Origin of the sequence: Rudaeicoccus suwonensis (assembly GCF_007829035.1) — a bacterium.
Lineage (GTDB): Bacteria > Actinomycetota > Actinomycetes > Actinomycetales > Dermatophilaceae > Rudaeicoccus > Rudaeicoccus suwonensis.
Map to the genome: position 1 here is coordinate 1,029,148 of NZ_VIVQ01000001.1, position 57,011 is coordinate 1,086,158.

The following is a 57,011-nucleotide window of genomic DNA, read 5'->3' on the forward strand; positions in this document are numbered from 1 at the left end:
CGGCGTCATCCACCGGGCCACCTGATTGGTCGGTCGCACACCCGACATGCACTCCAGGATGGCGCTACTGAGCTGACGCAGCCACTCCTGCGGCTCCGGCAGTTGGCGACGCGGAGTCGCCTGCGGCGCGAACAGCGGGTCGGTGTCATCCGGCACGGGATGCAGGTCGACGGGGTGCAGGTCTATGGCCGCCTGCACATAGCCGTGGTCAGCACGTCGCGGCGCGGCAGCATCGGCATACAGCAGGTCCACGGCGTCGTCGTCGAGGGCGGACGGTTGCCAGGCGCTGGCCTGCCGGATCTGCAGGGGCGTGGCGTAGGCGGTCTGGCCCATCACTTGGTTCCTTCCAGGACGAGGTCGGGTGCGCGTAATTGCTGGCCGACGAGCAGCACGTCGGGGTCGTCGCCGATGAGGTCACGGTTGGCGGCATACCATCGCGGCCACTCGCCGGCGATCGTCGTCGCGTCGGCTGCGGGCCCCAGGTGGGCGGCGGCGATCGACCAGAGAGTGTCGCCACGTCGCACCACCACCGTCCCTGAGTCATCGGTCGCACCGCAGCCGGTGATCAGGCTCGCGGAGTCCTCGGCGAGTTGCGAGGTGCGTCCGGGGTTCTGCGGCAGCCAGGACGGCACCGGTATGTCGCACCCCGGCTGATCGGCCGATGGTGATGCAGCTGCGGTCGATTCAGCGCTCGAGGTGGATCCGCCGACGGAGGCCACCGGTGCGTCGTCCCTCGAGGTCGGTGATCTGTCGAAGGATGGCGCAGGGATGCTGCCCTCGTCCGAGATCTGTGGCATCGCAGTCGTCGTGGATGCGGTGCCAGGGATGGTGTCCGGAGAGGCCGCCGTACTTGTCGCGACAGTCATGGCAGGGCCGACGGAACTGGCGGACGCGGTCGAAGTGCCCGTCGTCAGCGATGTCAGGGTCAGCAGCACCCCGACGGTCCACATCGCTGCGCCGGAGGTACGAGCGTGTCCCGGCATCGTCGGGCCATCAGTGTGGCCGGCTCCTGACGGGTCGATTCCGTTGCCGTTGCGAGCGACCGATGCCATGGCGACCGCGACGACCGTCGCCGCCCAGAGCAGGGCCACGGCGAGCGCGGCCCACAGCGACAGGAGGGCCGCCTCGGTGCTGCCGGTTGTCAGCCGCTCGGAGAGCCTGTCGTATTCCGTCCTGGCCTGAGCGGCTGCCAGACCTGCGGCGATCAGCGCGACCACCAGCAGCACGGCACCGAGCATGGCGGCGCGCAGCCGGTGCGCCCATCCGATTGGCGGCTGTTGCATGGCATCTCCTTGGTCCGAGCAAGTCACGATGGGTATCAATCGACAACAAATGACATTAAACGCACATTAATGCAGTCATCTGCGGTTGTCCACAGATGATGTCGTTCAAGGTCTGTTGATGACATCTGATGCCATCGATGGCGGTGGACCTCCGAGCACGCGTTACCGTCGGGCCATGCGCTGGCAGGAGCTTTTTGCCGATCTTGAGGCCCAACTCGTCGCGGCCGACCGCCGTGAGCAGCAGCTCGAGGTGGCTGACCGCACCCGCAGAGAGCGCGCCGACGTGTCGTGGCTGGATCGAGCCGCGTGCACGGTTGGCCGCGAGGTCTTGGTGGTCACACCGGCCGGCGCGGTGCGCGGCCGGCTGGACGACCTCGGTCGGGACTGGTTGCTGGTGCAGGAGCAGGGTCGTCATGCCGCGGTGATACCGGTAACCGCCGTGACTGCGGTCGTCGGACTGCAGCGGCGCAGCGACGACGACCGTGGGTTGGGGCGGCGGTTCGGGCTCGGTGTTGCGCTCCGGGCGATCGCCCGGGACAGGGCCGTGGTCGCTGTTCACGACATCGCGGCAGGGCTAGCGACCGGGACGATCGACCGCGTCGGTGCCGATCATCTCGACCTCGCCGAACATCCCGCGGATGCGATGCGCCGGGCAGCGGCCGTGACCGGTCATCGGGTCGTGCCGTTCACTGCAATCGGAATTGTGCGTCGCGCCTGAGTCGACGAAGCGCCGACCTCTGGTCGCCGGAGTCGAGGAGATGCCCACCGGGCGGTATCTCTGTCGACGCGGTATCTCTGGCGACGGAGTCCGCACCGCGGGAACCGCTGTCGGTCAGGTCCCGTCGCGAGAATTGCTGACGGGTCGGCGGTCAGTCGCCTGCGTCGAGGGTGCCGGCCTCGACCCGCGAGCGCGTGTCGGCATACTGCCGCTGAATGAAGTTCTCCAACTCGGTGAGTTCGATGCGCCAGGACTTGCCGACCTTGATCGCCGGCAGCTCGCCGGAGGTGACCAAGCCGTACGCCTGGCGAGATGAGATGTTCAGAGTCTCGGCGACGTCGGCGACGGACGCGAAACGAGCACTCATCCGGACATCTCCTCCTCGTGGTTGATTGCGCCCCATTGTCACGCATCCTGGCCCGTCGCGCTGACGACCCTGTGGATCGACACGTGGAACGGTGTCTGCGGGCGACCGCGTGCGGTTCGCCGTCCACGGGGGAGACCGGTCGTGCTGACAGCGCGTACACGTTCGTGGTGAGATGTCCCGTCAGCGCATATCACAGGGAGACGATAAATGGCTGAGTATCGACGACGCGGGGGCAACGACGACTTGCCACGACCGACCGCCAAGCGGCTGCAACGACCGTCGTGGCGAGACACGCGTCTTGTCGTCGGGGTGCTGCTCATGCTCGTCGCGACGGTGGGCGGTGCCACGGCCATGCGTCACTACGACTCTTCGGTCGAAGTCCTGCAGGCTGCGCACACCTTGGTGCCCGGGCAGCGGATCGATTCCGACGACGTGCGCACGGTGAAGGTGCGTGTCGACGGAGCGGCGAAGATCTATTTCTCCGGCGCGGATGCAGCACCCGACGGCGAAGTGCTCCGGGAGGTTCGCCCCGGCGAGTTGCTGCCGCGGTCGGCGGTCGGCGACGGTTCGCAGGTGCAGGTCAGCACCGTCGCGCTTCCGGTCGATGCAGCCCAGTCGGCCACCCTCGTGCGTGGCTCGATCGTCGACGTCTGGGTGTCGACCAAGGCCAAGAGCTCCACCGGTCAGGAGTCATATGAAGCGCCGCAACGGATCATCCTGCGCGCGCTCGTGGCGCAGGTGCCGCAGCAGTCCGGTGGGTTGAGCGTCAGCTCCGGCCAAGGCGCCGTCCATGTTCTCGTGCCCGAGGCGAAGGTCGCCGCGGTTCTTGCCGCGGTCAACCAGGGCGCCAAGGTCAACCTGGTGCCGGCCGCCGGATCTCCGCTGAAGGGCTCCTGATGAGCATCGGCGTCGTGACCGGGATCGGGGTGCACATGGAGGCGACCGTCGCAGCTTCGATCGGGGCCGCGAATGGCGTGCGCCTGGTGCGTCGGTGCCCGGATGTGGCCGATCTGCTCGCTGTGGCCGGTGCGCACCGTGCCGAGGTCGCTGTCATCGCGACCGATCTGCCCGGCCTTGATCGCTCCGTTGTCGGCGATCTGCGCTCGGCCGGTCTGGGCATCGTCGGTGTGCACGCACCCGGCGACGAGGAGCACCAGCGGGTGCTGCAGCAGTGGGGCATCACCAGCCGCGTTCCCTCGGATGCGTCGTCGGCCGTCCTCGAGGCGGCGGTGCAGGCGGCCGCGCGCGTCGTGACGACGGATACCGAGAGTGTCACGAGCGGTCGACACCGCGAAGCCGCGGCACCGGACGACCACGGCAGCGAACGTATGCCGCACGCTGGTGCTGCCGATCTCGATCGCGAACTCGCCGACCTGTCCGCAGGGGGCGCTGCGGCATACGCCGCGGGCGACCCGTTCCACCCGCACGGCGACAGGGACGGTGACGTGCCGGAACCGGACGGCGCCGGCGATCGTCGGGGCCAGGTCGTGGTCGTCTGGGGGCCGCCGGGCTCTCCGGGGCGCACTGTCGTGGCCGTCAACCTCGCCGCGGAGGCCGCCCGACTCGGGGTGCCCACGCTGCTGATCGATGCCGACACCCACGCTGCGTCGATAGCGCAGCACCTGGCGCTGCTGGACGAAGCGCCCGGCATCGCGGCAGCGACCCGGCTGGCGGATTCGGGCCATCTGGATGTCCCCGGGCTTGCCGCTGTCGCTCCCGAAGTGGCGCCGGCACTGCGGGTGCTGACCGGTCTGCCGCTCGCCGACCGCTGGCCGGAGGTGCGCGAGGACGCGCTCGAGGCGGTGCTCGAGCACAGCCGCTCGGTTGCCGCGCTCGTCGTCGTCGACGTCGCCGCCAGCCTCGAGGACGACGAGGATCTCAGCTACGACACTGCTGCACCCCGCCGCAATGCCGCGACATTGACGGCGCTCGGCGCTGCCGACACCGTGCTCGCCGTCGGTGCAGCCGATCCGGTCGGTCTGCAGCGACTGGTGCGTGGGCTCACGGAGTTGCGAGCCGTGGTCGGTGGGTCACCGCGTGTCGTCGTCAACAAGGTGCGCGCGGCGTCGGTGGGCAATTCCCCGGAACGCAAGGTGACCGAAGCGTTGGCGCGATTCGCGGGTGTCGACGATGTCACGCTCGTCTCCGACGACCGCGCGGCATGTGACGGCGCGCTGCTCGCGGGCCGCACTCTGGCCGAGCATGCCGCGAATTCGCCCGCCCGACAGCAGATCCAAGCTCTCGCATCGGTGTTGGCCGAGGTGCCGGTGCCGACGTCACGACGGCGGTTGGCCAGGACCTGAGCCGTGTGGAGCCGGCGCACCATCAGAGCCGCCGCCGGGCGCGCTGGCCGGGCAGGACCGGCCACGGGAGGTCCTGCCCGGTCGGGGTCCTGTCCCGCACAGCAGCACCCGACCGCGACGCAGACGGCGGAGCGGGGCTGCGCCGCGGCCGCTGATGGTGACAGCATGGCGTTCGTGACCGATCGGCTGAGCGCACTCGACGCGTCTTTCCTGTATCTGCAGGACCGCACCACGCCGATGCACGTCGGATCGGTGCTCGTCTTCGAACCCGCCGAGGGCTTCTCCTACGAGGGCCTGGTCAGTCTCGTCAGCAACCGCATCGCCTTCGTGCCGCGTTACCGGCAACGGGTGCGGCAGTTGCCCGGCCGGATTCTCCCGCCGGTGTGGGTGACCGACGACAACTTCGATGTGACCTACCACGTGCGACGCTCGGCGCTGCCGCGGCCGGGCACCAGCGAGCAACTGGAAGAGTTCGTCGCTCGGGTGCAGTCCCGTCAGCTCGACCTGTCGCGCCCGCTGTGGGAGCTCTACCTGGTCGACGGTCTGCAGGACGGCAGATTCGCGATCGTCACCAAGACCCACGTGTCACTCGTCGACGGCATCAACGCGATCGACATCGGGCAGATCCTCGTCGACCGTGATGTCGAGGCGGAGCCATCCGCGCCTGTGGGCACGGCGCGTGGTGGGGGCGACCTGGACATGTTCGTGGCGTCCGCGCTCGACTTCGCCCGGCGGCCGGTCCGCGTGCTCGACGTTGCGCGCAGCGGGCTGGCCGGCGTCACCACCGAGGCCGTCAAGGTCGCCGGTCGGGGAGCGTCGGTTGCCGGATACGTCGCGGGGAACATCGTCCGGTCCGCGGCCAGGCCGGCGCCGTCCAGCCCGCTGAACCAGGAGGTCGGTGCGCACCGCCGCTTTGCGATGGTGTCGACGGATCTGGCGGATTACCAACAGATTCGGCGCGTGGCCGGTGAGCGTGGCGAACCCGTCAGCGTCAACGACGTCGTGCTCGCGACGGTCACCGGCGCGCTGCGCGGATGGCTGCTTGCACGGGGCGCGGTTGTCTCGACGGGGCAGACGGTGCGCGCTCTGGTCCCGTTGAGCGTTCTCAGCGAGACCGCGCGCGACGGCGACACCGTGACGCAGCAATCGCAGCGTGAGCACATCGGCGAAGAAGTGATGCCGACCTTCGTGGACCTGCCTGTCGGTGAGGCCCGTCCGATGATGCGGTTGCATCAGATCGCGTTCGCCATGCAGCAACAGCTGGATGCCGGTCACCCGGTCGGCGCGCGCTCGCTGTCCGGGATCGCCGGCTTCGCCCCGCCCACACTGCATTCCCTCGGAGCGCGGTTGGGCAGCGCCATGTCGCGGCGGATGTTCAACCTGGTCATCACCAATGTGCCCGGGCCACAACGCGCGCTGTCTGCCGCGGGCGCGTCGCTGGTTGCGTCATACCCGGTGATCCCGCTGGTCAAGGGGCAGGCGCTCGCGATCGGCCTCACGTCATACAACGGGCGGGTCGACTTCGGACTCAACGCCGACCGTGATGCGATGGTCGACATCGAACTTCTCGGTCAGTGCATCGTCGATGCGTTGGACGAGCTACTGGACGAATGAGGCTGGTGTGATGAAGGATTCGCGGGTTTACATTCCACTGGGCGTGGCTGAGATGGAGGAGTTGTCCGCCTCGCGGTCGCTGTCGGCGCTGCCCGTGGCCGGATTCGCTGTCACCCCGGAGTTGCGCAGCGCACATCCGGGCGAAGATGACGAGGGGTGGGAGTACCTCGCGATGCAGGACGCTGCCACGGGCGCGGCCGGCAGGGGGCTGCGCGTCGTGGCGGCCGCTGACCTTCCTGACAGCAGCGTCGGTGAGGGCGCTTCCAGCGACGACCCGGCCGAGGTGACGATCATCGACGAGGTGTCGCTGCGGCGGATCGCCAGTCTGCACGTGCTCGACCCCGCGGGGGAGCGCGACGTCGACAGCGACTTCGAGCTGTCGTGGTACGACGTGACAGAGCTCGATGTGGTGATCGACCTGGTGCGTGCCGACCGCTCGTGATCTTCATTGCACGTGATCGGTGACGGTTCGTTCGGTGAGTTGATTCGGGACGGTTCCGAAACGGTGGCGTCGTCACCTGTGGTGCGTAACCGAATAACGTTGTCAATGCTGCACACTCGTGCGTCGCGATGCTCCCGCTCGACGTGGTGTCGACGTGACGACCTGATCTTGTCGGCGCCAGGCGCCCCTTCTGTGGGTCCGCGGCCGATCGAGGCCGTCAGTTGCAGTGGGAGGATGGCGGCACTGCAATCCGACACCGAGCCCCCACGAAGGAGCCACCACTGATGGACGCTGTCACCCAGGTCCCCGCGCCGGTCAACGAAACTGTTCTCGACTATGCACCCGGCAGCCCCGAACGCGCCGCACTCGAGGTCGCACTGGTCGAAATCGGCTCCGAACAGGTCGAATTGCCGAACACCATCGGTGGTAAGCGGGTCATGGGCAGTGGTCGGGCCATCGCGGTGCGACAGCCGCACGCCCACCGGAAGGTTCTCGGCACGATGAAGAACGCCTCGGTCGCCGACGCGCAGTCCGCCGTCGAAGCGGCCAAGAAGGCCGGACCTGCCTGGCGCGCACTGTCGTTCGACGACCGCGCCGCCATCCTGCTCAAGGCAGCGGACCTGCTGTCCGGGCCGTGGCGTGCCCGGCTGAACGCCGCCACGATGCTGGGTCAGAGCAAGACGGCGTACCAGGCGGAGATCGACGCCGCGTGCGAGCTGATCGACTTCTGGCGTTACAACGTGCACTTTGCCCGGCAGATCCTCGCCGAGCAGCCGATCGCCAATTCCAAGGGCGTGTGGAATCGCACCGACCACCGCCCGCTGGAGGGTTTCGTCTACGCGATCACGCCGTTCAACTTCACCGCCATCGCCGGAAACCTGCCGACCGCACCGGCGCTCATGGGCAACACCGTCGTGTGGAAGCCGTCGCCGACGCAGCAGCGTGCCGCCCAGTTGACGATGGAACTGCTCGAGGCGGCCGGTCTGCCCGATGGCGTGATCAACCTGGTCACCGGTGACGGCATCAACGTCTCGAAGGTCGCACTTGCCGACCCCGATCTGGCCGGCATCCACTTCACCGGCTCGACGCCGACCTTTCAGGGCCTGTGGCAGTCGGTGGGCACGAACCTGCCGAACTACCGCACCTACCCGCGCCTGGTCGGCGAGACCGGCGGCAAGGACTTCATCCTGGCGCACCCGTCGGCGGACCCGGATGTCCTGCGGACGGCCATGATTCGCGGTGCGTTCGAGTTCCAGGGCCAGAAGTGCTCGGCTGCGTCGCGCGCGTATGTTCCGGCCAGTCTGTGGCGCAAGATCAAGTCGGACCTGGTCGGCATCACCGACTCACTCTCGATGGGTGATGTGACGGATCTGAGCAACTTCATGGGTGCCGTCATCGATGCACGCGCGTTCGCGAAGCACAAGGACGCCATCGACATGGCGCATGCGCACAAGGACATCGAAGTCATCGCCGGCGGCACGTATGACGACGCCGTGGGCTACTTCGTGCGTCCGACGGTGCTGGAGGTCTCGGATCCGGCCAATGCGGTCTTCGCCAGTGAGTACTTCGGCCCGATCCTGGCAGTGCACGTCTTCCCGGACCGCCAGTTCGACAAGGTGCTCGATCAGATGGAGTCGTTCGCGCCATACGCGCTGACCGGGTCGATCATCGCCCAGGACCGTATGGCGATCGCCGACGCGCAGGAGCGACTGCGGTTTGCCGCCGGCAACTTCTACATCAACGACAAGCCGACGGGTGCTGTCGTGGGGCAGCAGCCGTTCGGCGGGGGCCGTGCGTCGGGCACCAACGACAAGGCCGGCGCGGCGACCAACCTGATGCGTTGGACCAGCCCGCGGTCGATCAAGGAGACCTTCGTCCCGCCGACGGAGCACTCCTACCCGCACATGGGCTGACGACAGCCTGGTGAGGATCGCAGCGCAGTGAGGACCGGAGCCAGGCGCGGAGTCAGTCCGAACGGGTATGGGCTGACGACAGCCTGGTGAGGATCGCAGCGCAGTGAGGACCGGAGCCAGGCGCGGAGTCAGCCCGAACGGGTATGGGCTGACGACAGCCTGGTGAGGATCGCAGCGCAGTGAGGACCGGAGCCAGGCGCGGAGTCAGCCCGAACGGGTATGGGCTGACGACAGCCTGGTGAGGACCGGAGCCGGGCACACCTACTTTTGGAGGAAGGTGTGCCCGGTCTCGGCTTCGATCTTGACGCCGCTGGTGAATGCCGGTGCCGCTGCGTTTTCGATCCGACCGCCGATGAACATCACCCGTGCCTTGAGTTCGCCGAGCACGTGCATGTGGGTCTGATCCCCATCGGCGGTCATGGTGATCGTGCCGCGGTACGTCACCGGAACGCCGACGAGGCTGACGTCGAGGTCGGCGATGCGGCTGCCCGCGGTGTCGGCCTCGCCCCAGATCTGCGTCTCGACGATCTTCAGCTTCGAGCCGATGATCTTCGTGACCTGGTCCGGCAGGCCGGTGGTGGCCATCTCGCGGTGGGTTTCGATGATCTGCAGTGGCTTCTTGGCCGTGATGACGACCTTGTGGGACAACGCATTGGTCGCGGCGCACTTGGCCTCCTGGAAGGCCGGGTCGACCATCATCGCGATGACGCGATCGGCGGGCGCGGCATACGTCCAGCGTTCCTCGATCTTCATGACCGAAGGGTATCCGCCGCTGCTGCGCGTGCGACTGCCTCGGCGTCGAGGATACGCTCGAGAATCCTTTGCGGCATTGCCGATTCGGCGCGCAGCGCGGTTTCCTGTTCGTTCAGGGTCTCGGCGAGTTCCTGGTGTGCCGTACCCAGGTGCGTCAGTGCCGACTCGATGGCGGCACCATCGGCCGCGGCGGGAGAATCGGCGGGCAGCGCGTCGATGAGCCGCCTGACCTCTCTGGCGAGTTCGCGCAGCGCGGCCGCGCCCGCAGCCAAACTGCCGGTGTCGGTGGCCAGTTCTCGAGCGTTGATCTGAGCGACGAGGTCGGTCGTCGGTGCGATACGGGTCGGAGCCGTCGTGGCGACTTCGGCGAGAACGGCAGCGGCCGGGGGAGTCGCACCGGCGAGTTCGTCGTGCCATCGCAGCAGCGCCTCGGCGATGCGCTCGATTGCGGCCGACAGCGCCTCGGCCGTCTCGGGCTGAGCAGCATCGGCGTGCACGTCCAGCAGGCGCGGCACCATCGTCGCGACACGGCGGCTGAGTTGGCTCGGGTGCATCGAAGGCACACTAACGCGGCGCTGCGCGCGGTGATCCCGGCACCGATGCAACTGGGGACGAGGCGGACCCGATGTGGCATGCGACACGTGCGCGGATACCCTGGGAAACCGAGCAACAACGACGTTGCTCATTCGCGCTGAAGTCACAATTGAGGTTGAGACAGTCGATGTCCGCGGCTCCTGGTTCCCGCTCGTTCCTTCTTCCTTCCACCAGCGAAGCGGGCGGGGGTGATTCATCGGATTGGCTTGCATCGCGGTACTTCCGACATGTTGCCGATGAGGATCTCGCCGCCTGCGGTGCCCAGAGTCTCGCCGGGATTCTTCGCTCCCATCGCACGTTGGCACAGACCCGCGCACCAGGTCAGCCGAAGGTTCAACTGCTGCACCCGACGCAGGATGCCGACGGGTGGTCGTGCGCGTATGCCGTCCTGCAGATCGTCACCGACGACATGCCGTTCCTCGTCGACTCGGTGATCGCCGAGCTGACCCGCCAGGACCGTAGCGTCCACTCCCTGATCCACCCGCAGTTGTTCGTCCGTCGCGACGCAAGCGGTGACATCGCGCAGATCTACGACGCCGACGCCGCGCCCGCGATCGGGTCCGGTGAACTCGAGCCGGTGTGCGAGTCCTGGATGCACTTCGAGATCGACCTCGGTCTCGACGACGCGGCCGACCAGAAGCTCATCGACGGCGTGACGAAGGTGCTCGACGACGTGCGCTCGGCGGTCAACGACTGGCCCCGCATGCACGCCGAGTGCGAGCAATTGATCGCCGAACTCGACCGCACGCCGCCGTCCACGGTGCCGGGTGAAGCGATCGCGCGCACGCAGGGATTCCTGCGCTGGCTGGTCGACAACCACTTCACCTTCCTCGGTTACCGCGAGTACACCCTCGACACCGTCGACGGCGAAGACGTGCTGCGCACCAAGGCCGGCTCCGGTCTGGGCATCCTGCGCGACGCGGACGGATCGTCATACAGCAGGTTGACACCGAAGGCGCGTCAGACCGCCCGCGAGCCGCAGCTGCTGACCATCACCAAGGCGAACTCCCGCGCCACGGTCCACCGCCCGTCATACCTGGACTACATCGGTCTGCGGACGTTCGACGCGCAGGGCAATGTCATCGGTGAGAAGCGCTTCCTGGGGTTGTTCACCTCCAGCGCCTACACCGAGTCGGTCCGCCGCGTCCCGGTCGTGCGCGAGCGGGTGGCCAAGGTCTTCGCTCGCACCGGGTTCTCCCCGGACAGCCACTCCGGCAAGGACCTGCAGGAGGTCCTCGAGACCTACCCGCGCGACGAGCTGTTCCAGACCTCCAGCGAAGAGCTGTTCCACATCGCGACCCAGGTGCTGCGCCTGCAGGAACGTCGTCAGGCCCAGATGTTCCGTCGCACAGACGAATTCGGCCGATTCGTGTCGGTGCTGGTCTACCTGCCCCGCGACCGTTACACCACGACGGTGCGTCGCCGGATCGAGAACATCCTGCGCGACGTGTATGCCGCAGAGTCGGTCGACTACACCACCCGCGTGAGTGACTCGGTCCTCGCTCGCATCCACTTCGTCGTGCGACTTCCGCGCGGCACCGAGGTTCCGGAACTCGACGACGCCGCCCTGCAGGAACGACTGCTGGAGAGCACCCGCACCTGGGGCGAACGCCTGGGCGAGACCGCCCGACAGGAAGACGGCGAGGACGCCGCGGCGCGCGTGATGAGCTTGTACTCGCGGGCCTTCCCCGAGGCCTACAAGGAGGACTTCAGTCCGCGCCAGGGCGTGGCCGACCTGCGACGCCTGGAGGCCCTCGAGTCCGACCAGCACACACTGCTGACGCTCTACCGCGACCCCAGCGCCGATCCCCGTGAACGCCGGTTCAAGCTGTTCCGCCGGGACTCGGTGATCCTGACCGATGTCCTGCCGCTGTTCACCCACCTGGGTGTCGAGGTCACCGACGAGCGGCCGTACGCCATGGAGCGTGCGGACGGTGTCGAGGTGCACATCTACGACTTCGGGCTGCGCGCCGCCGGCGAGCAGGTCTGGGGCAGCACCGACGCCGAGGTGGCCGACGTGCGCGAACGCTTCCAGGACGCCTTCACCGCGGTCTGGGAACGCCGAGCCGAGAGCGACGGACTCGGCGCTCTGGTGCTGCGTGCGGGTCTGAGTTGGCGCCAGGTGGTCTACCTGCGCGCGATCAGCAAGTACCTGCGGCAGATCGGCTTCACCTTCAGCCAGCACTACATCGAGACCGCGCTGCTCGGCAATGTCGACCTCGCGCGTGGTCTGGTCGAGTTGTTCGAGGCGCGCTTCGACCCGGCCCGCGACGATGCCGGGCGTGACGCGGCGCAGGCGCAGATCATCGAGCGGCTCGAAGCCGCTCTGGATGACGTCGCCAGCCTCGACCACGACCGCATCGTGCGCACGATGCTCGGCATCATCCGAGCCACCTTGCGCACCAATGCATTCCAGCGCGATGACAAGGGTGAGCACAGCCCCGTCGTCAGCTTCAAGCTCGACTGCGCCGCCGTACCTGGTCTGCCCGACCCGCGCCCGAAGTTCGAGATCTGGGTCTATGGTCCGCGCGTCGAAGGTGTGCACCTGCGGTTCGGCAAGGTCGCGCGCGGTGGTCTGCGCTGGAGCGATCGCCGCGAGGATTTCCGCACCGAGATCCTCGGCCTGGTCAAGGCGCAGATGGTCAAGAACGCCGTCATCGTGCCGACCGGTTCCAAGGGCGGTTTCGTCGGCAAACAGTTGCCCGACCCCGCCGATCGTGAGGCCTGGCTGGCCGAGGGCATTGCGGCATACAAGTTGTTCATCTCGGGTCTGCTGGACGTGACCGACAACCTGGTCTCCGGTGAGGTGGTGCCGCCGCGCGACGTGGTCCGCCACGACGAGGACGACACCTATCTGGTGGTCGCGGCCGACAAGGGCACTGCGACCTTCTCCGACATCGCCAACGGTGTCGCCCAGGATTACGGTTTCTGGCTCGACGACGCCTTCGCCTCCGGTGGTTCGGCGGGCTACGACCACAAGGTCATGGGCATCACCGCCCGCGGCGCATGGGAGTCGGTCAAACGGCACTTCCGCGAGATGGGCGTCGACACCCAGACGCAGGAGTTCACCGTCACCGGTGTCGGTGACATGAGCGGCGATGTCTTCGGCAACGGGATGCTGCTGTCCGAGCACATCCGGCTGCTGGCCGCCTTCGACCACCGCCACATCTTCCTTGACCCGAACCCGGTGGCGGCGACCTCCTTCGCCGAGCGTCGCCGGTTGTTCGACCTGCCGCGGTCGTCGTGGGCCGACTACGACACCTCGCTGATCTCCGCCGGCGGCGGCGTCTTCCCACGCAGTGCGAAGTCGATCCGCATCACCGACGAGGTCCGCGCGGCGCTCGGCCTGCAGGCGGGCGTGCGGTCGATGACGCCGGCCGAGTTGATGAAGGCCATCCTGCTCGCCCCGGTGGACCTGTTCTGGAACGGCGGCATCGGCACCTACGTGAAATCGGCCGTCGAGTCCAACACCGACATCGGCGACCGCGCCAACGACGCGATTCGTGTCGACGGAAAACAGTTGCGCTGCAAGGTGATCGGTGAGGGCGGCAACCTCGGTGCCAGCCAGTTGGGTCGCATCGAAGCCGCGCAGCACGGGGTGCGGGTCAACACCGACGCCATCGACAACTCTGCCGGCGTCGACACCTCCGACCACGAGGTCAACATCAAGATCCTGGTGACCGACCTGATGCGCCAGGGCCGCTTCGACCTCGAGCAGCGCAACACGCTGCTGCACTCGATGACTGACGAGATCGCGGTGCAGGTGCTGCGGGACAACTACGAGCAGAACACCCTGCTGGGCAACGCGCGGGCGCAGACCCACGCGATGCTGCCGGTGCATCAGCGGCTGATCCACTGGCTGGAGGAGCGCGGCGATCTCAACCGAGAACTGGAGTTCCTGCCGAGCGACGCCGAGATCGCCCGTCGCGCATCCGCCGGGCGCGGGCTGACATCGCCGGAGTTCTCGGTGCTGGTGGCCTACGCCAAGCTGGCCCTCAAGAACGACCTCGCTGCCGGCACCATCACCGACGACCCATGGTTCGGCGGCACCCTGTCGGACTACTTCCCGGCCCAGATCCGCGATGGTTATGCCGCGGAGCTTACCCAGCACCCGCTGCGCCGCGAGATCGTCATCAACTCCATCGTCAACTCCCTGGTCAACCGCGGGGGCATCACCTTCGCCTTCCGGCTGGCCGAGGAGACCGGCGCTTCGCCGGAGCAGGTGACGCGCGCGTTCGTCGTGGCTCGCGAGATTTTCGACATGGCCGGTTTCGTCGTGCAGGTCGAGGCGCTGGACAACATTGCCACGACGCAGGCGCAGACCGAGCTGTATCTGGAGTTCCGTCGGCTGCTCGACCGTGCCGTGCGCTGGCTGGTGCACAGCCGTCCGGCGAAGCTGGACATCCAGGCCGAGATCGACCGGTTCAGGCCGGTCATCGCCCAGCTCGAGTCGCAGGTGCCCGACCTTCTGCAAGGCAGCGAGCACGCCCGCTGGGAGGCGCGTCGCGACCAGCTCGGCGTCGACGGGGTGCCCGAGGCACTCGCCGGCCGAGCCGCAGCTCTGCTGGATGGCTTCTCGTTGCTCGACATCACCGAGCAGTCCAAGGGGACCGACACGCCGGTCGCCGACGTCGCCGCGGTCTACTTCGCAGTGTCCGAGCGCATCGGCATCGACCGGATGCTGTATGCCGTGTCGCAGCTTCCGCGCGACGACCGGTGGGATGCGCTGGCGCGTGGTGCTGTGCGTGACGACCTGTATGCCGTGCTCGACTCGTTCACGGCTGCGGTCATCGCCGGCACGTCGGGAGCACACCCCGCCGAGCGCGTCGACACCTGGACGAACGACAACGCCGACTCGGTCGCTCGCGCACAGCAGGCCCTCGAAGGTGTCGCCGGCCAGGAAAAGCCCGGCCTGGCGTCACTGTCGGTGGCCCTGCGCACTCTGCGCTCGGTCGTGCGCTCGGGTTCGGCACGCTGAGACGCGGGGACTGAGGTCGGTAGGCTCGCGCCATGCCGTCGATGAACGACGTCTTGTCGCAGCGCACCGACCTCAGTCAGGCCGGTCGTGAATGGTTGCACCTGCTGGTCAGTGACTGGCAGCTGCTGGCCGATCTGTCATTCGCGGACCTGGTGTTGTGGGTGCCCACCCGCGATGCCGACTGGGTTGCTGTCGCACACGTACGGCCGACCACGGGCGTCGGGGTTTTTGTCGACGACCTGGTCGGGCAGCCCATCGACCGCACCCGATCCCGCCCGGTGGCCGAGGCTTTCGCCGAGCGGCGCATCGTGCGTTCGCAGACGACGATGTGGCGTGACGATCTGCCGGTGCGTGAGGAATCGATCCCGGTCGTCTTCGGCACCAGCACGATCGCGGTGCTGACGCGGCATACCAATCTGGCCTCGATGCGCACGCCCAGCCGCCTCGAAGTCACCTACCTGGCTACCGCCGACGCCCTCGCGCGGATGGTCGCCACCGGTGACTTCCCGGACGTCGCGGCTGCTCCCGCCGGGCGGCGAGGTGCGCCGCGTGTCGGTGATGGAGTGCTGCGGCTAGATGCCGACGGGGTGGTGACCTACGCCAGCCCCAACGCGGTCTCGGCGATCCATCGTCTCGGGCACGAGGCCGAGATCGTCGGGGTGCGACTCGCGACGATCTTGCGTGACCTGCTGCCCGGCAACGGTCCGGTCGATGAAGAGCTCACCATGGTGCTCACCGGCCGGGTGCCGTGGCGCACCGAGGTGGAATCACGCAGCGCCAATGTCAGCGCGAGGTCGATCCCGCTGTCCGAAAGCGGTCGGCGGATCGGTGCCGTGCTGCTGGTGCGTGACGTGAGCGAGTTGCGCGGCAGGGAACGCGAGCTGCTGAGCAAGGAGACGACGATTCGCGAGATCCACCACCGGGTGAAAAACAACCTGCAGACGGTGGCGGCGGTGCTCCGGTTGCAGTCACGCCGGCTGGCGGACCCGCAGGCGCAGGCCGCCCTCGCCGGTGCGGTGCGCCGGGTGGCGACGATCGCGACGGTTCACGAGACGCTCAGCGGCACGCTCGACGAGACGGTGTCCTTCGACGAGGTCGCGGCGTCCTCGCTGCGTGCCGCGGTCGACATCAGCAACCGCTCGCAGGAGCGCATCCGCGCGCAGATGACGGGAAGCTTCGGAGTGCTGCATTCCGACGATGCCACCGCGGTCGCCATGATCACCGCCGAACTCGTGCAGAACGCCATCGAACACGGCTTCGGCATGTATGGCGGAACGGTGGTCCTCGACGCGCGGCGCAGTGTCGAGGCCGGCGGGGCCGATCTGCTGACGGTCACTGTCACCGACGACGGCTCCGGGCTGCCTGCGGGCTTCAGTCCCGGGGCGTCCGGACTCGGCATACAGATCGTGCAGTCATTCGTGCAGGACCTGCGTGGCGAGATCGACTGGTGCGCGTGGGGCGAGCACGGCACCCGGGTGCGCTTCGTCGCTCGGCTACGGGGGTGATCTCGCGGTGTGCGGAAGGCGCTCCGGGGAGTGAGGTGTTCGCGGACGGGTCAGCCGGCGCGCCGGGCGCGGGCGTTGCGCCGCTTGAGAGCGCGTCGTTCGTCTTCGGACAGGCCGCCCCAGACACCGGCATCCTGGCCGGACTCCAAGGCCCACTTCAGGCAGGTGTCCATGACCTCGCAGCGCCGGCACACCTGTTTGGCGTCTTCGATCTGCTGCAGGGCAGGGCCGGTGTTGCCGATCGGAAAGAACAGCTCCGGGTCCTCGTCCAAGCACGCAGCGCGGTTGCGCCAATCCATGTGAGTCTGCTCCTTGCATCCGCCGTGCACGCTTGAGGGCGCGGAACGGCATCGGTCCGTAGGGGTTGAAGGCTAGGGGTTCCTGCTGATCGTTGCCTGCGTCTGAGATAACGTCGGCAGGTCACACGCTGTTCCCCAAGCGTCACAGATACGCACAACACTCCACAAGTGGTTTCGCCGAGATTTTCGGCCTCGAAGGTGAGGTATCCGTCACATTGCTGTCCAACCAAAGGCGCCGAGAAGTCTCGAGCGCGGCACCGCGATGGTGAAGTGCTGGCCACTGAGCGCGGTGCTGATGGGTCTGCAGACGCTGGTGCTGATCGTCCTCGCGGGGGATCTGGTGGTCGTCGGTGCGACCGGCGGAAGTGACAGCGGGGCTCGTGCGATCACCGAGGGCATCACCGTGCTCGTGCTCGCGGCCTGCAGCGGTCTGCTCGCCTACGGATTCGCACGACGACGCAGCATCGCCCGCACGCCCACGCTCGTCTGGAACCTGCTTGCCGCGCTCGTGGGTGTGTCCCTGTGGTCCGGAGGAGCGCACGCTGTGGGTGCGGTCACAATCGCGGTCGGCGCGGTGACCTTCGCCTGCTCGCTCGGCGTGCCGCGCTACGACCTGGACGATCTCGACGAGTCGGACGAGCACGACGCCTCGCAGCAGTGACCGCGATGCACGCCGGTCACATCCGCGCGCCGGTCACATCCGCGCGGCGAGCAACTGCATCAACAGCGGCATGATCTGCTGATTGAACGTCGCGTTGTTGTCGCTGAAGTTTCCTGGTGCGAACTGGAACAGATTCTCCGCCGTCATCGTGATCTGTGCGGCAGTTGTGCCGTTGCCGATGACGACGCTGTAAGTCGGATCGTTGGTCGCGTTGCTGACCGACAGTCGCTGGGTGTTGTACGAACCGTCGTCGAAATAGATGTAACCGGACGCTGGTTTGCCGTCGGCGTTTGTGTTGGTGGCTCTCGAACTGCTGCGGGCCGCATCGAAGGCGTTGAGGATCTGGGTCTCGGTGCCGACCGATGTGATGGTGAACTGGAACGTGGGGTTGATGGTCGTGTTGGGAAGAAAGACGGTGATCTTCAGCGAGTTGGTGCCCGTGGGATCCAGCGCAATCTTCGCAGCGTCCGGAAACACCGCCGACAACTCCTTGATGCTGAACAGGTAGCCCGCGACCGGCCACTCGGTGGTTGGCACGCTTCCGTTCACGACCGGCGGGTTGAACACCGGCAGACTCGAGTCGTAGACCACCTTGCGGCCGACGGTGTTGGCGACGACCACACCCTGCGAGTCACCAGGTGACGGGGATTGCTTGGGGAAGCTCACGGCGCCGGTCGGTCCGGACGTCGAGCTGGCGACGCCCACCGAGGAACTGCTGCCGGAGCAGCCTGCGAGGGTGACCGGCAGCGCGGCCACCACAACGGCGGCCATCAGTGCGGAGCTGCGATGGTGGCGCAGGAGGTTCATGCGTACTTCCTCGGGAGTTGGTCGGCGATGTCCTTGGCGAGCACCGGGAAGACGCCTTGCATCAGCGAGGTGCTCGCATTGCTGCCGCTCAGGGAGTAGAAGCCGGTGAAATTCAGATCGATCCAGCCGGCAAGGTTTCCGTCCGAGACCAGAACGGCCGACTGGTGATTCGCCAGGATGTAGCTGCCCTTCGCACCGAAAGCGCCCTCCTGGTAGAACCGGTCGGTGGACTGGCGGTCCTGGTAGAGACTGCTTTCGGCGGCGTTCCATGCGCTCGTCATCGGCCCGTCCGCGCCGAACGCGACGATGCTGACCTGGATGCTGCTGGACAGCCCGGCGCTGTCGCCGGGCAAGCTGACCGTCCAGGTGCACGACTGGTTCTTCGACGTGGTCGCACCGGAGGAACTCGTGCCTTTGGTGCAGCTCTGCAGTTTGACGGTCGTGGCTTCAGGCACAGCAGCCTTCAACTGGGCCTGCGTCAGGATGTTCTGAGCGTCCGGCCACAGGTTGGTCGGCACGTTCGGGTTCTGTTTGTCCGGCAGACTCAGGTTCCAGGCGGTCGGATTGGCAGCCGTCGACCGGGTCGGAGAGCCGCCGATGGTCGTACCGGCCAGGTATGACGTGTTACCGGCAGAAGCCGACCATGGCGGCGGGCTCGCGGTCGCGCCGGATCCGCCTCCGCAGCCTGCGATGGCCGATGTCACTGCCGCGGCCGCGACCAGCGCGCCCGCTGTGCGTGCCATGTGCATGTGCCCCTCGGTTCCCTTGTCCCGTGTCTCCATCCCCCCTCGGTGGGATGGCCAAGCGTGCAGTCATTATGGCCCGAACCTGCCCGGCTACGGCGAAAGGCTCCACGCGGCGAGTGCGCGTGGAGCCTTTCGTCCGGTGTGCCGGTGATTCAGTCTGTATGCCGGGAGTGACTCACTCCGGCATACAGCCCGTCAGCCCAGATGTGCTGCACCCTGCCCGTCAGTCGCCAGCTCGGTGTGCTTGACATTGAGGAAGACCAGCGTCGCCAGCGCTCCGACCAGCACCATCCCGGCCGCGAACCAGAAGCCGTGTGTCGACCCGAAGGTCTGCGCCTGCAACTGGATCTGGTGGGTCGCAGCTGCGATCTGATCCTTGTTCGGCGTGTGCCCCGACTGCGCTGCAGCCGCGGCCTGGGCCTTGGCGGCCGCGCCGAGCTCGTTGCCCTTCTGCGTGGCGTAGTGCGTGAACACCGTTGTCAGCGCAGCGATCCCGACAGCTCCTCCGATTTGCTGTGCGGTGTTGAGCGCGGACGCGGCAGCACCGGAGTCCTCTGTCCCGATGCCGGCGGTCGACGTCAGTGTCAACGGGATGAACAGCATCCCCAGGCCCACCGCCAGGATCACGATGTAGGGCAGCAGATGAGACGCGTAACCACTGCTCATCGATAGGTTCGTGAATCCCCACAGTCCGATCGTGGCAATGACTCCGCCGACGCCGGAGATCCAGCGCGGATCGATGCGGCTGACCAGCTGCGAGGCAATGCCGGCCGAGACCACGATGCCGACGCTGAACGGCAGGAATGCGAAGCCCGATTTCACCGGCGAGTACCCGAGCACCTGCTGGGTGAACAAGGACAGGAAGAAGAACATCGAGAACATCCCCGCGCCCACCAGCATCATGGTGAACAACGACACCCCGCGGTTGCGGTCGGCGACGACCCGGACGGGCAGCAACGGGTGCGCGACCCGTTGTTCCACCAGGACGAAGGCGATCAGCAGCGCGACGCCCGCGACCAACGGCAGCACGGTCAGGGCATCACCCCAGGACGCGCCCTGCTGGGCGGCGTGAGACAGGCCGTAGACGATCGAGAACAGGCCCGCTGTGCCGACGATCGCACCCCAGACGTCGAGGCGTCCGTCGCTGCTCTCGGACTCCACCAGCACCCGTGGGGCAAGCACCGCGACGACCAGACCGATCGGCACGTTGATGAAGAACGTCCACCGCCAGTCCAGCCACTCGGTGAGCACGCCACCGAGGATGAGGCCGACGGCGGCGCCGATACCGGACATCGCGGCATACACCGCCATGGCCCGGTTGCGTTCCTTGCCGGCCGGGAAGGTCGTGTTGATCAGTGCGAGCGCGGCCGGTGAGGCCAGCGCGGCGCCGGCGCCCTGCAGCACGCGACCGGTGATCAGCCATGCGGGGTTGAGGGCGAGCCCGCCGAACAAGGAGGCGACGGCGAAGATCGCGACACCGATGGCGAACATGCGACGGCGCCCCATCAGGTCACCCAGGCGGCCGCCGAGCAGTAGCAGAGACCCGAAGGACAGCGAGTACGCCGTGACGACCCACTGCAACCCGGAACTGCTGAAGGTGAGGTCGGTCTTGATGTGGGGGAGTGCGATGTTCACGATGGTCGCGTCCAGCACGATCATCAGCTGCGCCATCGCGATGACGATGAGAGCGACGGTGAGATTGGCGGATTTCGGGCGGGTCAATCCGTTCTCTGGCGCCAGCTCGAGGTCTGTTGTGGACATGGCTGTTCCTTTCGGTGGGTCCGGTGGCTGTCGTGGTCTGCTGGGCACGGCACAGTCGGTGCGCGGGCGTGGTCGAACGCACCGTCACGCTGCACTGCGCGACGGAGCGGTGAGTCGGGGTTGGGTCGGGCGTCGTCGGTCGACCGACGGTGTTCTGCCGGTCCGGGATGACGCTCTCAGCGGTTCAGGACGGTTTCTGTCCGTTGGGAGGTGTGGCCAGGGTGGCGTTGCAGGCCGGCAATAGAATCTGCTGAATCACCTGCAGTGCGAACTCGTCGGACGGATGGTGCTCGCCGGTGAGCATCATGTGGAACTTCATGGCAGGCAGGACCCGCGACAGCATCTCCAGATCTGCGTCGGGGCCGATCTCGCCGCGTGCTTGCGCTCGATGCATCACCTCGCGCAACTCCCGCGCCCGCGGCTCAAGGAAACGCTGAGTGAAGATCAGGCTGAGTTCGGGATCCCGCTTCAGCGCTGGTAATGCCGCGGCGGCGATCTCGGTCATCTGATCGAAGGCGGCTCCACTGTGACAGAAGGCATCCACAAGGTCGCCCTCAAGGCTGCCCGTGTCAGGTGCGCCGTGACCTTCGCGCGCCCGCTCGAACAGGTATTCGACCGCACTCACCAACAGTTCGGGCTTGGAGGGCCAGCGCTTGTAAAGGGTGGCTTTGCTCGCGCGAACCTCTGCGGCGACGGCGTCGAAGGTCAGTCGGTCGTAGCCGACGTCGATGAGCACCTTCAGTGCCCCCTCGAAGATCTCTGCCTCGCGCTCGCCCTCGACACGCGGCTTCAGCGCCGCGTGCTCGGTGCTCGGCGGGACGTTCATGGTGAGACCTTTCTCAGGAGTGCGACTCCGCCATACTTAGAACGAAACTGTTTTGTACTAAATGAAAGCTAGACCCTCTTGCTCGCTGGTGCAAGCCGGGGAGTTCTGGTGAGGGCGCGTTCGGCATCGTCTGGATGTCGGAGTAAGTTCCTGGGCGCACGCTGAGTGGTCGAGACGAAGGAGAGCCGGTGGCGCACGAGCAGGGTCAGATCGTCGGTTGGCAGAGCCACCGCGCTGCCGTGGCAGATCTCCAGCGGCAGTTGTCCGACATTCCGCAGGGTGCGCCCGTCCGCCTGGCGAAGAAGACGTCCAATCTCTTCCGTCCTCGTGAAGCGAATTCGGTTCCTGGGCTTGATGTTTCGAGACTCCATGGCGTCATCGAGGTCGACGCACAGGCGCAGACCGCCGACGTGCAGGGCATGACGACCTACGAAGATCTCGTCGATGCGACCTTGCGCTTCGGTCTGATGCCGTACGTGGTTCCGCAACTGCGGACGATCACCCTCGGCGGGGCTGTGACCGGGCTGGGAATCGAGTCGAGTTCGTTCCGCAACGGCCTGCCGCACGAGTCGGTTCTCGAGATGGACATCCTCACCGGCGACGCTGAGATCCTGACCGCCACACCGGACAACGAGCACGCTGACCTGTTCCGGGCGTTCCCGAACTCCTATGGCTCGCTGGGGTATTCAGTTCGGTTGAAGATCAAGCTCGAGCCGGTGCAGCCATTCGTGCACTTGCGCCATCTGCGCTTCACGGATCTGGCCGGGCTCACCGCGGCGATGGGCACGATCCTCGACGAGCGCACGTATGACGGAGAGTCGGTGGACTTCCTGGATGGCGTGGTCTTCTCCGGCGAGGAGAGCTACCTGGTGCTGGGCAGTTGGGCGGCGCAGGCGCCGTATGTCTCGGACTACACCGGCAGGCAGATCTACTACCGCTCGCTGCAGCAGCGCACCGAGGACTACCTCAGCGTGCACGACTACATCTGGCGGTGGGACACCGACTGGTTCTGGTGCAATCGTGCGTTCGGTCTGCAGAGGCCGGCCATCCGGCGCCTCGTCCCCAAGCGTTACCTGCGCAGCGATGTCTACGGCAAGGTCATCCGCTGGGAGAACCGCCACGGTTTCTTCGCGGCGGTCGACGCTCGTCGCGGGAAGCTGCCGCGGGAACGCGTCATACAGGACGTCGAACTGCCGTTGGGCCGCACGCAGGAATTCGTGCAGTGGTTCCTGGACAACGTGCCGATTGAGCCGATCTGGTTGTGCCCGTTGGCTGTTCGCGATGCCGACCATGGCCCACAGCCCTGGCCGCTGTACCCGTTGCAGCGGGGTGAGAACTACGTCAACGTCGGCTTCTGGTCGACGGTGGAGATCGCACCGGGTGCAGCCGACGGCGACGTCAACCGCGAGATCGAGCGCATCGTGCACGAGTTCGACGGCCACAAGTCGCTCTACAGCGACGCTTACTACGACGAGGACGCCTTCTGGGCGCTCTATGGCGGAGACACCTATCACCAGGTCAAGAAGCAGTACGACCCCGACGGCCGTCTGCCCGACCTCTACACGAAGGCGGTGAAGCGGCGATGACGCTCACTATCGGACAAATCTCGGACGAACTCTTCGGCACCGATGTTCCTTTTGCGCTGAGCGCGTATGACGGCAGCACCGGTGGCAACCCGGATGCGCCATACCGGATCAATCTCGACAACGAACGGGCGCTGCGCTATCTCGTCAGCGCGCCCGGCGAGCTGGGGCTGGCTCGCGGATACCTGATGGGGGACATCTCGATTGAGGGCATCGACCCGGGTGACCCCTACGACTTCCTGCATGCCTTCCTCTACAACTTCGAGGTGCACCGGCCGACGGTGAAGAAGCTCCCCGAGCTGCTGAAATCGCTCGGTATCAACGCTTTTCGGCCGCCGCCGCTACCTGCGCTCGAAACGGCGCCGCAGTGGCGCCGTGGGCTCGAAAGCCTGGGCGCCCGGCACTCCAAGAAGCGAGACGCCGAGGCGATCCACCACCACTACGACGTGAGCAACGAGTTCTACGAGCTGGTGCTCGGCGAGTCGATGGCCTACACGTGCGCGTGCTATCCGGAGGAGTCGGCGACCCTGGAGCAGGCGCAGTTCCACAAGCACGACCTCGTGTGCCGCAAGCTCGATCTGAAGCCGGGCATGCGCCTGCTCGACATCGGTTGCGGGTGGGGCGGGATGGTGCGCCACGCGGTGGAGCACTACGGGGTGACAGCTCTGGGCGTGACGTTGTCGGCGGAGCAGGCGAGTTGGGCGCAGCAGAAGATCAAGGAGCAGGGTCTGGACGACCGCGCCGAGGTGCGCTTCATGGACTACCGCGACGTGGTCGAGAGCGACTTCGACGCCGTGAGCTCGATCGGTCTCACCGAGCACATCGGCGTCAAGAACTACCCGGACTATTTCGGCCGGCTGTACGCCAAGCTCCGGCCCGGCGGGCGCATGCTCAACCACTGCATCACCCGCCCCGACACCAAGGCGCCGGCTCTGACGCGCGGCGGTTTCATCAACCGTTACGTCTTCCCCGACGGCGAGATCACCGGCGTGGGCGTCATCGTCTCGGCGATGCAGGACCAGGGCTTCGAGATCCGGCACGCGGAGGATCTGCGCGAGCACTACGCCAAGACGTGCCGCGCCTGGTGTAAGAACCTGTCGGCGAACTGGGACGAAGCCGTGCAGGATGCCGGCGAGCAGGTCGCGAAGGTGTGGGGTCTGTATCTCGCCGGATCGTCGGTCGGCTTCGAAACCAACAAGATTCAGCTGCACCAGGTGCTCGGTGAGAAGGTCGACGACCGCGGTCACGGCAGCTATCCGCTGCGGCCGACCTTCGGCGTCTGAACCGTCGGACGAGGTGACGCCGGAAATCATTTCGTGAGGCCCGGCGTTGCACCGTATGCTGAACCGCCGGTCGCCCGAGGGTGATCGACATACAACTGCACAGTGGTGACGTGCCCGCACATCAGGCAACATTCATGGGGGTGATCGGTTTCGACGTTGATCGCCGTCGCAGGAGAAGCGGGTCGAGGATGCACGGTTATCTCGTTAACGATCCGTGCAAAACCAATAGGTGCCAACTCACAGCGCACCGACTTCGCTCTCGCCGCCTGAGGCGATCGAAGTCCGTCAGCCTGAGCTCGTTCTCGTCTCAGTGTCTGGCGTCAGCTAGAGAACTTGCTGCAGCGTCAGGTCACGGGGCGCTGCGGGACTTTTACGTGACTGGGCCTGTCAGGGGACGTGTGCGCGCGAGCCCTGGGGCCGAGAAAATCCGTAGCGCACTGCACCCGGAGAAGTCCTGTCTCGCCGTCAGCGGACGCGGGTTCGATTCCCGCCACCTCCACCACCATGAAGGTCACGTCACCACTGCGCAGTTCCTCTCGCCGCTTCGACCGACCCCTCAGCCGTGTCGCTGCCGATGACCCGGCGACCTCGTTCGTCCCGTTGACGGACCCCGGTGTGCGAGATCGTGCCGGACCCACTTGAATGACCTGTATGAGTGCGCAGCCTTCCGTGTCCAACTCCATCACCGTCCGCCTCGAACTACCGGGTCGAGCAACTGCCGTCAGTGAGCTGACCGGCTGTGTAGAGCGAGCTGGTGGTCTGGTCACCGCACTCGACATCACCCACTCCGACAACGACCGCCTGCGCGTCGACGTCACCGCTGCCGCGCGCGACGGTGACCACGCCGACGAGCTCGTCGAGGCGATGCGCGGCGTCGAAGGCGTCGAGATCCACAAGGTCAGCGACCGCACGTTCCTGGCTCACCTCGGCGGAAAGCTGAAGATCGAGTCCAAGGTGCCGATCCGCAACCGCGACGACCTGTCGATGGTCTACACGCCCGGTGTCGCGCGGGTGTGCCTCGCCATCGCCGAGAACCCCGAGGACGCTCGCCGGTTGACCATCAAGCGCAACACCGTTGCGGTGGTCACCGATGGCACAGCGGTGCTCGGTCTCGGTGATATCGGCCCGCTCGCCGCGATGCCGGTGATGGAGGGCAAGGCGGCTTTGTTCAAGCGCTTCGCCGACATCGACGCCTTCCCGATCTGCTTGGACACCAAGGATTCCGACGAGATCGTGCGCACGGTCAAGGCGATCGCTCCGGTCTTCGCGGGCATCAACCTGGAGGACATCTCAGCGCCGCGATGCTTCGAGATCGAGCGACGGTTGCGCGACGAACTCGACATCCCCGTGTTCCACGACGACCAGCACGGGACGGCCATCGTCGTGCTGGCGGCGCTGCGCAACGCGTTGCGCGTTGTCGGCAAGGAATTGAAGGACGTGCGCATCGTGCAGTCCGGTGCCGGCGCCGCCGGCACGGCGATCGCGCTGCTGTTGTTGCACGCTGGGGCGACGGACGTCGTGCTCGCCGACATCAACGGTGTGGTGCGGTCCGACCGCTCCGACATCGCCGGCGACCCCGACTCAGATCTGGCGAAGATCGCCAAGCACACCAACCCGCGTCAGGTGTCAGGCACGCTCAAGGACGCGTTGCGCGACGCTGACGTCTTCATCGGAGTGTCGGCACCGAACATCCTGACCGGCGACGACATCGCCACGATGGCTGACGATGCGATCGTCTTCGCCCTGGCCAATCCGACCCCTGAGGTCGACCCCGCGGATGCCGCCAAGCACGCCAAGGTCGTCGCCACCGGTCGCAGCGACTTCGCCAACCAGATCAACAATGTGCTGGTCTTCCCGGGCGTCTTCCGGGGACTGCTCGATGCTGCCGCCAGCAAGGTGACCCTGGATGTGATGCTCGCTGCGTCTCGGGCGCTGTCGGACGTGGTGAAACCGGAAGAGCTGAACCCGGCATACATCGTGCCGAGCGTCTTTCAGCCGGACGTCTCCAAGGTCGTCGCCGCGGCGGTCGCCGAGGCGGTCAAGGCCGATCAGACCGAGAACGCCCACTCCGGAGCCGCCGGCGCGGACAATGCGCACCTGGCGACCGACGACGATGCCACTGCGGTGGCGGATGACCAGGCCGGAACTCGCTCGGGGGAGTGAGCGCTCGCGACTCACGTCGGGCGAGTCGCCTTGCGACTGCCGGCACGTATGGCGGAGTTCACCGCCGTGCGCGCGACCGGTCCGAGATCGTCAACCGCGTCGATGATTGCTGCGAGGCTGGTCAGGGCTGCCAGTGCTTCGTCGGCTCCGGCGTGATCGACGCCGTCGTACAGCTGCAGTCCGATGAAGCCGGCGCTGACCGCCCGGGCGAGTGCGCCGGGGTCGGCGATCTCGGCAAGGACGTTGCCGGCCAGGATGCGGCGCAAGGCCGCCTCGATCTCGGTGATCCAGCACGACATGGCGTAACCCGTTGCGGCTGCTGGCAATTCGTCATATTGTGCGCCGGTAGCAATTGCTCTTGGTGTCGCTCATGGTGAGGCCACGCTAGTCGGGTTTCGAGCGGTGCGAGTCCGACCATCGGCCGCCGCCGTGATGGCACGGCGGCGGCCGCGCACGATGTGACTGCGACCAAGGTCACGCCCGCGTCGGGCGCCTCGTTTTGCGGTGTATGCCGTGCCTCCGATACCGTGAAGCGTTGTATTCACGCGATCTTGCGTTCATTTCTGACACATTTCCTTTTGTGGGCGCCGAGATCTTTCTGGCGCCGAGGACCCCTCGAGCAGCGCGACACCCGCCCGATTTCGCGGGTCATGTCTGCGTGCCTCGAGACGGGTGGGGCGTCCAGCCGACCACGAAAGAGGACAGTCTCCAATGACCAAGAAGAGCACCGACGGCAAGAAGGCGCGCTGGACGCGAGCCCAGAAAGTCGAGGCCAAGCGCACCCCCGCCCGCAAGCAGGCGGCCGGTCGCGACGAGCGCCCGGCGCGTCGGGACGACCGCACCGGTGGTGCACGCACCGGCTCCGACAACCGTGGCTTCGACCGCGGATCAGACCGTGGCTCAAGCCGATTCGGCGATCGATCGGGCAGGTACGACTCGCGCGACGGTGGCCATCGCAACGGTGATCGCGCCGACGGTGGTTTCGAGCGTCGTGACGACCGTGGTGGCAACCGCGGGTACCAGCGTCGTGACGACAACCAGGGTGGTCGTGGTTACGAGCGCCGCGATGACCGTGGCGGCAGCCGTGGTTACCAGGACCGCAACGACCGTGGTGGTTACCAGCGTCGTGACGACAACCAGGGTGGTCGTGGTTACGAGCGCCGTGACGACCGTGGTGGTTACCAGCGGCGTGACGACAACCAGGGTGGTCGTGGTTACCAGGACCGCAACGACCGTGGTGGTTACCAGCGTCGTGACGACAACCAGGGCGGTCGCGGTTACGAGCGCCGTGACGACCGTGGTGGTTACCAGCGGCGTGACGACCGTGGCGGCAGCCGTGGTTACCAGGACCGCAACGACCGTGGTGGTTACCAGCGTCGTGACGACCGTGGCGGCAGCCGTGGTTACCAGGACCGCAACGACCGTGGTGGTTACCAGCGTCGTGACGACAACCAGGGCGGTCGCAGTTACGACCGTCGGGATAACCGTGGCCATGAACGTGGTGATGACCGCGGCGATCAACGTCGAGACAACCGCGTGCCCGCCTTCCGGCGCGACGACCGTCGTCAAGATGACCGCGCGTTCGACCAGACCGACCAGGCGAACACCATCGATGTCGCCGAACAGACCGAGACCGTGCGTCCCGTCGAAACGCCGGCAGCAGACAGCACCACCCCGAACACCCATAACACCGAGGACAACATCGTGACCACGCAGGAAGTCGTGGGCGCCGATGCAGCTGCGGCATACACCACGGACGACGAGATTGAGACCACGCAGGCGGACGACAACGTGGACGCGCCGACCTTCGCTGACCTCGACCTGCCGGCCTCGTTGGTGGAGCGGCTGGCCCGTGACGGCATCACCAGCCCGTTCCCGATCCAGGTCGCGACGATTCCCGACGCGCTCGCCGGTCGCGACGTGCTCGGCCGTGGACGCACCGGTTCCGGCAAGACGCTGGCGTTCGGACTCCCCGCGCTGACGCGACTCGCTGCCGGCGGCAAAGCCCGCCCGAACCAGCCCCGCGCCATCGTGCTCGTGCCGACCCGTGAACTCGCGATGCAGGTCAGCGACGCGTTGCAGCCGCTGGTGCACGTCATCGGCCTGCGTCACAAGCTGGTCGCCGGCGGCATGCCGTACGAGCCGCAGCTGTCCGCCCTCGAACGCGGCGTCGACCTGCTCATCGCGACACCGGGTCGGCTCATCGACCTGATGGAGCGCGGCGCAGCGGACCTGTCCCGTGTGGAGATTGCGGTGCTGGACGAGGCCGACCACATGGCGGAAATGGGCTTCCTGGAAGCGATTACGCAGATCCTCGACGAAGTGCCGACCGACGGTCAGCGGCTGCTGTTCTCGGCGACACTGGACCGTGGCATCGACACGGTGGTCGAGAAGTACCTCACCGACCCGGTGGAGCACGCAACCGACGACGGCACCGCGAGCGTCACCACCATGGCCCACCACGCGTTGCTGATCGAGCCGCGTGACAAGAAGGTCGTCACCGCTCAGGTCGCCAACCGGCCCGGTCGCACTGTCGTGTTCGTGCGCACCAAGCTCGGTGCCGACCGTGTCGCCGGTGAGCTGCGCGACCAGGGCGTGCTCGCGGCATCGCTGCACGGTGGCCTGAACCAGGGCCAGCGCAACAAGGTGCTCAATGCGTTCAAGGACGGCAAGGTGCCGGTTCTTGTTGCGACCGATGTCGCAGCACGCGGCATCCATGTCGACGAGGTCGGCGTCGTGCTGCAGGTGGACCCGCCGGCCGACCACAAGGACTACCTGCACCGTGCCGGCCGTACGGCGCGCGCGGGCGAGAAGGGCACTGTCGTGACCCTTGCCCTCCCGCACCAGCGCCGCACCATGCAGCGACTGCTGGACGACGCCGGTGTCGGTGTGCAGCTCCAGCGGGCGCAGCCGGGTGACGACGTCATCCGCGCCGCCGGTGGCAGCACGCCGGAGGGCCGGTCCATCTCCGACGACGAACTGCAGCGGATCCTGACGCCGCCGCGCGCCAACCGGGGCGGGCGCTCGTATGGCGATCGTCGCGGCTCACGCGATGGTTACCGAGGCGGACGCGGTGGCGGCTACAACGACCGCGGTGGTCGAGGTGGCTACGGCGGCGACCGTGGCGGTCGCGGCGGCTTCAGCCGTGACGGTGGTGGCGACCGTGGTGGCCGCGGCGGCTACGCCGGTGGTCGTGGCGGCCAGGGCGGCGGACGCCGCTTCGACCGCGACTGACCCGGCTTGATCCACGGTGAGGCCGTTCACCCGATAATGGTCGGGTGGACGACCTCACCAGCAAGCTCCTCGTGTCGGTTCCGCGCGAGCGCTCGCTGGTCGACGACCAGGATGTCTTCGATCGCAGCGTCGTGCTGGTCCTGCACCACGACGAGGAGGGCGCGCACGGGCTGATCCTCAACCGTCCGCTGTCTGCGGACGTCGACGCAGTCCTGCCGGGTTGGCAGGAGCACGTGTCGGCCCCGGACCGCTTGTTCCAGGGTGGACCGGTCTCGCTCGACACCGCTCTCGGGCTGGCGTCGATGCCGGGTGATGATGACGAAACCCTTGGTGTGCGAAGGATTTTCGGCGGAGTCTGCTTGGTCGATCTCGACGCTCCGCCGCCGGTAGTCGTCCCGATGCTGGCCGCGCTCCGGATCTACGCCGGGTACGCCGGCTGGGCCGCGGGCCAGCTCGAAGGCGAGATCGAAGCCGGCTACTGGTTCGTCGTCGATGCCGAGGCGTCGGATCCGTTCAGCGACGATCCGGCAGACCTGTGGCAGAACGTGCTGCTGCGGCAACGCTCGGCCTTGGCGTTCGCCGCGAGCTTTCCCGACGACCCGGATCAGAACTGACGACGCTGTATGCCGCAGGGCGTCGTGGGCCGGGAGCTTTGTGAGTTTGCGACCAGCGCCGGCAGGGCCGGAGGCGCAGCACGGGGCAGAGCCGACAGTTCGCACCGGCATACACTTCTGGGTCATGAGCACCCTGGACGAACCCGACCGCCTGTCATCTCCCGAGGCATCGCCCAGCGCTCCGCGCACGTCGACGGCGACCATCGAGCGCCCGGATGTCCGCGAGCAGTTGCAGGAGCCCGGTGACCATGAGCGCTTCGCGCACTACGTGCGCAAGGAGAAGATCATGGAGAGTGCGCTGTCCGGTGAACCCGTGACGGCACTGTGCGGCAAGGTCTGGGTGCCCGGTCGTGACCCGCAGAAGTTCCCGGTATGCCCGACCTGCAAAGAAATTTACGAGGGTTTACGCGCTCCGCAAGATGGCGGCAGCGACAGTAAGTAGCGCGCTTCATCGGGTTGATGTGCTGCCTGATACATCACGGGTAGGGCTCGTGTGATCGGGTGCGGAGCGCCCACGGCTTCACCTATTCAGACGCTTGTGCTTGTTCGACTCGTAGTCGGCTAGCCAATTCTTCGAACTCAACCACGTCCCATTGGCCGATTTTTGAGCACGGAGGCGACCTCGTTCGGCCGCAGCACGCAGGGCGGCGGCGGTGATGCCTTCCTTTGGGTCAACGAGACTGGCAAGTGGGACTAGCCTTGCCGGGCCCGCCACAGCGGGGACCACGAAGCGGTAGAGGTTGTTGGTGATTGCGCGCGCGAGCAACTCACCGAGGGGGCCGTACTCTTCCTTGTCTGCCTTACGCATCGCGTTCAGATACCTCGTGCGTTCGTTCTTGAAAACAATGGCGGGCGGGTAGCCGAGCCGGACGATCAGAAGGTTGAGCAGGAGGCGACCGGTGCGACCGTTGCCGTCGAGATACGGATGAATCTTCTCGAACTCGTTGTGAATTCGCGCGAGTCGCTCTGGGAAGGGAGTCTCGTCCTTTTCGCGTAATTCGTTCACAACGTCGACCCAATCGGTCAGGCGATGGTTGATGTCGGGGAACGGTGGAGGAGTCATGCCTTCTGGGAATGGTTGTATGTCGTGGTGGCGCCAGTTTCCTGGTGTTTCGGCAGGTGTTGCGTTCGGGTGGGGTGAGACGTTCCAGACTGGCGTCATCGCTTTGTAGTGCACAGTCCTGATCTCGTGGAGGCTCAAGAGGTCGCCGGTCGTCCAGTCTCCAGCGAACATGAGCCTTTCGGTCGGCGAGCGAGAGTTGTTGCGTCGGCGGCGACTTAATGTGAACACGACAAACTTCACCAAGTTGAGGGCGATTTGTCGCGTATGTCCAGAAATAATTCGAACACTACAACTTCTCGTCGGGTGCTGAGGAGATCCTCCGGTGCAGGGTTGGCCGCAGGTTGCGCGGGAGTGCCATTGGGTCGATCCGCCCTAGCACGACGGGGGTGCGATTTCTCACTCCGCCTGGATGAGCGTGCTGTCTCATCGCCTCGTTACCCTTGTCCGCGATGAGCACCTCCGCAGCGTCCCACCTGTCTCCTGCGTTTCCGGGGAAGGCCGCGTGGGGGACCGCCGGCAAGCTGCGCGCCTGGCAGGCGGCTGCGATGGACACCTACTTCGAGGCGCACCCCCGCGACTTCCTCGCTGTGGCGACGCCCGGTGCCGGCAAGACCACCTATGCACTGCGCCTTGCGACCGAACTCATCGGCCGCGGCATCATCGAGCAGGTCACGATCGTCGCTCCGACCGAGCACCTGAAGACGCAGTGGGCGGATGCGGCTGCGCGGGTCGGCATACACATCGATCCGCGGTTCACGAACGCGCAGGAGCAGCACGCGGCCGACTTCGACGGCGTGGCCGTCACGTATGCCGGGGTCGCCAGCCGCCCTGCGTTGCATCGGGCGCGCACCTCGGCACGACCCACCTTGGTAATCCTCGACGAGGTGCACCACGGTGGCGACTCCAAGTCGTGGGGCGATGCGATGCGCGAGGCCTTCGAACCTGCCACCCGCCGAATCTGCTTGACCGGCACCCCTTTTCGCTCCGACACCTCGCCTATTCCGTTCGTGCGTTACGACGAGGGTGCCGACGGCATACGGCGCTCGGCGAGCGACTTCACGTACGGCTACGCCGAGGCATTGCGCGACGGTGTCGTGCGCCCGGTGCTGTTCATGGCGTATGGCGGTGCCATGAGGTGGCGAACCTCCGCCGGTGACGAGATCGCGGCACGGCTCGGCGAACCGCTGACCAAGGACGCCACGGCTGCCGCTTGGCGCACCGCGCTGGACCCGCAGGGTGCGTGGATCCCGGCGGTCCTGCAGGCGGCGGACAAACGCCTCACGGAGGTGCGCCGGCACATGCCGGACGCCGGTGGTCTGGTGATCGCGTCCAATCAGACGGCCGCGCGGTCGTATGCACGCACGCTGCAGGCGATCACCGGCGTGAAACCGACGGTGGTGCTCTCGGACGACACCGGGGCGTCGTCGCGCATCGAGGAGTTCGCGTCATCCGAGGACCGGTGGATGGTCGCGGTGCGGATGGTGTCCGAGGGCGTCGACGTGCCGCGCCTGGCAGTCGGTGTCTTTGCCACCTCCACCTCGACCGCGCTCTATTTCGCGCAGGCGATCGGCCGATTCGTGCGGGCTCGGCGTCGCGGTGAGACGGCGACGGTCTTCCTGCCGAGCGTCCCCCAGATCCTCGATCTCGCCTCGACCATGGAGAAGCAGCGCGACCATGCGCTGGATCGCCCTGAGAAGCAAGCGGATTCGATCTGGGACGAGGAAGAGGGGCTGATCGCCGACGCCAACAAGTCGGAGAAGGCGCTCGGTCCCGACGATCAGAAGTTCCAGGCATTGGAGTCGGAGGCGGAGTTCGACCACGTGCTCTTCGACGCCCAGCAATTCGGGCTCGGCGCCGAGGTCGGCAGCGCTGACGAGCAGGAATACCTCGGTCTGCCCGGCTTGCTCGAACCCGAGCAGGTCACCGAATTGCTGCGCGCCCGCCAGGACAAGCAGGTGCGCACCGGTCGTCGTCGCCCCGCCGATGACCAGCCGGTGGCCGCGCACCGGGCGCTCGCCGCGCAACGCAAGGAGCTCAACTCGCTGGTCGCGGCCTACGCCACTAAGTCGGGCAAGGCACACGCGATCATTCACAACGAGTTGCGGGTCAAGTGCGGTGGGCCGACGCTGGACCGGGCATCGACCGACGAGGTGAGCGAGCGCATCACCATGATCCGGAACTGGTTCGTCGGCAGAAAGAGGTGAGCGCCTGATGGTGGCTGCGACGGAACTGACCGACGCCGAGTTCGAGCGCATTTACGGACGATGGGCACCGAACGAACCACGAGATGCTGCAGCCGCTTTCGCCGGCTATCCGGGTCTGTGGTGGATCGCCGGAGGCTGGTCCGTCGAGGCGTTCAGTGGCATTTCGCGACCACACCACGACTGTGATCCGTCAGTTCTGCGTGCCGATCTCGACGCCTTCCGAGAGCATGTCCGGGGGACGTATGACGTATGGGTGGCCGGCTCAGGTGCCCTCAAACCATTGCTGCCCGAGCAGTCGCTGCAGGACGCGGAGCCGCTGCCGTCCGGCTGGGGACAGGTCTGGCTGCGGCGCGGCGCCGATCAGCCGTGGGAGTTCGACGTGCTGCTCGCGCCGGGCGATCGTGACACGTGGGTGTACAAGCGCGACGAGTCCGTCACGATGCCGATGAGTGCGGCGCTGTGGGAGCGGGACGGCATACCTTATCTGCAGCCTGAGATCCAATTGCTCTACAAGGCAAAGGGATTGCGGCCACAGGACCAAGCCGACTTCGAAACCGCGGCGCCGCTCCTGTCGAGCGAGCAGCGTGACTGGCTGCGCGGGATGCTGCAGCGCACGCTGCCCGACCACCCCTGGCTGCGGCACCCCGCACTGCGCTGATCAGTGCGCCAGGGTCACTGTGTTCCGGCGGCGACCACCAAGGGTTGGGTGCGATGCGGCACGAGTTCGGCGAGGGCGATCACGGTCGAGGTGCGCAGCACCATCCCGTTGCCGACGACCTGGTCGATGACGCGCTGCAGATCGGTGTTGTCACGCGCGACGACCCGAACGAACAGGTCGCCGTCACCGGTGATGGTGTGCACCTCCAGCACCTCCGGAATCGCCGACAGGTGATCGACGACCTTCTCGTGGCCGCGGCGCTGCTGAATCTCCAACGAACAGAAGGCCATCACCGGATACCCGAGCGCGGCCGGCGAGACGGTCGGCGCCAGTGTGCTGATGACACCGCGCTCGATCAGCCGGTCGAGTCGCGCCTGCACGGTGCCGCGCGCCACCCCTAGTTCGCGCGAGGCGCCCAGCACGCCGATCTGCGGCTGTGCCGCCAGCAGGGACAGCAGGCGGGAGTCGAGGGCGTCGATCGATTGCGACATACAGCACATTGTATGGCGAAGGCGCGATTCGATGATGCATATTGCACATGGTGACTACTCAAACATGACTCGGTTGCATGCCGGCGTGACCCAGCGCACAGTGTCGCCATGACCACTACGTTGAACCTCACCCCGGACGAGCTCGCCGCGGGCCAGGACCTGGAGCAGCTCAAGCAGCTGGTCGGTCTGGTCGACTACGACATCGACAAGGACCCCTTCCCGGTGACCGGCTGGGACGCGATCGTCTTCGTGTCCGGCAATGCCACCCAGTCGGCGCAGTACTACCAGTCCGCCTGGGGCATGGAGCTGGTCGCGTACTCCGGTCCGGAGACCGGCAACCGTGACCACAAGTCGTTCGTGCTCAAGAGCGGTTCGATCCGGTTCGTCATCAATGGTGCGGTCGACCCGGACAGCCCGCTGGTCGAGCACCACCGCAAGCACGGTGACGGTGTCATCGACATCGCGCTCGAGGTGCCGGACGTCGACAAGTGCATCGCGCAGGCCCGCAAGGCAGGCGCCACAATCGTCCGCGAGCCCGAGGACATCACCGACGAGCACGGCACGATCCGCATCGCGGCGATCGCCACGTATGGCGAGACCCGCCACACGCTGATCGACCGCAGCCGGTACGACGGTCCCTACCTGCCCGGCTACGTCGCGCAGACCTCCGACTTCGTCAAGCGCAACGGCCAGCCCAAGCGGCTGTTCCAGGCGCTCGACCACATCGTCGGCAACGTCGAACTGGGCAAGATGGACGACTGGGTGACCTTCTACAACAAGGTCATGGGCTTTGTGAACATGGCCGAGTTCATCGGTGACGACATCGCCACCGACTACTCCGCCCTGATGAGCAAGGTCGTCGCCAACGGCAACCACCGGGTGAAGTTCCCGCTCAACGAGCCGGCGATCGCCAAGCGCAAGAGCCAGATCGACGAGTACCTCGAGTTCTACCGCGGCCCGGGTGCCCAGCACCTGGCCGTCGCGACCGGCGACATCGTCGCCAGCGTCGACGCGTTGCGCGCCAACGGTGTCGAGTTCCTCGACACCCCCGATTCCTACTATGAGGATGACGAGTTGCGCGAGCGCATCGGCCAGGTGCGCGTGCCGGTCGAGGAGCTGCAGAAGCGCGGCATCCTGGTCGACCGCGACGAGGACGGCTACCTGCTGCAGATCTTCACCAAGCCGCTGGGCGACCGCCCCACGGTCTTCTTCGAACTGATCGAGCGCCACGGCTCGCTCGGCTTCGGCAAGGGCAACTTCAAGGCCCTCTTCGAAGCGATCGAGCGCGAGCAGGACCGCCGCGGCAACCTCTGACCGGCGCCCGACCGAAGGCCACGTCCCGTCACCGGGGCGTGGCCTTCGGCGTTTCCTGGCCACGGCTGGTCACGCACCAAACCATCGGGCGCCATGGATTTGCCCGGCGATGACAGCGGTCGTCCTCGAACCGGGTGCGCGCCGTTCCGGCAACCTAGGCTGCAGTCATGGCTCGGGTACTTGTCACAGGCGCATCGGGATACATCGGCGGGCACCTCGTCGCGGCGCTGCTGCGCGACGGTCAACAGGTGCGGGTGCTGACCCGCCACGCGGACGGTCTGCGCGCCGAGCCGTGGGTTGGCCAGGTCGAGGTCGTCGAAGGCGATGCGTCCGCCGCCGCAGATTGCCGTCGCGCGCTCGCGGGGGTGGAGGCGGCGTATTACCTGCTGCACTCGATGGATGGCGGTAGTGACTTCGTCCGTCGCGAGCGCGACATGGCGTCGACCTTCGCGTCGGCCGCGGAGTATTCACGTGTGGCCCGGATCGTCTACCTCGGTGGGCTTCATCCAGGCGGCGAATTGTCCGAACACCTCGGCTCACGTGTCGAGGTCGGCAAGGTCTTCCTCGCCGGAGCGGTGCCTGCTGTGGTCTTCCAGGCCGGTGTCGTGCTCGGAGCCGGCTCGGCGTCCTTCGACATGCTGCGCCATCTGACCGAGCGACTTCCGGCAATGGTGGCACCGCGATGGGTGCAGAACAGGATCCAGCCGATCGCGATCGCGGACGTGTTGCACTACCTGGTCGGTGCCCTGCGGTTGCCGGCCGACGTCAACCGCACCTTCGACATCGGTTGTCCCGAGGTGCTCACCTATGCGCAGATGATGCGCCGGTATGCCGCAGACGTCGGTCTGCGTCGCCGATACGTGGTGACGGTGCCGGTGCTGACGCCGCGACTGGCGGGACTGTGGATCGATCTGGTCACGCCGATCTCCTCGGGCATCGCCCGGCCGCTGGTCGGAAGTCTGGTGCACGACGCCGTATGCCGCGAGGACGACGTGCTCGAAGCGATCGGCCCGCCGCCGGGCGGCCGCACCGGCTTTGACGAGGCGATCGCGGCGGCAGCGGCGGACATCGACCCGCTGCGCTGGTCGCGCACGCTGGGGCGCACGGCCGCGATCGTGGCCGCTTCTGCGGTGACCGGTTCGGTGCTGACCAACCCCGGATCGGCGTGGTACACCGGACTGCGCAAGCCCGCCTGGCAGCCGCCGCCGGTGGCCTTCCCCCTGGTGTGGACATCGCTGTACACCTCGACGGCGGTCGCGACGGCCCTGGCCAGCGCGGACCTTGCCGAGGACGGCAAGCGTGCTGCAAGCAATTCGCTGGAGCGCGCGCTCGCGGTGAACATGGCGCTCAACACAGCGTGGACTGCCATCTTCTTCCGCGCGCACAAACCCACACTTGCCACGGTCGAATGCGCCGTGCTGTGCCTCAGCACGGTGGACCTGGCACGCCGGGCCGGGGTGACCGGTGGCGGCAAGGCTGCCACGATCGGCGCGTATGCCGCGTGGTGCGCGTTCGCGGGAACCCTGTCGGCCGGAGTGGCGCGGCTCAACCCCGGCTGTAACTAATGCGGACGAGCTGAAACGAGCGTTGCGGCCCAACCTCGAAAGAGGCTGAGCCGCAACGGCTTTCGTCCGGCTGAAAGATCCGGCAGATCGTCGCTCAGGCGACCATGCCATGTGGGTCGATGACGAACTTCTTCGCCGCACCCTTGTCGAAGTCGGCATATCCCGCCGGCGCCTCGTCGAGAGTGATCTTCGTGGCGTTGACGGCCTTGGCGATCTGCGCCTTGTCGCGCAGGATCAGGTTCATCAACTGGCGGTTGTACTTCTTCACCGGGCACTGACCGGTCATGAACGAGTGCGACTTGGCCCAGCCCAGGCCGAGACGCACACCGAGCGTGCCCTCCTTGGCGTTGTCGTCGGAGGCGCCCGGGTCGCCGGTGACATAGAGCCCCGGTATGCCGATGCCCGCGCCGGCACGAGCCAGCGACATACAGTCGTTGAGCACGGTCGCAGGTGCCTCGTCGGCATCCGCTCCGTGACCGCGGGCCTCGAAGCCGACGGCGTCGACGGCTGCATCGACCTCGCGCTCGCCGATGGCCTGCTCGACCAGATCGGCGAGATCGCCACCACTGGACAGGTCGACCGTCTCGCAACCGAAACTACGCGCCTGCGCGAGCCGGTCGGCGTTCATGTCACCGACGACCACCACCGATGCGCCGAGCAACTGGGCCGCATGCGCAGCAGCCAGACCGACCGGACCGGCGCCTGCGACATACACGGTGGAACCGGTCGTCACGCCCGCGGTGTAGGCGCCGTGGTAGCCGGTGGGGAAGATGTCCGACAACATCGTCAGATCCATGATCTTCTCCAGCGCCTGCTCGCGATCGGGGAAAGGCAGCAGGTTGAAGTCGGCATACGGCACCATGACGTATTCCGCCTGCCCGCCGATCCAGCCGCCCATGTCGACATAGCCGTATGCCGCGCCGGCCCTGGCCGGGTTCACGTTGAGGCAGATGCCGGTCTTGCCCTCGTTGCACATGCGGCAGCGGCCGCATGCGATGTTGAACGGCACCGAGCAGATGTCGCCCTTCTTGACGAACAGCACGTCGTCACCGAGTTCGACGACCTCGCCAGTGATCTCGTGGCCGAGGGTCTGACCGATCGGGGCCGTCGTCCGCCCGCGGACCATATGCTGATCGCTGCCGCAGATGTTGGTCGTGACCAGTTTGAGGACCACGGCGTGCGGCGCCTGTTTCTTCAGGCTCATCCCGGCGGCTACGTCGTCCGGCAGTTCCAGTGCCGGGTAATCGATGTCTTCGACGGCGACCTGACCGGCGCCCTTGTAGACCACAACTCTGTTGGTGGGCATGAGACCTCCTTGTCTCCGGCGCGACGACCGCACGGAGATGTGCGCAGCGCGCCTCTTCCACCATAGGTCGGCGCGCGTCGCTGTTGCCCTGTCGCGCGCACCGGCCCTCGTCAGCCGCACCTGGGGGTGATGAGAGGATCCTGAGTCATGACGGACCGCCCCTCTGGTTGGTATGACGACCCCGACAGTCCCGACCAGTTGCGTTACTGGGACGGCATCCTGTGGTCCGATCGCACGATGCCCAAGGTCAAGCCGGGGCTGGAGGACTCCCACATCGGCGACCCGCGCGAACAGTGGGATCGGGAGCACCAGGACGACGAGCAGCACGTACCGTATGGCGCCGCGCCCTTCCGGGGTCAGCAGCCGGGCCGGCCGACCGGTTGGGGTCCCGGCGCGGGCTCGCACTACGACCCTCGTCAGGGGCACTACCCCCAGGTGCAGGCGACCTACCCACCGCTCCCGGTGCCGACGACCCCGGACGGTGAGCAGCTGTCGGGCTGGTGGCGACGACTGGTCGCTTTCTGCATCGACGGCATCATTGTTTTCACGGTCGCGGTGGCGCTTGCGTGGCACTGGCTGCAGCCGTGGGTGCACACGGTCACGACGTGGTACGACAGCGTGGTGACTGCTGCGGAGAATCACCAGTCGCAGCCTCCGACACCATCCGGTTTCTACGACGTTCCGTGGCAGTACCCGGTCGTCGTCTTTCTGATCTACCTGGTCTACGAAGTCTGTCTGACGGTATGGCGCGGGCAGACTCTCGGAAAGATGGTCACCGGTATCCGTGTGCGCGGTGCCGACTCGACCGCGCCGCCCTCGTTGCGGGCCGCCACGATTCGCCTGTGCATCAAGCAGGGGGCTGTCGCGGTCCGCGGGATTCTGGTGCTGTCGACCGTGGGGTTGCTGTTCCAGGTGCTCGACGGGTTGGTGCCATTGGGCGATGCGCGTAAGCAGGCGATTCACGACAAGGGCGCCAAGACGTATGTCGTCCGGACGAATCCGACAAGCGGACACTATCCGCAGCAAGGCGGCCCGTCGCCATACAACAACCAGTCGTCGTATGGGAGTCAGCAGCAGCCGTACGACGGCGGCCAGCCGCCATACGGCCGGTGACGGCGACGGATGCGGCGGTCGCACGCTTCCGAGCACGCTGACCCGCTGCAGGAATGACAGGCGACGCGCTCGCGGTAGTCGTCCGGTGATCGCGGTGCCCTGCCCCAAATGGTGGGGCAGGGCACGGTCTCGCTGACGTACGCCGTCGCCTCAGTCGCGAGCCGGCAGAATGCGCCCGCTGACCTCGCCGAGTGCGATGCGCCCGCCGCCCACCGCAGGCGCTGTCGCGGTGATCGTGACCTCGTCGCCGTCCTGCAGGAACGAACGCTCGGTGCCGTCCTCGAGCCGGATCGGTTCACTGCCGCTCCAGGACAGTTCGAGCAGGCTGCCACGTTGCTGCGGCTCGGGGCCGGACACCGTGCCGCTGGCGAACAGATCGCCGTTGCGCAGTCGCGCGCCGTTGACGGTGAGGTGCGCGAGCATCTGGCCGGGTCCCCAGTACATCTGCGCGTACGGCGGCTGCGACACCAGGGTCCCGTTGAGACGCACCTCCAGTGCAAGGTCGAGACCGAAAGCGCCCTCAAGGCCGCGCAGATAGGGCAGCGGTTGCGGGTCTTGCTGTGGCAGAGCGATTCTGGCCTCCTTCAGCGCAGCCATCGGTGTGATCCAGGCGCTCAGCGACGACGCGAAGGACTTGCCGAGGAAGGGCCCGAGCGGGACGTACTCCCACGCCTGCAGGTCACGTGCCGACCAGTCGTTGAACAGCCCGACGCCGAAGATGTGCTCGTCGGCCCGGTCGACGCCGACACGTTCACCCAACTCGGTTTCGCCGCCGACGACGAAACCAACTTCGGCTTCGATGTCGAGACGAACACTCGGACCGAACTGTGGTGCCGCGTCGGCGGGGGTTTTGCGCTGACCGACGGGCCGGACGATGTCGGTGCCGCTGACCACAACAGTGCCGGCGCGACCGTGGTAACCGATCGGCAGGTGTTTCCAGTTCGGTGTCAGTGCCGCGCCGTCGGGACGGAAGATCTTGCCGACGTTGGTCGCGTGGTGCTCGCTGGCGTAGAAGTCGACGTAGTCGGCGACATCAACCGCAAGGTGCAGCTCCACGGCGTCCAGCGGGCGCAGGTGCGGTCGGACGAAGTCACGGCGCCGGTCGTCGCTCAGCAGTTGCTGCAGCCAACGACGCGCTGCCTGCCACGACGAGGGCCCCTGCTCCAGGAAGGCGTTCAGTGACGGCGTGCTCCACGCGCGAGCCCACTTTCGGTGGCCGTCGGCAGCTGCCAGCCCGGCGATGCCGACGACGTGACCACCCAACCGCGAAACGACCTGAGGACTCCAATCCTGAGCGCTGGCAACGGCATACGGGAGGTTGGTGAGACCCCACAGATCGTCGGTGAGTGCGAACGGGTCAGCAGTCATCAGTCCTCAATCAGGCCGAGTGTGGCCAGGTCGTTGATCGGGTCGAGCACGTCACAGCAACCGTATGACGTGAAGCTGTTGCGCACGTTGACGGCGCGAGCTTCGGAGAACTCGGTGATGTCGGCGGCGATCGCAGAGGTGTCGCGGCGCTCCAGTTGTGTGGCGACATCGTCGCCGTCGAGCGCAGCGGCGGTCGCGAGCACGACGTTGAGGAAGCCGAACTGGTCCTCCGTGCGACCGTCCGCGGTCACCGTGCTGGTGACCGCATGGTGCAGACCGCCGGTGAGCTTGAACGGGAGGCCGAGGCGCACGCACTCGCCGATGAACTGGGCCACGTCGGTGCTCGAGGGCACGGGGTTGGCCGGTGAACTGCCGGTGCGCAGCTTGGCGATGACCTGCAGGGGCGAGGATGCAAGATCCGGGAGCACGGACACCCCGCTCGGGCCGGCCGGCACCTCGACCGCGAGTGGCACTCCGAGCGTGAGGGCGTCCCGCCAGCCGTCGACAGCAGGCACCTCGAGGCCGGCGAGCGCGTGGCTCGGCGAGGCCGTCACGGCCTCGCCCGCAGCCACGATGTCGGCGATGGCGGTTCCCGCGCGACCTACGACGCCGATGACGAGCCCGCCACCGTCGGCCAACGCATCGTCGACCAGGGCGGGCGGAAGCAGCAGCGGTCCGACGAAATCCGACGCGGGGGTGCCGCGGCGTCGCGCCCGCCGCTCGATAGCCTCGTCGAGCGGGAAGTTGCCGGGCGGAAAGACTGCGGCGTCATCGAGCAGGTGAGCGAACAGCGCGCGGGTGGGAAGCCTGGGTGACATGGCTTCCACCGTACTGAAGGGCCGGTGGTGCTTCTGCCCGCACCGCCGGGCGGCGCCACCTTCGTTGTCGACCGGCTGCATTAAGGTTTTGCGGGTGCCCTTCGCGGCACGGGAAGGGATGAGAACAATGGCGTTCTACCGATCCATGGGACTGTTGCCCAGACAGCGGCATACAGCTCTGCGCACCCCCGAGGGCGGAGTCTTCTACGAGGAGCTCATGGGGGAGGAAGGCTTCTCCAGCGACTCCTCGTTGCTCTATCACCGCGGTCTGCCGTCAGCGATCAGCGATGCGCGGGCGTGGGAGTTGGGCACCTCGCTGGACACGATCCCCAACCATCCGCTGCTGCCGCGGCACCTGAAACTGCACGACCTGTTCACCGAGGACGTCTCGCGCGTCGACGCCGTCACGGGACGGCGTCTCGTGCTCGGCAACGGCGACGTGCGCATCTCGTATGTCGTCGCCGGCGCCGTCAGCCCGTGGTACCGCAACGGCATCGGTGACGAATGCGTGTATGTCGAGCGTGGTCACGGACGTGTCGAGACGGTGTTCGGCGCGTTCGATGTGGCCGAGGGTGACTACGTGATCATCCCGCGGGCGACGACGCACCGGTGGATTCCGCTGGTCGCGGGCGACGAGGGCTATTCGGAGCCGTTGCGGGCGTACGCGATCGAGGGCAACTCGCACATCGCCCCGCCGAAGCGGTACCTCTCACGCTATGGGCAGCTGCTTGAGCACGCGCCGTACTGCGAGCGTGACCTGCGGGGGCCGCAGGGGCCATTGCTCGCCGAAGACATTGGTGCTGATGCAAATTCGCCGACCGAGGTCTATGTCAAGCATCGTGGCAACGGTCCGGGATCCAGCGGCGGCATCGTCGGCACGATCTACACCTACCCCTACCACCCGCTCGATGTCGTGGGCTGGGACGGTTGCCTGTACCCCTACGTCTTCAACGTCGCAGACTTCATGCCGATCACCGGCAAGGTGCATCAGCCGCCGCCGGTTCACCAGGTCTTCGAGGGCACGAATTTCGTGGTGTGCAACTTCGTGCCGCGCAAGGTGGACTACCACCCGCAGTCGATCCCGGTCCCGTACTACCACTCCAACGTCGACAGCGACGAGATCATGTTCTACGTCGACGGCGACTACGAGGCGCGCAAAGGCTCGGGCATCGGCAAGGGGTCGATCTCGTTGCACCCGGGTGGCCACGCACACGGCCCGCAGCCCGGCGCGTACGAAAAGTCCATCGGCGTCACCGAATTCGACGAACTCGCGGTCATGGTCGACACCTTCCGGCCGATGGAGCTCGGCGAGGCCGCACGGGCGGTCGATGACGGGAAGTATGCCTGGAGCTGGGTCGGCGGCCGCTGAGCACCCACCACGCCGCCTGAGGGGTGGTGCGTGGCGGCGTCGCAGTCAGCCGATGGTGACGCCGGCCGCGGCCAGTTCCGCCAGCGCCGTGGTGGTGGATTCCGGCGCCACTCCGGCACACAGGTCGAGCAGCACCGTGGTGCCGAAGCCGGCACGCGCAGCATCGAGAGCGGTGGCGCGGACGCAGTAGTCGGTGGCGATACCGACGACATCGACGGTATCGACGCCACGCTCCCGCAACCAGGTCTGCAGATCGGTGCCGGCCTCGTCGCTGCCCTCGAACCCGCTGTACGCCGCAGCGTGCTCGCCCTTGCGAAAGATCGACCCCGCTGAGCCCATCTGTCCGATCATCGAGATGGCCGGCAGTACCGCCGGATGGAACTCCGCGCCACTCGTGCCGACATGGCAGTGAACAGGCCAACTGTCTTTGAAATCAGGGCTTTTCGACCAGTGGGCGCCTGGCGCCATGTGCCAGTCCGCGGTCGCGGCAAGGGCGTCATACAGCTCGTGGTGGCGTTCGACATATGCGCTGATGCGCTGCGCCACGCCGGCTCCACCTGCGACGGCCAGGGAGCCGCCCTCGCAGAAGTCGTTCTGGACGTCCACGATCACAAGTGCTTGCGTCATGAGTTGCAGATTACTGGGCGTCGGTGCCTCGCCGCGCGAAATGGATCAGAACTAGCCCATTGACGGCGGCGGCTCGACGGGTGTTCTATGTCGCAATCACCCCGTCGAGGAGGCATCACCGTGGATCAGACCAGCACCGGCTCCGACGAAGACCTGCTTGCCGAACTCGGCTACAAGCAGGAGCTGCATCGCGGCATGTCCGCGTTCTCGAACTTCGCGGTGTCCTTCTCGATCATCTCCATCCTCGCCGGATGCATCACCACCTACGGCCTGGCGATGGGCGGAGGTGGTCCGATCGCGATCACGATCGGCTGGCCCATCTGCGCGATCGCCGTCATGTGTGTCGCGATGGCGATGGCCGAGATCTGCTCGGTGTACCCGACATCCGGTGGGCTGTACTTCTGGGCCGGCCGGCTCGCGCGCAAGCGGAAGCGCGAATGGGCTTGGTACACAGGCTGGTTCAACTTCCTCGGTGAGGTCGGCGTTACCGCGTCAGTCGACTATGGCGCAGCGATCACGTGGATGGCGTTCGCCAGCGAGCTGTGGGGTGTCGATGTCACACCGAAGAAGACGTTCTTCCTCTTCCTTGTCTTCATCCTGATCCACGGGTTGCTCAACACCTTCGGCGTCAACGTCGTCAAGATCCTGTCCTCGGTCAGCGCCTGGTGGCACCTGGCGGGTGTGGCCGTCATCGTCGTCGTCCTGGCATTCGTCCCGAGTCATCACAAGTCTCTCGGTTACACCTTCGGCCACTTCAACGACTCGCTCGGCTTCTCACACGGACTGTTCTCCACGCCGCTGTACGCGTTCTTCATTGGTCTACTCATGTCGCAATACACCCTCACCGGGTATGACGCCTCGGCTCACCTCGCCGAAGAGACCCACGACGCCTCCCGCGAGGCGCCCAAGGGCATCGTGCGCTCCGTCTGGGTGTCGGCGATCGCGGGTTGGCTGCTGCTCATCGCGGTGACCGCGTCCATCCAGAACTTCGGCAGGGAGCTGACGGCGACCCGCACGGGCCTGCCGGCCGCGGAGATCTTCATCGATGCGGCCGGTCACTCTCTGGGTGTCAGCCTCATCTTCATCTGTGGCGTGGCGCAGTTCTTCTGCGGTATGGCCTGCGTGACATCGAACTCCCGTATGTCGTATGCCTTCTCGCGGGACGGCGCTCTGCCGGGCTCGGCCCTCTGGGCGAAGGTCAACCCGCGCACGGGCACACCGACGAACTCCATCTGGTTGTGCGTCGTGTGTTCCATCGCCTTGACGATCCCTGCGTACTGGAACACCACGGCGTTCAACGCAGTCGTCTCGATCGCTGTCATCGGGCTCTACATCGCCTACACGATTCCGATCTTCCTGCGTCGCATGAACCCCTCGTTCCGCGTCGGACGGTGGCATCTGGGCAAGTGGTCGCCACTGATCGGCTGGGTTTCGGTCGTGTGGGTGATTTTCATCGTGATCATGTTCATGCTTCCGCAGGCGGCACCAGGCACCTTCGGCAACAAGACGTTCAACTACGCGCCGGTGGCGGTTGTGATCGTGTTGGTGTTCGCCACGGCGATGTGGATCTTCGGCGGTCGCAGCCACTTCATGCGGGATGTGCCGGCCGGGCACGAAACCAAAGACGCCGCAGAGATTTTCGGGGACTGATGGCATCGTGAGCTCTTCCGAAGCGCGGGTCATCGCGCTGCCTCAGGTCATCCTGCAGCCCACCGGGGGCAATGTCTTCGAGGCAACGGTGGGCCAGCTTGCGACGGCGATCCGGCTGGGAGTTTTCGCCGACGGCGAGCAACTGCCGCCTGAGCGTGAGTTGGCCGATCGGTTGCAGGTCAGCCGGGTCACCCTGCGCGAGGCAATTGCTGCCTTGCGGGACGCCGACCTGGTGCAGACGACGCGCGGGCGCGGTGGTGGCACCGTCGTGACCTACGCGGGTCCGACGCCGCCGACGACGCCGGGCTCCACCAGCGTCGCCCAGCTCACCGACGTGCTCAGCTTCCGGCGCATCGTCGAGCCGGGGGCGGCCGAGCTCGCGGCGACCAGACCGCTCGACGGCGCGCAGCGGGCCTGGCTGACACAGGTCATGGCCGAGTGTGCCGACACGTTGGACACCCCCGCTCACAGGGTGGCCGATGCGCGGCTGCACCTGGCGATCGCCTCGGTGTGCGGCAGCGCGATGCTCATCGACGCGGTGACGCAGGCGCAGGCTGCGCTGGGCGAGCTGCTCGCAATGATTCCGGTGCTGCCACGCAACATCGCCCACTCACACGACCAACACGAGGTCGTGGTTAAAGCGGTGCTGTCCGGTGACGCCGCCACCGCACGGGCCGCCATGCAGGAGCACTGTGACGCGACCGCCGAACTGTTGAAAGGACTGGTGGGCTGATGGGCACACATGAAACGTCCGGGCTGACCCTGGACGCGCTGCGCGACGCTATCGAGTCAGGTGAGATCGACACCGTCGTCGTTGCTTTCACCGACATGCAGGGCCGTCTGCAGGGCAAGCGACTGCATGGTCACTACTTCCTCGACTACGCACTGCAGGAGGGGGTGGAAGGCTGCAACTATCTGCTGGCTGTCGACGTCGACATGAACACCGTTGACGGCTATGCGATCTCGTCGTGGAAGACCGGCTACGGCGACTTCGTCATGGAGCTGGATCTGCAGACGCTGCGGCATACACCCGGCGACGAGGGGTCGGCGACGGTGCAGTGCGACCTGGCGTGGCTCGACGGCTCGGGGCCGGTCCGGCAGTCGCCGCGAGCGGTGCTCAAGGCGCAGGTCGAGCGGGCGCGCGCACACGGTTGGGACGCCTTCGCCGGCACCGAGCTGGAGCTGATCGTGTTCGAAGATTCCTACGAATCCGCCTGGGATTGCTCGTATGTCGGGCTGACGCCGGCGAATCGTTACAACATCGACTACTCGATCCTTGGTGGGGCGCGCGTCGAGCCGTTGTTGCGGGAGATCCGCACCGAGATGCACCGCGCAGGTCTGATCGTCGAGGGCGCCAAGGGCGAGTGCAACTACGGTCAGCACGAGGTCGGTTTCCGTTTCGAGCAGGTGTTGCGCACGTGCGACAACCATGTGATCTACAAAGAGGGCGCCAAGGAGATCGCCGCGCGTCGTGGCTGTTCGCTGACCTTCATGGCCAAGTATGACGAGCGTGAGGGCAACAGTTGCCACATCCACCTGTCGCTGCGCGACGAAGACGGCACGCCGATCTTCGCCGGTGACCGGCCCGGCGGTCACAGTCTGTTGTTCGATCACTTCCTCGCCGGAATCCTCGCGACAGCAAGAGAATTCACCTACTTCTACGCGCCGAACATCAACTCCTACAAGCGGTATGCCGATGGCTCGTTCGCGCCGACCGCGGTCGCGTGGGGCACGGACAATCGCACCTGCGCGCTGCGCGTGGTCGGTCACGGCAGCTCGCTGCGCGTGGAGAACAGGCTGCCCGGCGGCGACGTCAACCCCTATCTGGCGGTTGCGGCCATGCTGGCCGGCGGTCTCTACGGGATCGAGCACGAGCTGCCGTTGGAGGACGCCTTCGTGGGCAATGCCTACGAGAGCGACAAGCCGAGGGTGCCCTCGACGCTGGCCGAGGCGCGAGACCTGCTGCTGGAGTCGACCATCGCGCGTGACGTCTTCGGCGACGAGGTCGTCGAGCACTACGCGCACGCGGCCGACATCGAGATCCAGGCGTTTAACAGCGCCGTCACCGATTGGGAACGCAAGAGAGGATTCGAACGACTGTGACCACGTATGACGTGATCAGCCCTGTGACCGAAAAGCCATGTGCAACGGTCGAACTCGCAGACATTGAGCGAACCGATGAGGTGGTCGCCCGCGCCAAGGCTGCAGCACCTGCCTGGCGTGAGACGGCCCCGGCCGACCGGGCGCGACTGTTGCGCAGGTTCGCGGCTCAGGTCGACTCGCACCTGGAGGAGCTGGCCCAACTGGAGGTGCGCAACGCCGGTCACACCATCAGCAATGCGCGATGGGAGGCGGGCAATGTCCGCGATGTGCTCGAGTACTTCTCGGCAGCTCCGGAACGCCTGTGCGGCAAGCAGATTCCCGTCGCGGGCGGCATCGATGTGACGTTCCACGAACCCCTCGGTGTTGTCGGGATCATCGTGCCGTGGAATTTCCCCATGCCGATCGCCGGCTGGGGCATGGCGCCGGCACTGGCAGCAGGTAACACCGTGGTCCTCAAACCGGCGGAACTCACGCCGCTGACCGCCATACGTCTCGGCGAACTCGCCCTGGAGGCAGGGATTCCCGAGGGAGTCTTCACCGTGCTGCCCGGTGAGGGTGCCGTCGTCGGGGCGAGATTCGTCTCGCACCCGGACGTGCGCAAGGTGTGTTTCACCGGGTCTACCCGGGTCGGCAAGCAGATCATGGCGGGCGCAGCGAACGACTTGACGCGGGTGACCCTTGAACTCGGCGGCAAGAGCGCGAACATCATCTTCGACGATGCCGACCTCGAGCGCGCTGCAGCATCCGCACCGGGTGCAGTGTTCGACAACGCCGGTCAGGATTGTTGTGCTCGTGGCCGAATCCTCGTGCAGCGCTACGTCTTCGACAAATTCATGGAGCTGCTCGAGCCGGGTGTCACGTCATACCGCGCAATCGATCCGAGCGACGAGGACGCGCAGATGGGTCCGCTCATCACGCACGTGCAGCGCGAGAAGGTTCGCGGCTACGTCGAGAGTTCCGACGTTGCGTTCCGCGGAACTGTGCCGGACGGTCCGGGCTACTGGTACCCGCCGACCGCCGTGCTGCCGACGTCGACCGACGACCCGGTCTGGCAGGACGAGGTCTTCGGGCCCGTCGTCGCGGTGCTGCCCTTCGACGACGAGGCAGATGCGATCGCCAAGGCCAACGACACGGCATACGGGCTGTCCGGGTCGATCTGGAGCGAGAACATCGGACGTGCGCTGCGGGTCGCCCGCGGCGTCGAGGCCGGAAACCTCTCGGTCAACAGCAACGCCTCGGTGCGCTACAACACACCCTTCGGCGGTTTCAAGGGTTCCGGCATCGGTCGTGAGCTCGGCCCGGACGCGCTTGCATCATTCACCGAGGTCAAGAACGTCTTCATCGCAACCGATCACTGACACCGATCACTGAAAACATCTGACAAACAAGGAGATCAACACCATGGCAGGCAGGCTTGAGGGCAAGATCGCAGTCGTCACCGGAGGCTGTTCCGGCATCGGGCTCGCGACCGTGACCCGTTTCGCGCAAGAGGGCGCGAAGGTCGTGATCGGTGACCTCGACGACGTCAACGGCACGCGCATCGCAGGCGAGATCGACGGACTGTTCGTGAAGTGCGATGTCACCGATGCGCAGCAGGTGGACGCGCTGTTCGCGGCGGCGAAGTCGACATACGGCTCGGTCGACGTGGCCTTCAACAACGCCGGCATCTCGCCGCCGGAGGACGACTCGATCCTCACCACCGACATCGACGCCTGGCGCAAGGTGCAAGAGGTGAACCTGACCAGCGTCTACCTGTGCTGCAAGGCGGCGCTGCCCTACATGCTCGAACAGAAGCACGGCTCGATCATCAACACCGCGTCCTTCGTGGCGATCATGGGCGCGGCGACCTCGCAGATCTCCTACACCGCCAGCAAGGGCGGTGTGCTCGCCATGTCGCGTGAACTCGGTGTGCAGTTCGCCCGCGAAGGCGTGCGGGTCAACGCACTGTGCCCTGGACCGGTGAACACGCCTCTGCTGCAAGAGCTTTTCGCCAAGGATCCCGAGCGGGCGCAGCGACGTCTGGTGCACGTGCCGGTCGGCCGGTTCGGGGAGCCCGAGGAGATCGCCAACGCGGTCGTCTTCCTCGCCTCGGACGAGTCCTCGTTCATCACCGCGACCGACTTCCTTGTCGACGGAGGTATCTCGGGCGCCTACGTCACACCGCTGTGAGCGTGACGCGCCCGGTCGTCGGCATCACCGCGTATGCCGAGCCGATCGTCCGTGGCGTGTGGCAGCCGGTGCCGAGCGTGTTCGTCGCGTCGGGGTACACCTCCAAAGTCGTTGCAGCCGGCGGGATCCCGATGGTGATCCCGCCGGTCGACGCGGCGGATGACGACTGGGCCCAGGCGGTGCTCGACCGGTTGGACGCGCTGATCATCGCCGGCGGAGCAGACATCGACCCGCAGCTGTATGGCGAAGCTGCGCATCCGGCCGCGCAGGAGTTCCGCCCCGAGCGCGACGCCTGCGAGATCGCGCTCGCCCGGGCAGCCGTGCAGCGGGATCTGCCGTTGCTCGGGATCTGTCGTGGCATGCAGGTGATGGCGGTCGCGGCGGGCGGTTCGGTCGATCAGCACTTGCCGGATCTCGTTGGGCACGAAGGCCATTCGCCCACGCCGGGAGCATTCGCCGAGCACCCCGTGGTGGTCCGCAAGGGCACCGGTCTGCACGCGATCCTCGGCGACGAGGTGGTCGTGCCGACCTACCACCACCAGGGCGTGCGCACCCATCCCGGCTACGTCGCGGCTGCGGATGCGAGTGACGGAGTGCTCGAGGCGATCGAGGACCCAACTGCCCGGTGGCGCTTCGGCGTGCAGTGGCACCCGGAGGCCGGTGACGACCCACGGTTGTTCGACGCACTCGTGCACGCCGCCCTGCGGTGACGTGATTCCACGCGCGTGCGGCTCTCACGGGCGGACCGTGTCCGCGATGACCGGTGCGGCTCTCCCGCCCGTGCTGTGGCCGCGATGACCGGTGCGGCTCTCCCGCCCGTGCTGTGGCCGCGATGACCGGTGCGGCTCTCCCGCCCGTGCTGTGGCCGCGATGACCGGTGCGACTCCCGTTGACCTGGCGGTAGATGCTCTTATGGGCTGCTCATAACGACAGCTGCTGCCAGGTCGACGGAGGGTTAGGACAGCTGCTGCCAGGTCGACGGAGGGTTAGGACAACTGCTGCCAGGTCGACGGAGGTTAAGACTGGTAGATCGTCGGGATGACCGGCTCACCACGCGACAGCTGTGCTGCGGTCGGCGGCAACTCCGCACGCGACGCGGCGTGGCGCTCGCGCGCATCCGCGAGATCGCCGTGGAACACCCGCTCACCGTCCCGGATCAGCGGCACCAGCAGCGTGCGGTCGTCGCCGTCGTCGACCGGCGGCCGCCCGATGCCGATCAGCTCCGCCTCGGCGACGCCCCGCGAATCCCTCCGCCGCAGAGCGTATTTGCGCCCACCCACCGAAGCCTTGTCCTTGCTCTTCTTCGCGACCGCCTGCAGTTCGCCGGCGGCATTTTCGCGCGCGACCAGCTTGTAGACCAGGCCGGCTGTCGGCGCACCGGACCCCGTCACCAGCTGAGTGCCGACGCCATACCCGTCGACCGGGCCTGCCTGCAGCCCCGCGATCGCGAATTCGTCGAGGTCCGAGGTCACCACGATGCGGGTCTTCGTCGCGCCGAGGCTGTCCAGTTGCGCTCTCACCTCGCGCGCCTGCTGCAGCAGGTCACCCGAATCCAGCCGCACCCCACCGAGTTCCGGCCCGGCGACCTCGACGGCGAGTGCGACCGCAGTCGGCACGTCATAGGTGTCGACCAGCAATGTCGTCCCGACCCCGAGCGCGTCCACCTGCGACTGGAAGGCCGCGCGCTCGTCGTCGTGCAGCAGCGTGAACGCGTGAGCCGACGTGCCCGCAGTGGGCACGCCGTAGCGACGCCCGGCCTCCAGGTTCGAAGTGGTCGCAAAGCCCGCGACGTATGCCGCACGGGCCGCCGCGACCGCAGCCCACTCATGCGTGCGGCGGGAGCCCATCTCGATGCACGGACGGTCGTCGGCGGCAGCCGTCATACGTGACGCGGCAGCAGCGATCGCGCTGTCGTGGTTGAGGATCGACAGCACGAGAGTCTCGAGGACGACCGCCTCGGCGAACGGCGCCTCGACGATCACCAACGGCGACCCGGGGAAGTAGACCTCGCCCTCGGCATACCCCCAGATGTCGCCGGAGAAGCGGTAGTCCGCCAGCCAGGCCAGCGTCACGTCGTCCACGATCCGTCGCTCGCGCAGGTCGGCGAGTTCGGCCTCGCCGAAACGGAATCCGGCCAACGCGTCGAGCAGCCGGCCGGTGCCGGCGGTCACCCCGTAGCGTCGGCCGTCCGGCAACCGCCGGGCGAAGGTCTCGAACACACTCGCCCGCATGGCGGTGCCGTCCCGCAGCGCCGCCTGCAGCATCGTCAGTTCGTACTGGTCGGTCAGCAGGGAGGTGGCCGCGCGGCCGGCTGCGGCGTCCGTGGTTTCGGGAGTCACAGGCGCCACCTTAAAGTGGATTCGTGTCCGTCGCGCCCCCGCAGCATGCAACCCCGGATGTCGACGTCGAGAGCGACGCGGCGTCTCAGCTGGATCAGCCGTGGGTCACGATCGTCTGGAACGACCCGGTCAACCTCATGTCGTATGTCGCATGGGTGTTCCAGAACTACTTCGGTTATTCCATCCAGGAGTCCGAGAAGCTGATGCTCAAGGTGCACCGCGACGGCAAGGCCGTGGTGGCCAACGGACCGCGGGAGAAGATGGAGACCGACACCGAGGCCATGCACGGATACGGCCTGTGGGCGACCTTCGAGAAGGACAACTGAGTGGCAACGGCGTTCACCCGCAAGGGTTCCCGAGTCAGCTGCACGATGGAGTCCGACGAACGGATGCTGGTGCGTGAGTTGCTCTCGCAGACCCGGCAACTGCTCGAACCCGAGGGCGATCTGACCGGTGACCCGGTCGAGGACCTCATGGCATCGATCGGGAAGAGAGCTGACCCGGCCGAACTCGCCGACCGTGACCCGGCGCTCGCCCGGCTGCTGCCGGACGGGCATCGCGATGATCCCGAGGTCGCTGCGGAGTTTCGCTCGCTCACCGAGCACGGGCTGCGCCAGCGCAAGAGCGCCAATCTCAGCACCGCCATCGCGGCGATCGACGGGCAGTCCGGCGGTGACCGGCTCGATCTGGATCTCGGCCAGGCACAGGCGCTGCTCATCGCCCTGACGGATGTGCGGTTGGCGCTCGGGGAGCGACTCGGCCTGCGGACCGATCGCGACAGCGAGGCTCTGCAGGACGAACTCGCCCGGGCCGGATCGGAGCGGGCGTCCGACCCCCGGGTGATGACGGCGCTCTACTACGACTTCCTGAGTTGGCTGCAGGAGTCGCTCGCCGGCGTCCTGCTCTGAGCGGGACCTGCGCGGCGCAATACCATCGAGGTCATCATGAGCACGCCTACCGCATCGCCCGCCACGTCCCCTCGTCTCCGTGTCGCACCGTCACCCACCGGTGACCCGCACGTCGGCACCGCCTACATGTCGATGTTCGACGTCGCCTTCGCTCACAAGCACGGCGGCAAGTTCATCGTGCGCATCGAGGACACCGACCGCACCCGGTTGGTCGAGGGTGCCGAACAGCAGGTATACGACACGCTGTCCTGGCTGGATCTGCAGTGGGACGAAGGCCCCGACAAGGGTGGCCCGTATGCGCCCTACCGGCAGTCGGACCGGCTTGCGACATACAAGCCGTATGTCGATCGTCTCCTGGCCGACGGCCACGCCTACCTGTGCTGGTGTTCCACCGAGCGGCTGTCGCAGATGCGCGAGATGCAGCAGAAGACCAAGCAGCCGACCGGCTATGACCGGATGTGCCTGGGCAAGACCCGCGAGCAGCGTGCGGAACTTCCCGGGTTCACCGAGACGCCCGTCGTGCGGATGCACATCCCCGACGACGTCGACCTCACCTGGGACGACCTGGTCATGGGCGCCTCCAGCGCGCCGCGGCCGGACGACCAGGTGATCCTCAAGGCGGACGGCTTCCCGACCTACCACCTGGCCGTGGTCGTCGACGACCACGAGATGGGCATCACCCACGTCGTGCGCGGGCAGGACTGGATGTCCAGCACGCCCAAGCAACTGCTGCTCTACACGTGGCTCGATCTGCCGACGCCGCGGTTCGCGCACATGCCGCAGCTGCTTGAGGCCAGTAAGAAGAAGATCTCCAAGCGCCGGAATCCGTGGGCCCGGCTGACGTGGTTCCAGGAGAACGGCTACCTGCCTGAGGCGTTGCTGAACTTCCTTGCGTTGCAGTGCTATCCGCCGATCGTCGAGGCGGACGGCAGCGAGCGAGAGATCTTCACCTTCGCCGAGTTCACCCAGCGTTTCGAGTGGGCGCACGTCAAGCGCGCGGGCGCGATCTTCAACCTCGACAAGCTCAACTGGCTCAATGGGCACTACATCCGCGAGTTGGCTGTCGGCGATCTGACCGACCGCCTGCTGCCCTTCCTGCAGCGCGACGGGGTGCTGCCGGCGGAGCCGTCGGCGGAGCAGGTCGAGCGCTTCGCCCAGATCGTCCCGTTGGTGCAGACCCGCATCAATCTGCTCACCGAGGCGACCGCGCTCGTCGCGCCGTTCTTCCTCCCCGACGATGCCCTGCCGATCGCTGATGACGCGCGGGCGCAGCTGAAGGATGGCGCCGCTGAGGTGCTCGACGCCGCGATCGGCGCTCTGGAGTCGCTGGGGGAGTCCGACTGGACTGCCGCCGGTCTCGAGGAAGCGCTGCGCGCTGCCATCGTCGACGGGCTCGGCATCAAGCCACGCCTGGCCTTCGGGCCGCTGCGCACCGCGGTGTCCGGGCAACGCATCTCGCCGCCGCTGTTCGAGTCGATGGAGATCATCGGCAAGGGGTCCACGCTTGCTCGCCTCGCCGCGCTGCGGACCTCCCTTGGCGACGGACAAGCCTGAGCAGCAAGGGATTTCGGTATGCCGATCCGCGCTGTGCTCCTCGACATCGACGACACGCTGCTCGACACGACGACGGCGATGGTCGAGGCCGGTGCCATCGCGATGGCCGCTGTCTGGCCCGACGAGGATCCCGCCTGGCGTTTGACGGCCTCCCGCCGATTCCGATCCGACCCGGGTCGTTTCTTCGCGCGGTTCACCCGTGGCGAACTCGACTTCGAGCGGATGCGCCGGCTGCGGCTTGAGGAGGTTGCGCTGGCCACCGGTCGGGTGCTGCCGGCCGACGGGCATGCGTCATACGAGCGCGCCTACGGGCCGGCGTTCGCGGCATCCCAGCGGCTGTATGACGACGTGCTGCCCTTCCTCGCGCGATGCTCGGCTGAGGGCATCGCGGTGGCTGCCCTGACCAACTCTTCACAGAGCGCGACCGACCCGAAACTGCAGGCGACCGGCCTGGTCGGCCGGCTCGGACCGGTCGTCACGCGCGACACCCTGGGGTTCGGCAAGCCGGACCCGCGAGTGTTCGCGCGCGCATGTGACCTCGTCGAGGTGGCGCCGGGCGAAACGGCATACGTGGGCGACGAATTCGAGGCCGACGTGCTCGGATCGATGGCAGCGGGGCTTGCGCCGGTATGGCTGCGCAGACCGCGGTCAGGTGAGAACGCACACGTGCCCGATGGCGGTGTGCCCGACCTGGCGGCGCCCGCCGGAGTGCCCGTGATCGCGAGCCTGACCGAGCTCGAACTCGAGCGGATCCCGTCGCGCGAGGACGATGCCTGACCCCGCCGCACGAGATGTCGGCGTTTGTCGGCGCCTGGATGCCGGACGCGCACGAGATGTCGGCATTTGTCGTCGCCTGGATGCCGGACGCACACGAGATGTCGGCATTTGTCGTCGCCTGGACGCCGGACACGCACGAGATGTCGGCATTGGTCGCTTCCGCTGGGGTGGTTCCGACGAAAAGGGACATCTCGTGGCAGGAGTTTGCGATAAGGATCGACATCTCGTGGCATCGGCGTGCTGTTGTGGCGTCAGGCTCCGTGCTTCTGTTGGCCGCACGCACACGGGATGTCGGCATTGGTCGTCGCCTGGATGCCGGACGCGCACGAGATGTCGGCATTGGTCGCTCGCAGCCTGCCTGACCCTGCGCGCGACTCGGGCGAGGCCGCCGAGTGCCGAGGTTGGCGTCGGCAGCCCCACGATTTGGGCGGAACGCGTGCTGCCGGTAAGGTTTCTCCTCGGTTCACCGAACGTCTCGGCCTTGTGGTTGCAGATCCGGTGATACCCCCATGGGGTATGGTGTAATTGGCAGCACGACTGATTCTGGTTCAGTTAGTCTAGGTTCGAGTCCTGGTACCCCAGCCATCGGCGAGTGATCGCCGATTCGGCGGATCATCCGGGTGACCGGTAATGTTCTGCCAGCCGCGGCCCCGTTGTGTAGCGGCCTAGCACGCCGCCCTCTCAAGGCGGTAGCGCGGGTTCGAATCCCGTCGGGGCTACGTTCGGAACGGCCTCCCACCTGCAACATTGCAGGTGGGAGGCCGTTCTTTCGCGCCCGGGGCGCGGTCACTCGTGCTCTGGTGGCGTTGCGCGCGACATGGCCGGACTCGTGTCGCGGTGGCGGCCCTTCGTGTGGCGGTGAATTGGCGGGACGATGGCAGTCCGTCGATCGGACGTGCGCGATTCGAGCGCCATACAATCGGCTTCGACGACCGTGATGATCGCGAACCGCCCCGGCCCTGACTCCGGCGCCCCGGCTGAAATGAGGACCCGTGACCGACACTGCCGATCGTTCGCCGCGGTGGGCGATGCTGATGCAGTTGCTCGCCGAGCGCGGTCGACTATCCGTGGTGGAGGTCTGTGAACAGCTCGACGTCTCACCGGCAACCGTCCGCCGTGATTTCAACGAACTGGCCGCTCAGCAACTGGCCACGCGCGTGCACGGCGG

Annotated in this window: 51 protein-coding genes, 2 tRNA genes, 1 other RNA gene and 1 pseudogene (2 of these 55 only partly in view); 37 read left to right on the top strand and 18 right to left on the bottom strand. The window is 66.7% G+C overall.

The annotated features are described in order from the left end of the window. Positions 1-333, bottom strand: the 5' portion of a protein-coding gene (locus BKA23_RS04690) for an Rv3235 family protein (protein ID WP_145225942.1). Its footprint begins 222 nt before the window's first position; only the first 333 of its 555 coding nucleotides appear in the window; its start codon is at positions 331-333; the stop codon falls past the left edge of the window. Then, the gene (locus BKA23_RS04695; protein ID WP_145225944.1) at positions 333-1,283 is read right to left on the bottom strand and encodes a LysM peptidoglycan-binding domain-containing protein; all 951 of its coding nucleotides are present in this window, start codon (positions 1,281-1,283) and stop codon (positions 333-335) included. The genes BKA23_RS04690 and BKA23_RS04695 overlap by 1 nt, the downstream gene beginning before the upstream one ends. Before the next feature lie 175 nt (positions 1,284-1,458). Between BKA23_RS04695 and BKA23_RS04700 the strand changes: the two genes are divergently transcribed. Continuing rightward, the gene (locus tag BKA23_RS04700) at positions 1,459-2,001 is read left to right on the top strand and encodes a hypothetical protein (RefSeq protein WP_145225946.1); all 543 of its coding nucleotides are present in this window, start codon (positions 1,459-1,461) and stop codon (positions 1,999-2,001) included. A 151-nt stretch (positions 2,002-2,152) separates the two neighbouring features. Here BKA23_RS04700 and BKA23_RS04705 read toward each other — a convergent pair whose 3' ends face one another. Further along, entirely contained in the window at positions 2,153-2,368 is a 216-nt protein-coding gene (locus BKA23_RS04705; RefSeq protein WP_145225948.1) for a helix-turn-helix domain-containing protein, read from the bottom strand. Between the two features lie 207 nt (positions 2,369-2,575). On the opposite strand from BKA23_RS04705, the gene BKA23_RS04710 reads away from it, so the two are divergent. From BKA23_RS04710 to pruA, 5 genes are all read left to right on the top strand, one after another. Next, positions 2,576-3,265, top strand: a complete 690-nt coding sequence (locus BKA23_RS04710; RefSeq protein ID WP_145225950.1) for a CpaB family protein — start codon at positions 2,576-2,578, stop codon at positions 3,263-3,265. After that, complete coding sequence (locus BKA23_RS04715) at positions 3,265-4,671, top strand: CpaE/TadZ family protein (RefSeq protein WP_145225952.1); 1,407 nt, start codon at positions 3,265-3,267, stop codon at positions 4,669-4,671. Before BKA23_RS04710 ends, BKA23_RS04715 begins: the two co-directional genes overlap by 1 nt. 174 nt (positions 4,672-4,845) lie before the next feature. Beyond that, the gene (locus BKA23_RS04720; protein WP_145228207.1) at positions 4,846-6,285 is read left to right on the top strand and encodes a WS/DGAT/MGAT family O-acyltransferase; all 1,440 of its coding nucleotides are present in this window, start codon (positions 4,846-4,848) and stop codon (positions 6,283-6,285) included. A gap of 10 nt (positions 6,286-6,295) precedes the next feature. Then, on the top strand, positions 6,296-6,727 hold the full coding sequence (locus tag BKA23_RS04725; protein ID WP_425473768.1) for a DUF6912 family protein: 432 nt from the start codon (positions 6,296-6,298) through the stop codon (positions 6,725-6,727). Positions 6,728-7,011: 284 nt separating this feature from the next. Next, positions 7,012-8,640, top strand: a complete 1,629-nt coding sequence (gene pruA, locus BKA23_RS04730) for an L-glutamate gamma-semialdehyde dehydrogenase (protein WP_145225956.1) — start codon at positions 7,012-7,014, stop codon at positions 8,638-8,640. Between the two features lie 261 nt (positions 8,641-8,901). Here the strand turns inward: pruA and BKA23_RS17595 are convergent, their stop codons facing one another. Beyond that, the gene (locus BKA23_RS17595; RefSeq protein WP_170226376.1) at positions 8,902-9,393 is read right to left on the bottom strand and encodes a DUF2505 domain-containing protein; all 492 of its coding nucleotides are present in this window, start codon (positions 9,391-9,393) and stop codon (positions 8,902-8,904) included. After that, the gene (locus tag BKA23_RS17600; RefSeq protein WP_170226377.1) at positions 9,390-9,947 is read right to left on the bottom strand and encodes a hypothetical protein; all 558 of its coding nucleotides are present in this window, start codon (positions 9,945-9,947) and stop codon (positions 9,390-9,392) included. The genes BKA23_RS17595 and BKA23_RS17600 overlap by 4 nt, the downstream gene beginning before the upstream one ends. 167 nt (positions 9,948-10,114) lie before the next feature. On the opposite strand from BKA23_RS17600, the gene BKA23_RS04740 reads away from it, so the two are divergent. Together BKA23_RS04740 and BKA23_RS04745 are read left to right on the top strand one after the other, a co-directional pair. Then, a complete protein-coding gene (locus BKA23_RS04740) occupies positions 10,115-14,965 on the top strand; it encodes an NAD-glutamate dehydrogenase (protein ID WP_145225960.1) in 4,851 nt (1,616 codons plus the stop codon). Positions 14,966-14,997: 32 nt separating this feature from the next. Then, positions 14,998-16,470 (top strand): sensor histidine kinase, encoded by a 1,473-nt coding sequence (locus BKA23_RS04745; RefSeq protein ID WP_145225962.1) that lies wholly within the window; start codon positions 14,998-15,000, stop codon positions 16,468-16,470. A 50-nt stretch (positions 16,471-16,520) separates the two neighbouring features. Here BKA23_RS04745 and BKA23_RS04750 read toward each other — a convergent pair whose 3' ends face one another. Next, positions 16,521-16,769, bottom strand: a complete 249-nt coding sequence (locus BKA23_RS04750) for a WhiB family transcriptional regulator (protein ID WP_145225964.1) — start codon at positions 16,767-16,769, stop codon at positions 16,521-16,523. Between the two features lie 295 nt (positions 16,770-17,064). Here BKA23_RS04750 and BKA23_RS04755 point away from each other — a divergent pair, with 295 nt between their 5' ends. Continuing rightward, the gene (locus BKA23_RS04755) at positions 17,065-17,430 is read left to right on the top strand and encodes a hypothetical protein (RefSeq protein ID WP_145225966.1); all 366 of its coding nucleotides are present in this window, start codon (positions 17,065-17,067) and stop codon (positions 17,428-17,430) included. A 33-nt stretch (positions 17,431-17,463) separates the two neighbouring features. Here BKA23_RS04755 and BKA23_RS04760 read toward each other — a convergent pair whose 3' ends face one another. The 4 genes from BKA23_RS04760 to BKA23_RS04775 all read right to left on the bottom strand — a co-directional run bounded on the left by BKA23_RS04760 (position 17,464) and on the right by BKA23_RS04775 (position 21,570). Beyond that, positions 17,464-18,237: a hypothetical protein gene (locus tag BKA23_RS04760; protein WP_145225968.1), complete on the bottom strand. Its 774-nt coding sequence runs from the start codon at positions 18,235-18,237 to the stop codon at positions 17,464-17,466. Continuing rightward, positions 18,234-18,980: a hypothetical protein gene (locus BKA23_RS04765; RefSeq protein WP_145225970.1), complete on the bottom strand. Its 747-nt coding sequence runs from the start codon at positions 18,978-18,980 to the stop codon at positions 18,234-18,236. Before BKA23_RS04765 ends, BKA23_RS04760 begins: the two co-directional genes overlap by 4 nt. Before the next feature lie 198 nt (positions 18,981-19,178). After that, entirely contained in the window at positions 19,179-20,744 is a 1,566-nt protein-coding gene (locus tag BKA23_RS04770) for a DHA2 family efflux MFS transporter permease subunit (protein WP_145225972.1), read from the bottom strand. Between the two features lie 184 nt (positions 20,745-20,928). After that, positions 20,929-21,570 (bottom strand): TetR/AcrR family transcriptional regulator, encoded by a 642-nt coding sequence (locus tag BKA23_RS04775; protein WP_145225974.1) that lies wholly within the window; start codon positions 21,568-21,570, stop codon positions 20,929-20,931. Positions 21,571-21,758: 188 nt separating this feature from the next. Here BKA23_RS04775 and BKA23_RS04780 point away from each other — a divergent pair, with 188 nt between their 5' ends. The 4 genes from BKA23_RS04780 (at position 21,759) to BKA23_RS04795 (ending at position 26,599) form a co-directional block, all read left to right on the top strand. After that, complete coding sequence (locus tag BKA23_RS04780) at positions 21,759-23,156, top strand: FAD-binding oxidoreductase (protein WP_246104451.1); 1,398 nt, start codon at positions 21,759-21,761, stop codon at positions 23,154-23,156. Next, entirely contained in the window at positions 23,153-24,436 is a 1,284-nt protein-coding gene (locus BKA23_RS04785; protein ID WP_145225976.1) for an SAM-dependent methyltransferase, read from the top strand. Before BKA23_RS04780 ends, BKA23_RS04785 begins: the two co-directional genes overlap by 4 nt. Positions 24,437-24,572: 136 nt before the next feature. Next, positions 24,573-24,938: a transfer-messenger RNA gene (ssrA, locus tag BKA23_RS04790) on the top strand. Positions 24,939-25,087: 149 nt separating this feature from the next. Next, the gene (locus BKA23_RS04795; protein WP_145225978.1) at positions 25,088-26,599 is read left to right on the top strand and encodes an NAD-dependent malic enzyme; all 1,512 of its coding nucleotides are present in this window, start codon (positions 25,088-25,090) and stop codon (positions 26,597-26,599) included. Between the two features lie 11 nt (positions 26,600-26,610). Here the strand turns inward: BKA23_RS04795 and BKA23_RS04800 are convergent, their stop codons facing one another. Next, positions 26,611-26,925: a hypothetical protein gene (locus BKA23_RS04800; protein WP_145225980.1), complete on the bottom strand. Its 315-nt coding sequence runs from the start codon at positions 26,923-26,925 to the stop codon at positions 26,611-26,613. 385 nt (positions 26,926-27,310) lie between these two features. On the opposite strand from BKA23_RS04800, the pseudogene BKA23_RS18215 reads away from it, so the two are divergent. From BKA23_RS18215 to BKA23_RS04815, 4 genes and pseudogenes are all read left to right on the top strand, one after another. Then, positions 27,311-28,138 (top strand): annotated as a pseudogene (locus BKA23_RS18215) (DEAD/DEAH box helicase); the annotation flags it as partial. A gap of 165 nt (positions 28,139-28,303) precedes the next feature. Then, a complete protein-coding gene (locus BKA23_RS18105) occupies positions 28,304-29,833 on the top strand; it encodes a DEAD/DEAH box helicase (protein ID WP_281287532.1) in 1,530 nt (509 codons plus the stop codon). A gap of 44 nt (positions 29,834-29,877) precedes the next feature. Further along, the gene (locus BKA23_RS04810) at positions 29,878-30,447 is read left to right on the top strand and encodes a YqgE/AlgH family protein (protein ID WP_145225984.1); all 570 of its coding nucleotides are present in this window, start codon (positions 29,878-29,880) and stop codon (positions 30,445-30,447) included. A gap of 124 nt (positions 30,448-30,571) precedes the next feature. Beyond that, positions 30,572-30,889, top strand: coding sequence for a DUF3039 domain-containing protein (locus BKA23_RS04815; protein WP_145225986.1), 318 nt, complete (start codon positions 30,572-30,574; stop codon positions 30,887-30,889). Positions 30,890-30,967: 78 nt separating this feature from the next. Here BKA23_RS04815 and BKA23_RS04820 read toward each other — a convergent pair whose 3' ends face one another. Then, positions 30,968-31,750, bottom strand: a complete 783-nt coding sequence (locus BKA23_RS04820) for a Fic family protein (RefSeq protein ID WP_145225988.1) — start codon at positions 31,748-31,750, stop codon at positions 30,968-30,970. Between the two features lie 209 nt (positions 31,751-31,959). Here BKA23_RS04820 and BKA23_RS04825 point away from each other — a divergent pair, with 209 nt between their 5' ends. Further along, positions 31,960-33,714: a DEAD/DEAH box helicase gene (locus tag BKA23_RS04825; protein ID WP_145225990.1), complete on the top strand. Its 1,755-nt coding sequence runs from the start codon at positions 31,960-31,962 to the stop codon at positions 33,712-33,714. 7 nt (positions 33,715-33,721) lie between these two features. Then, on the top strand, positions 33,722-34,372 hold the full coding sequence (locus BKA23_RS04830) for a hypothetical protein (protein WP_246104452.1): 651 nt from the start codon (positions 33,722-33,724) through the stop codon (positions 34,370-34,372). A 14-nt stretch (positions 34,373-34,386) separates the two neighbouring features. Here the strand turns inward: BKA23_RS04830 and BKA23_RS04835 are convergent, their stop codons facing one another. Next, on the bottom strand, positions 34,387-34,863 hold the full coding sequence (locus BKA23_RS04835; protein ID WP_145225992.1) for an Lrp/AsnC family transcriptional regulator: 477 nt from the start codon (positions 34,861-34,863) through the stop codon (positions 34,387-34,389). 108 nt (positions 34,864-34,971) lie between these two features. Between BKA23_RS04835 and hppD the strand changes: the two genes are divergently transcribed. Both hppD and BKA23_RS04845 read left to right on the top strand, forming a co-directional pair. Continuing rightward, positions 34,972-36,177, top strand: coding sequence for a 4-hydroxyphenylpyruvate dioxygenase (hppD, locus tag BKA23_RS04840; RefSeq protein WP_145225994.1), 1,206 nt, complete (start codon positions 34,972-34,974; stop codon positions 36,175-36,177). Between the two features lie 167 nt (positions 36,178-36,344). Beyond that, positions 36,345-37,742, top strand: coding sequence for a tryptophan-rich sensory protein (locus BKA23_RS04845; RefSeq protein ID WP_145225996.1), 1,398 nt, complete (start codon positions 36,345-36,347; stop codon positions 37,740-37,742). Between the two features lie 94 nt (positions 37,743-37,836). Here the strand turns inward: BKA23_RS04845 and fdhA are convergent, their stop codons facing one another. Continuing rightward, complete coding sequence (fdhA, locus tag BKA23_RS04850) at positions 37,837-39,048, bottom strand: formaldehyde dehydrogenase, glutathione-independent (protein WP_145225998.1); 1,212 nt, start codon at positions 39,046-39,048, stop codon at positions 37,837-37,839. Positions 39,049-39,195: 147 nt separating this feature from the next. Here fdhA and BKA23_RS04855 point away from each other — a divergent pair, with 147 nt between their 5' ends. Next, positions 39,196-40,161 carry an RDD family protein gene (locus BKA23_RS04855; protein ID WP_145228213.1) on the top strand — a complete coding sequence of 322 codons (966 nt, stop codon included), beginning with the start codon at positions 39,196-39,198 and terminating at the stop codon, positions 40,159-40,161. A 150-nt stretch (positions 40,162-40,311) separates the two neighbouring features. Here the strand turns inward: BKA23_RS04855 and fahA are convergent, their stop codons facing one another. Both fahA and BKA23_RS04865 read right to left on the bottom strand, forming a co-directional pair. Then, entirely contained in the window at positions 40,312-41,529 is a 1,218-nt protein-coding gene (gene fahA, locus BKA23_RS04860) for a fumarylacetoacetase (protein WP_145226000.1), read from the bottom strand. Continuing rightward, positions 41,529-42,347, bottom strand: coding sequence for a hypothetical protein (locus tag BKA23_RS04865; RefSeq protein WP_145226002.1), 819 nt, complete (start codon positions 42,345-42,347; stop codon positions 41,529-41,531). The genes fahA and BKA23_RS04865 overlap by 1 nt, the downstream gene beginning before the upstream one ends. A gap of 127 nt (positions 42,348-42,474) precedes the next feature. Between BKA23_RS04865 and BKA23_RS04870 the strand changes: the two genes are divergently transcribed. Then, a complete protein-coding gene (locus BKA23_RS04870) occupies positions 42,475-43,716 on the top strand; it encodes a homogentisate 1,2-dioxygenase (RefSeq protein ID WP_145226004.1) in 1,242 nt (413 codons plus the stop codon). A 45-nt stretch (positions 43,717-43,761) separates the two neighbouring features. On the opposite strand, the gene BKA23_RS04875 is transcribed toward BKA23_RS04870, so the two are convergent. Then, positions 43,762-44,343 carry an isochorismatase family protein gene (locus BKA23_RS04875; RefSeq protein ID WP_145226006.1) on the bottom strand — a complete coding sequence of 194 codons (582 nt, stop codon included), beginning with the start codon at positions 44,341-44,343 and terminating at the stop codon, positions 43,762-43,764. A 120-nt stretch (positions 44,344-44,463) separates the two neighbouring features. On the opposite strand from BKA23_RS04875, the gene BKA23_RS04880 reads away from it, so the two are divergent. From BKA23_RS04880 to BKA23_RS04905, 6 genes are read left to right on the top strand one after another with little or no spacing between them, the layout of a single operon-like run. After that, the gene (locus BKA23_RS04880; RefSeq protein WP_246104453.1) at positions 44,464-45,993 is read left to right on the top strand and encodes an amino acid permease; all 1,530 of its coding nucleotides are present in this window, start codon (positions 44,464-44,466) and stop codon (positions 45,991-45,993) included. Positions 45,994-46,000: 7 nt separating this feature from the next. Continuing rightward, a complete protein-coding gene (locus tag BKA23_RS04885; RefSeq protein WP_246104454.1) occupies positions 46,001-46,726 on the top strand; it encodes a FadR/GntR family transcriptional regulator in 726 nt (241 codons plus the stop codon). Then, a complete protein-coding gene (locus BKA23_RS04890) occupies positions 46,726-48,096 on the top strand; it encodes a glutamine synthetase family protein (RefSeq protein WP_145226012.1) in 1,371 nt (456 codons plus the stop codon). The genes BKA23_RS04885 and BKA23_RS04890 overlap by 1 nt, the downstream gene beginning before the upstream one ends. Then, positions 48,093-49,454, top strand: coding sequence for an aldehyde dehydrogenase family protein (locus BKA23_RS04895; protein WP_145226014.1), 1,362 nt, complete (start codon positions 48,093-48,095; stop codon positions 49,452-49,454). Before BKA23_RS04890 ends, BKA23_RS04895 begins: the two co-directional genes overlap by 4 nt. A gap of 43 nt (positions 49,455-49,497) precedes the next feature. Continuing rightward, positions 49,498-50,265 (top strand): 3-oxoacyl-ACP reductase, encoded by a 768-nt coding sequence (locus BKA23_RS04900; protein ID WP_145226016.1) that lies wholly within the window; start codon positions 49,498-49,500, stop codon positions 50,263-50,265. Continuing rightward, a complete protein-coding gene (locus BKA23_RS04905) occupies positions 50,262-50,975 on the top strand; it encodes a gamma-glutamyl-gamma-aminobutyrate hydrolase family protein (RefSeq protein WP_145226018.1) in 714 nt (237 codons plus the stop codon). The genes BKA23_RS04900 and BKA23_RS04905 overlap by 4 nt, the downstream gene beginning before the upstream one ends. Before the next feature lie 306 nt (positions 50,976-51,281). On the opposite strand, the gene BKA23_RS04910 is transcribed toward BKA23_RS04905, so the two are convergent. After that, on the bottom strand, positions 51,282-52,604 hold the full coding sequence (locus tag BKA23_RS04910; RefSeq protein ID WP_145226020.1) for a nicotinate phosphoribosyltransferase: 1,323 nt from the start codon (positions 52,602-52,604) through the stop codon (positions 51,282-51,284). 23 nt (positions 52,605-52,627) lie between these two features. On the opposite strand from BKA23_RS04910, the gene clpS reads away from it, so the two are divergent. The 8 genes from clpS to BKA23_RS04950 form a co-directional block, all read left to right on the top strand. Next, on the top strand, positions 52,628-52,930 hold the full coding sequence (gene clpS, locus BKA23_RS04915; RefSeq protein ID WP_145226022.1) for an ATP-dependent Clp protease adapter ClpS: 303 nt from the start codon (positions 52,628-52,630) through the stop codon (positions 52,928-52,930). Then, the gene (locus tag BKA23_RS04920; protein ID WP_246104455.1) at positions 52,931-53,512 is read left to right on the top strand and encodes a DUF2017 domain-containing protein; all 582 of its coding nucleotides are present in this window, start codon (positions 52,931-52,933) and stop codon (positions 53,510-53,512) included. It begins immediately after the preceding gene. Between the two features lie 36 nt (positions 53,513-53,548). Continuing rightward, positions 53,549-55,066: a glutamate--tRNA ligase gene (gltX, locus tag BKA23_RS04925; RefSeq protein WP_145226024.1), complete on the top strand. Its 1,518-nt coding sequence runs from the start codon at positions 53,549-53,551 to the stop codon at positions 55,064-55,066. Between the two features lie 18 nt (positions 55,067-55,084). Next, on the top strand, positions 55,085-55,843 hold the full coding sequence (locus BKA23_RS04930) for an HAD family hydrolase (protein ID WP_145226026.1): 759 nt from the start codon (positions 55,085-55,087) through the stop codon (positions 55,841-55,843). A gap of 14 nt (positions 55,844-55,857) precedes the next feature. Then, on the top strand, positions 55,858-56,205 hold the full coding sequence (locus BKA23_RS04935) for a hypothetical protein (RefSeq protein ID WP_145226028.1): 348 nt from the start codon (positions 55,858-55,860) through the stop codon (positions 56,203-56,205). Between the two features lie 148 nt (positions 56,206-56,353). Then, a tRNA-Gln gene (locus tag BKA23_RS04940) sits at positions 56,354-56,428 on the top strand. 61 nt (positions 56,429-56,489) lie between these two features. Continuing rightward, positions 56,490-56,562: transfer RNA gene (locus BKA23_RS04945), tRNA-Glu, on the top strand. A 273-nt stretch (positions 56,563-56,835) separates the two neighbouring features. After that, positions 56,836-57,011 carry the start of a DeoR/GlpR family DNA-binding transcription regulator gene (locus BKA23_RS04950; protein WP_246104456.1) on the top strand. The gene runs 640 nt beyond the window's last position, so only the first 176 of its 816 coding nucleotides appear in the window; the start codon lies at positions 56,836-56,838; its stop codon lies off the right edge, out of view.

What these genes read in the sequence shown, in the direction of transcription:
- BKA23_RS04775 (WP_145225974.1), bottom strand. Translation starts at nt 21,570, where the DNA reads ATGAACGTCCCGCCGAGCACCGAGCACGCGGCGCTGAAGCCGCGTGTC.
- BKA23_RS04785 (WP_145225976.1), top strand. Translation starts at nt 23,153, where the DNA reads ATGACGCTCACTATCGGACAAATCTCGGACGAACTCTTCGGCACCGAT.
- BKA23_RS04695 (WP_145225944.1), bottom strand. Translation starts at nt 1,283, where the DNA reads ATGCAACAGCCGCCAATCGGATGGGCGCACCGGCTGCGCGCCGCCATG.
- BKA23_RS04710 (WP_145225950.1), top strand. Translation starts at nt 2,576, where the DNA reads ATGGCTGAGTATCGACGACGCGGGGGCAACGACGACTTGCCACGACCG.
- BKA23_RS04765 (WP_145225970.1), bottom strand. Translation starts at nt 18,980, where the DNA reads ATGGCACGCACAGCGGGCGCGCTGGTCGCGGCCGCGGCAGTGACATCG.
- BKA23_RS04855 (WP_145228213.1), top strand. Translation starts at nt 39,196, where the DNA reads ATGACGGACCGCCCCTCTGGTTGGTATGACGACCCCGACAGTCCCGAC.
- gltX (WP_145226024.1), top strand. Translation starts at nt 53,549, where the DNA reads ATGAGCACGCCTACCGCATCGCCCGCCACGTCCCCTCGTCTCCGTGTC.
- BKA23_RS04815 (WP_145225986.1), top strand. Translation starts at nt 30,572, where the DNA reads ATGAGCACCCTGGACGAACCCGACCGCCTGTCATCTCCCGAGGCATCG.
- BKA23_RS04870 (WP_145226004.1), top strand. Translation starts at nt 42,475, where the DNA reads ATGGCGTTCTACCGATCCATGGGACTGTTGCCCAGACAGCGGCATACA.
- pruA (WP_145225956.1), top strand. Translation starts at nt 7,012, where the DNA reads ATGGACGCTGTCACCCAGGTCCCCGCGCCGGTCAACGAAACTGTTCTC.
- BKA23_RS04825 (WP_145225990.1), top strand. Translation starts at nt 31,960, where the DNA reads ATGAGCACCTCCGCAGCGTCCCACCTGTCTCCTGCGTTTCCGGGGAAG.
- BKA23_RS04890 (WP_145226012.1), top strand. Translation starts at nt 46,726, where the DNA reads ATGGGCACACATGAAACGTCCGGGCTGACCCTGGACGCGCTGCGCGAC.
- BKA23_RS04900 (WP_145226016.1), top strand. Translation starts at nt 49,498, where the DNA reads ATGGCAGGCAGGCTTGAGGGCAAGATCGCAGTCGTCACCGGAGGCTGT.
- BKA23_RS04830 (WP_246104452.1), top strand. Translation starts at nt 33,722, where the DNA reads ATGGTGGCTGCGACGGAACTGACCGACGCCGAGTTCGAGCGCATTTAC.
- BKA23_RS04750 (WP_145225964.1), bottom strand. Translation starts at nt 16,769, where the DNA reads ATGGATTGGCGCAACCGCGCTGCGTGCTTGGACGAGGACCCGGAGCTG.
- BKA23_RS04845 (WP_145225996.1), top strand. Translation starts at nt 36,345, where the DNA reads ATGGCTCGGGTACTTGTCACAGGCGCATCGGGATACATCGGCGGGCAC.
- BKA23_RS04725 (WP_425473768.1), top strand. Translation starts at nt 6,296, where the DNA reads ATGAAGGATTCGCGGGTTTACATTCCACTGGGCGTGGCTGAGATGGAG.
- BKA23_RS04930 (WP_145226026.1), top strand. Translation starts at nt 55,085, where the DNA reads ATGCCGATCCGCGCTGTGCTCCTCGACATCGACGACACGCTGCTCGAC.
- BKA23_RS04835 (WP_145225992.1), bottom strand. Translation starts at nt 34,863, where the DNA reads ATGTCGCAATCGATCGACGCCCTCGACTCCCGCCTGCTGTCCCTGCTG.
- BKA23_RS17600 (WP_170226377.1), bottom strand. Translation starts at nt 9,947, where the DNA reads ATGCACCCGAGCCAACTCAGCCGCCGTGTCGCGACGATGGTGCCGCGC.
- fdhA (WP_145225998.1), bottom strand. Translation starts at nt 39,048, where the DNA reads ATGCCCACCAACAGAGTTGTGGTCTACAAGGGCGCCGGTCAGGTCGCC.
- BKA23_RS04760 (WP_145225968.1), bottom strand. Translation starts at nt 18,237, where the DNA reads ATGAACCTCCTGCGCCACCATCGCAGCTCCGCACTGATGGCCGCCGTT.
- BKA23_RS17595 (WP_170226376.1), bottom strand. Translation starts at nt 9,393, where the DNA reads ATGAAGATCGAGGAACGCTGGACGTATGCCGCGCCCGCCGATCGCGTC.
- BKA23_RS04700 (WP_145225946.1), top strand. Translation starts at nt 1,459, where the DNA reads ATGCGCTGGCAGGAGCTTTTTGCCGATCTTGAGGCCCAACTCGTCGCG.
- BKA23_RS04740 (WP_145225960.1), top strand. Translation starts at nt 10,115, where the DNA reads ATGTCCGCGGCTCCTGGTTCCCGCTCGTTCCTTCTTCCTTCCACCAGC.
- BKA23_RS04865 (WP_145226002.1), bottom strand. Translation starts at nt 42,347, where the DNA reads ATGTCACCCAGGCTTCCCACCCGCGCGCTGTTCGCTCACCTGCTCGAT.
- BKA23_RS04755 (WP_145225966.1), top strand. Translation starts at nt 17,065, where the DNA reads ATGGGTCTGCAGACGCTGGTGCTGATCGTCCTCGCGGGGGATCTGGTG.
- fahA (WP_145226000.1), bottom strand. Translation starts at nt 41,529, where the DNA reads ATGACTGCTGACCCGTTCGCACTCACCGACGATCTGTGGGGTCTCACC.
- BKA23_RS04745 (WP_145225962.1), top strand. Translation starts at nt 14,998, where the DNA reads ATGCCGTCGATGAACGACGTCTTGTCGCAGCGCACCGACCTCAGTCAG.
- BKA23_RS04795 (WP_145225978.1), top strand. Translation starts at nt 25,088, where the DNA reads ATGAGTGCGCAGCCTTCCGTGTCCAACTCCATCACCGTCCGCCTCGAA.
- BKA23_RS04935 (WP_145226028.1), top strand. Translation starts at nt 55,858, where the DNA reads ATGTCGGCGTTTGTCGGCGCCTGGATGCCGGACGCGCACGAGATGTCG.
- BKA23_RS04715 (WP_145225952.1), top strand. Translation starts at nt 3,265, where the DNA reads ATGAGCATCGGCGTCGTGACCGGGATCGGGGTGCACATGGAGGCGACC.
- BKA23_RS04875 (WP_145226006.1), bottom strand. Translation starts at nt 44,343, where the DNA reads ATGACGCAAGCACTTGTGATCGTGGACGTCCAGAACGACTTCTGCGAG.
- BKA23_RS04770 (WP_145225972.1), bottom strand. Translation starts at nt 20,744, where the DNA reads ATGTCCACAACAGACCTCGAGCTGGCGCCAGAGAACGGATTGACCCGC.
- hppD (WP_145225994.1), top strand. Translation starts at nt 34,972, where the DNA reads ATGACCACTACGTTGAACCTCACCCCGGACGAGCTCGCCGCGGGCCAG.
- BKA23_RS04705 (WP_145225948.1), bottom strand. Translation starts at nt 2,368, where the DNA reads ATGAGTGCTCGTTTCGCGTCCGTCGCCGACGTCGCCGAGACTCTGAAC.